The following is a 56,964-nucleotide window of genomic DNA, read 5'->3' as shown; positions in this document are numbered from 1 at the left end:
CCGCTTCCACCGTTCTCAGTCCTGCTGCAGCCAGCCGCTCGATCAGCTCGATTTTTGTCGCGGTCGGAACCTCGGTGGTCTCGTTCTGCAAGCCGTCACGTGCGCCAACCTCAACGATCCTGACGGTTCGGGGCAAGCTCATCTCATGCTCCTTCCGGCTCGAAATTCACCAGCACCGCGCCGGCAGCGACCATATCGCCTTCATTGCAATTGATGGCCTTGACGATGCCCTTCGCCGGCGCACGGATCGTATGCTCCATCTTCATCGCTTCCATCACCACAAGCGCGTCGCCGGCCTCCGCGACAGCACCGTTTCGGCTGAGCACCGCGCGGATCACGCCCGGCATGGGAGCTTCCAGGCCAGCGGCGTGAACGGAAGAATCCGCGATTTCGATGGGATCTGGCTGGCTGATGCGGTAAGGCTCGCCATGCAGGAAAAGCGCATAGGTGCCGGTCTCTGCGAAGAAATAGCCCTGACTTTTCCGGCCGTCCAAGGTTGCAAGGAGCTGGCCGTCATCGGAAAGGCTGCCGTAGGCCCGGATCGTCCGCCCCTCGATTGCGAGCGTGAATTCATCACCCTCATGCGTGACGCCGACGCTTAACGGCTGGTTATCAAACATGAAATTCAGCGTTTCCCGCGCCGGTGCGTTGAGGCGGAATGCGACCTTCGTGTTCCACGGGCTATGGGGATCCGCCTCTGATTGCGACATTCCGCTTGTGCGGCGGGAGAGCAGCAGGCCAAGCGCGGCGAGGGCGATGACACTTCCATCACTCGCGGCTGGAGCAAAGAGCGAAGCCTCGTTGCGGGTGATGAAACCCGTATCGAGGTCGGCTGAGGCGAAAGCTTCCAATCGGGCAAGCCGTGTCAGAAAGGCGGCGTTGCTGGTAACGCCGCAGATCGCCAGATTTTCCAGCGCCAGCGTCAGACGCCGCACGGCTGAGGCTCGGTCCCGATCCCAGACGATAAGCTTGGCGATCATCGGATCGTAATGCACGGTGATGGCGTCGCCGGAGCGGATGCCGCTGTCGATCCTGACGTGAGGGCCCTGATCGGGGAAAACGAGATGGCTGATGGTGCCAACCGAGGGCAGGAAATCATGCGCCGGGTCTTCGGCATAGATACGGGCCTCGATGGCATGACCATGTATGCTGAGATCGGCCCAGTCCTGCGGTAACGTTTCACCATCCGCAACACGGATCTGCCATTCGACCAGATCGAGACCGGTAATATACTCGGTCACGGGATGTTCGACCTGAAGCCTCGTATTCATTTCCATGAAATAGAATGCGCCGGAAGGATCGAGCAGGAATTCCACGGTTCCCGCACCGCGATAGTCGATCGCGCGGGCGGCGGCGGTTGCCGCTTCATACATACGTTGCCTGAGCGCATCCGGCAGGCCGGGGGCAGGGGCTTCTTCCAAAACCTTCTGATGCCTGCGCTGGATGGAGCAGTCACGTTCGAAAAGGGAAAAACAATTGCCGTGGCTATCGGCAAAGATCTGCACCTCCACATGGCGCGGCCGTTCGAGATATTTTTCGATCAGCATGCGGTCATCACCGAAGGCGGCCGACGCCTCGCGTTTTGCCCCGGCAAGTTCCGCTGCAAATTCACGTTTTTGCCTGACGATGCGCATGCCCTTGCCGCCGCCGCCGGCCGAAGCCTTTAGCAGGACAGGATAGCCTATGGCTTCCGCCTCATTCCCCAGCCGTTCCTCCGCCTGGTCCTTACCGTGATAACCGGGAACCACGGGCACGCCAGCCTTGGCCATCAGTGCCTTTGCTTCGCTTTTGCCGCCCATGGCGCGGATCGCCGCGGCCGGTGGGCCGATGAACACCAGCCCGGCGGCGGCACAGGCTTCGGCGAAACCGGCATTTTCCGAAAGGAAACCGTAACCCGGATGAATGGCTTCTGCGCCGCTTGTCTTCGCTGCGGCGATGATCTTTTCGCCATCGAGATAGGAGGCACGCGCGGGTGCAGCGCCGATTGCAATCGCTTCGTCGGCAAGCGCCACATGCATGGCGTCACGATCGGCATCGGAATAAACGGCGACGGTACGAATGCCCATTTTGCGGGCGGTATGGATGATGCGGCAGGCGATCTCGCCCCTGTTGGCGATGAGTATTTTCGAAAACATCGTCGCCTCACATCCTGAATATGCCGAAACGGGTGGGTTCAATGGGTGCGTTGAGCGCGGCGGACAGACCGAGGCCGAGGACGAGGCGGGTATCCTTTGGGTCGATGATACCGTCGTCCCAAAGCCGCGCGCTGGCATAATAGGGATGGCCTTCCCGTTCGTATTTTTCCTGGATCGGCTGCTTGAACGCCTCTTCGCCTTCCTTCGACCAGTGCCGGCCATCAGCTTCAATACCGTCGCGGCGAATCTGTGCCAGAACGGAGGCCGCCTGCTCGCCGCCCATCACGGAAATGCGGGCATTCGGCCACATCCAGAGGAAGCGGGGCGAATATGCCCGGCCGCACATGCCGTAATTACCGGCCCCGAAGGAGCCGCCGATGATGACGGTGAATTTCGGCACTTTCGCCGACGCAACAGCAGTGACCAGCTTGGCGCCGTCCTTGGCGATGCCGCCTGCCTCATAGGCCTTGCCGACCATGAAGCCGGTGATGTTCTGCAGGAAAACCAGGGGAATACCGCGCTGGCAGCAGAGCTCGATGAAATGCGCGCCTTTGAGCGCCGATTCCGAAAACAGGATGCCGTTATTGGCGATGATGCCAACGGGATAGCCATGGATATGGGCGAAACCACAGACCAGCGTCGTGCCATAAAGCGCCTTGAACTCATCAAATTCAGAACCATCCACCAGACGGGCGATGATCTCACGTACCTCGAAGGGTTTGCGCGTATCGGCGGGAACGATGCCGTAAAGCTCTTCGGGCGGGTGAAGCGGTTCTGCCGGTTCACGGATATCCAGCTCCACCTGCTTGCGGCGGTTGAGGGTTGAGACAATCCGCCGGGTCAGCGCCAGCGCGTGGCGGTCGTCATGGGCAAAATGATCGGTGACGCCGGATTGCCGGGAGTGCACATCCGCACCGCCCAGCTCTTCCGCACTCACCACCTCACCTGTTGCCGCCTTCACCAGCGGCGGGCCGCCAAGGAAGATCGTGCCCTGGTTTTTGACGATCACGGATTGGTCGCTCATCGCAGGCACATAGGCCCCGCCCGCCGTGCAGCTGCCCATCACCACGGCGATCTGGGCGATGCCTTTCGCCGACATATTGGCCTGATTGTAGAAGATGCGGCCGAAATGATCGCGGTCGGGAAACACTTCGTCCTGATTGGGCAGGTTCGCGCCGCCGGAATCCACGAGGTAAATACAGGGCAGGCGGTTCTCGGCGGCAATCTCCTGCGCGCGCAGATGTTTCTTCACCGTCAGCGGATAATAGGTGCCGCCCTTCACGGTCGCATCATTGGCGACGATTACACATTCTCGGCCCGAGACCCTGCCGATGCCGGTGACAATGCCGGCGGCCGGAACGGGTTCGTCATAAACCTCGTAAGCTGCAAATTGCGAGAATTCGAGGAATGGACTGCCGGGATCGAGAAGTGTCTCGATGCGGTCACGTACCAGCAATTTGCCACGGGAAAGATGCCGTTCACGGGCCTTGTCGCCGCCGCCTCTGGAGATTTTTTCGACGTGTCGGCGCAGGTCATCCACCAGACCCGACATGAACTCGACATTGGCAGCGAAGGCGGGGTCGCGGTTCAGGCTGGATGTTAGCTTCATCGCGTGTCCTCACCCGTTGCCCTTGACCAGTTCGCGGCCGATCAGCATCCGGCGAATTTCGCTGGTGCCTGCGCCGATTTCGTAAAGCTTGGCATCGCGTAGCAGCCGCCCGGCCGGACTTTCATTCACGTAACCGGAGCCGCCGAGAAGCTGGATTGCATCCAGCGCCACCTGCGTCGCCCGCTCGGCGGCGAAGAGGATAGCCCCCCCCGCATCCTGCCTCGTGATGCGGCCATTGTCGCAGGCCCGGGCCACGGAATAGACATAAGCGCGCGATGCGTTCATCGCCGAATATATATCCGCGAGCTTACCCTGCACGAGCTGGAATTCACCGATCGGTTTGCCGAATTGCTTGCGCTCGCGGGCATAAGGCAGCACCAGATCGATGGCCGCCTGCATGATACCAACAGGGCCGGCGGCCAGCACGGCGCGCTCGTAATCCAGCCCGCTCATCAGCACCGCCACGCCGTCATTCAACCGCCCGAGGATGTTTTCCTCCGGCACCTCGCAATCCTCGAACACGAGTTCCGAGGTGGGGGAACCGCGCATGCCGAGCTTGTCGAGTTTCTGGGCCGGACGAAACCCTTTGAAGCCTTTTTCAATGAGGAAGGCGGTGATGCCGCGAGGGCCGGCGGACATGTCGGTCTTGGCGTAAACGACCAGCGTATCGGCCTCGTGGCCGTTGGTGATCCACATTTTCGCACCGTTCAGCACATAGCGGTCGCCCCTGCGTTCCGCCTTCAGCCGCATCGAGACGACATCCGAACCGGCCTCCGTCTCGCTCATGGCGAGCGAACCGACATGTTCGCCGGAGACGAGTTTCGGCAGATATCTCTGCTTCTGCTCTTGCGTGCCCCAGCGATGGATCTGGTTGATACAGAGGTTGGAATGGGCGCCGTAGGAAAGGCCAATGGAGGCGGAAGCCCGGCTTATTTCCTCCATCGCCACGCAATGGGCGAGATAGCCCATGTCGGCGCCGCCGAATTCTTCCGAAACGGTGATGCCGTGCAGGCCAAGCTCGCCCATTTCAGGCCAGAGCTGACGCGGGAAGCGGTCGTCCCTGTCGATCTCGGCCGCCAGCGGGGCGATTTTATCATCGGCAAATGCACTTGCGCTGTCGCGTAATGCTGCGATTTCCGGGCCGAGATCGGCATCGAAAATGGCGGCGAGGTTCAAACTCATCGCGTCTCCTCCTCCGGACGGCGGGCCGTCCCTTTTGTCAGCAGCCGGCACCTCCTCCGCGCCGGCAGCCCTTATTTACGGCGTGTCACCCCCGGTGAAGGCGGCGGAACGGCGCACGAATGTCTTGATGGCAAAGTTGGACTGGATGCGCGACACGCCGGGAACGGTGGTCAGGAAATCCAGCAGCTGCTGGTAATGCGGCAGATCCCGCACCATGGCGTGGATCAGATAATCGGAACTGCCGCTCGTCTGGTAACCACCCACCACCTCGGGAATGGAGGCCACATGATGTTCGAATGTCGTCAGCGCTTCCTTAATCTGCCGCTCCAGCGTGACGGAGATGAAGACACCCATATTGCCGAGCAGCCGGTTCTCGTCAAACACGGCGGTATAGCCGCGAATGATCCCTTCCTCTTCGAGCTTGCGCACGCGGCGCAACGTTGGCGTGAAGGAAAGGCCTATCCGAGCCGCAAGATCCCGCCAGCTGACCCGCCCGTCATCGCCGAGAACATGCAGAATCTTCTGGTCGAAACTGTCGAGCTCAATCATGGATCATTTGCTCTATGATATGACTATTTGTTGGATCAAAGATATCGCCAATCAAAAAACTGTCAATCAAAATAGCTTTGAAATGAATTCGAGATAGTGATAGCGTTCACGTCAGTCGCGGTCTGGAGGAGATTTGCGGCGGGCCGGTTCCTCACGTCAGGGCTGGCCAAGGGAGGTGAATTTGGCTGTGCATGACCCTGTCGTGATCGATGGGGCCGCCCGTGCTTTCAAGGGCAGCCCTCGCGACCAATTCCAGCTGGCGACGCGCCTGATACGCTTCTGCTTTTTGGCGGGAGGCGGCGATGATGCTCACTGAATCCCAGCAGCAGATCAGAGATATGGCCCGCGACTTTGCGCGGGAAAGGCTTGCCCCTGGCGCCGCTTCGCGTGACCGGGAAAGCCGTTTCCCGGAGGAAGAATTGAAAGCGATGGGCGAGCTCGGCTTCCTCGGCATGCTGGTGTCCGAAGAGTATGGCGGGGCGGAAACCGGTGCTGTCGCTTATGCGCTGGCGCTGGAGGAAATCGCTGCAGGGGACGGTGCCTGTTCCACCATCATGAGCGTCCATAATTCGGTCGGCTGCGTGCCGATCCTAAAATTCGGGACCGAGGACCAGAAGCAGCGTTTTCTGCCGAAGCTTGCCTCCGGCGAATGGATCGGTGGCTTTGCGCTGACCGAACCACAGGCTGGCTCCGATGCCTCAAATCTCAAGACCAGGGCGCGTCGCGATGGCGATCACTATATTCTTGATGGCGCGAAGCAGTTCATCACCTCGGGTAAGAATGGCGATGTCGTCATTGTTTTTGCCGTTACGGATGCAGCGGCAGGCAAGAAGGGTATCAGCGCCTTCATCGTGCCCACCGACACGCCGGGCTATGAGGTTATCCGGGTCGAAGAAAAGCTCGGCCTTCACTCGTCCGATACCTGCCAGATCGCTTTCAAAGGCATGGCCATTCCTGCCGATTTACGGCTCGGTGAGGAAGGTCAGGGTTACCGCATTGCGCTCGCCAATCTGGAAGGCGGCCGCATCGGCATCGCGGCGCAGGCGGTGGGCATGGCTCAGGCGGCATTTGAGGCGGCGCGGGATTATGCCCGCGAGCGCAAGGCCTTCGGGCAGGCGATCATCGAACATCAGGCGGTAGCGTTTCGTCTCGCGGATATGGCGACGCGTATTCAGGCGGCGCGGCAGCTGGTGCTGCATGCGGCGGCGCTGAAGGAGGCGGGCGAGCCCTGCCTTTCCGAGGCTTCGATGGCCAAGCTCTACGCGTCGGAAATGGCCGAACGCGTTTGTTCGGACGCCATCCAGATCCACGGCGGGTACGGCTACATGGCGGATTATCCGGTGGAGCGGATCTATCGCGATGTGCGCATCTGCCAGATTTACGAGGGGACAAGCGATGTCCAGCGGATGGTGATCGCGAGGAACCTTTGAGGATTGTTTCGCGGTCTGGAGGAGACCGCGACGGGAGGAGTAGAATGGATATATCAGAAACGCCACGTCTCAGCCTGCATGTTCCCGAACCTGCGGTGCGGCCCGGCGGGGAGCCGGATTTCTCCAATGTAAAAATACCCAAGGCCGGCTCCGTGCCGCGCCCGGAAGTGGATGCCGCGCCGGAAAGCATGCGTGATCTCGCCTATTCGATCATTCGCGTCCTTAATCATCAGGGTGAGGCCGTCGGACCTTGGGCCGGGCTGCTTTCGGATGACGACCTGCTGACGGGTCTGAAGAACATGATGAGGCTTCGGGCTTTCGATGCGCGCATGCTGATGGCGCAGCGGCAGGGCAAGACCTCTTTTTATATGCAGCATCTTGGGGAGGAGGCAGTGAGTTGCGCCTTCCGCAAGGCGCTTTCCAAGGGCGACATGAACTTCCCGACCTATCGGCAGGCAGGTCTGCTGATCGCCGACGACTATCCGCTCGTCACCATGATGAACCAGATCTATTCCAACGAACTCGATCCGCTGCACGGGCGGCAACTGCCGGTCCTCTACTCTTCCAAAGAACACGGTTTCTTCACCGTATCCGGCAATCTCGCCACGCAATATGTCCAGGCGGTGGGCTGGGCGATGGCATCGGCCATCAAGGGTGATACAAAGATTGCGGCCGCCTGGATTGGCGATGGCTCGACGGCGGAGTCGGACTTTCATTCGGCGATGGTTTTTGCATCGACCTACAAGGCGCCGGTCGTTCTCAACATCGTCAACAACCAATGGGCCATTTCCACCTTTCAGGGCATTGCACGCGGGGGCTCCGGGACCTTCGCGGCACGCGGGCTGGGTTTCGGTATTCCCGCACTGCGGGTCGACGGTAATGATTATCTGGCCGTTTATGCCGTGGCCCGTTGGGCCGTGGAGCGGGCGCGCCGCAATCTCGGCCCGACGCTCATCGAATACGTCACCTATCGCGTCGGCGCGCATTCCACCTCTGACGATCCGAGCGCCTACCGCCCGAAGACCGAGTCCGAAGCATGGCCTCTGGGCGACCCTGTCCTGAGGTTGAAGAAACACCTCATCCTGCGTGGCGTCTGGTCGGAAGAGCGGCACCGGCAGGCGGAAGCGGAGATCGCCGATGAGGTGCTGGAAGCCCAGCGCGAGGCGGAAAGCCACGGCACGCTGCACGAGGGCAAAAAACCGCCGAAGAAGGATATTTTCGAAGGTGTTTACGCCGAGATGCCGGCGCATCTCGTCCGCCAGCGCCAGAAGGCAGGATGGTAAGACATGGCAAGAATGACGATGATTGAAGCCGTCCGCAGCGCCATGGATGTATCCATGGAACGCAGCGACGATGTCGTGGTTTTTGGTGAGGATGTGGGTTATTTCGGCGGCGTTTTCCGCGCCACACAGGGGCTGCAGCAGAAATACGGTAAAACCCGCTGTTTCGATGCGCCTATCAGCGAATCCGGCATTGTCGGCACCGCCATCGGCATGGCCGCTTATGGATTGCGGCCCTGTGTCGAAATCCAGTTCGCCGATTACATGTATCCCGCCTATGACCAGATCACCCAGGAGGCAGCGCGTATCCGTTATCGCTCAAACGGGGATTTTACCTGCCCGATCGTTCTTCGCATGCCGACCGGCGGCGGCATTTTCGGAGGCCAGACGCATAGCCAGAGCCCGGAGGCGCTTTTCACCCATGTTTGCGGGCTGAAAGTGGTGGTTCCTTCCAATCCTTACGACGCCAAGGGGCTACTGATAGCGTCCATCGAAGACCCCGACCCCGTAATGTTTCTGGAGCCGAAGCGGCTTTATAACGGCCCGTTTGACGGTCATCATGACCGGCCCGTAACGCCATGGTCCAAACACGAGAAGGGGGAGGTGCCGGAAGGGCACTACACCATTCCCATCGGCAAGGCCGAAATCCGCCGCCCCGGAAACGATGTCACGGTCATCGCTTATGGCACCATGGTGCATGTGGCGCTGGCAGCGGCGGAAGAGACGGGGGTGGACGCCGAGATCATCGATCTGCGCAGCCTGCTGCCGCTCGACCTCGATACCGTCGTGAAGTCGGTTTCCAAGACCGGCCGCTGCGTCATGGTGCATGAGGCGACGTTGACCTCCGGCTTCGGGGCAGAAGTCGTGTCGCTGGTGCAGGAACATTGTTTTTATCACCTTGAGGCTCCCGTCGTGCGCGTTGCAGGTTGGGATACGCCTTATCCCCATGCGCAGGAGTGGGACTATTTTCCGGGGCCAGCCCGCGTCGGGCGCGCCCTTGTCGAAGTCATGGAGGCCTGATCATGGCAGAATTTATTCTAACCATGCCCGATGTCGGTGAAGGTGTGGCGGAAGCCGAACTCGTGGAATGGAACGTCAAACCGGGCGATCTTGTGCACGAGGACATGGTGCTGGCCGCGGTGATGACCGACAAGGCGACGGTGGAAATCCCTTCGCCGGTGGCGGGCGTCGTCACCTGGCTCGCGGTAACGGTGGGAAATACGGTGCCGGTGAAAGCACCGCTCCTGCGCATCGAAACCGATGTCGCTGCCGTCGCTGCCAATGGTAGCGCGCCGGAAGGGGAGGCGCCGACCCGCATGACGGAAGAGGAAGCGCCCGCCGACATGACGGACACGCCGCCACCCGTTGAAACCCACCCGGTGCTGCGCGAAGCCGGGGAGGCCAACACGGCGCCTGCGGTCGAACTGCACCATAAGCCGCTGGCATCTCCGGCCGTTCGCCAGCGTGCTGACGATCTCGATATCGATCTTGCACAGGTCAAGGGAACGGGTCCCGACGGGCATATTACCCATGCGGATCTCGACGCGTTCTTAACCGTGCGGGGGCGGCCGGAACGCACTGAACCGATGGCACCCCACGATAGCGCTGTCGAAGAGGTTAAGGTGACGGGGCTCAGGCGCAAGATTGCCGAGAAGATGGTCCTTTCCGCCTCCCGCATTCCCCACATCACCTATGTCGAAGAAGTCGACGTGACCGATCTGGAAGATCTGCGCGCTACGATGAACGGCAACCGCCGTTCCGGGCAGCCGAAACTGACGGTCCTGCCATTTTTGATGCGCGCGCTTGTCAAAGCCGTTGCCGATCATCCTGGTATGAATGCGCTTTTCGACGATGAAAAAAGTGTCGTCAGCCACTACGAGGCGGTTCATATCGGCATTGCCACGCAGACACCGTCAGGCCTCACCGTTCCGGTTGTGCGCCACGCGGAAGCGCTCGGCCTTTGGGAGTGCGCAGACGAGGTCGCACGCGTTGCCGAAGCCGCTCGCACCGGGACGGCGCATCGGGAAGAACTGATGGGCTCCACCATCACCATCAGCTCGCTTGGGGCGTTGGGTGGTGTCGTTTCGACGCCCATCATCAATTACCCCGAAGTGGCGATCATCGGCGTCAACAAGATCGTGACGCGGCCGGTCTGGGACGGAATTCGCTTTGTGCCGCGCAGGATGATGAACCTGTCTTCGAGCTTCGATCATCGTGTCGTGGACGGCTGGGATGCGGCAGTCTTCATACAGGCCGTCAAGGCGCTTCTGGAAAAGCCGGCGCTTATTTTCATCGATTGAAGGCGATCCGTGCTCCCTCCTCCCTGTGCTCGTCACAGGGACCCAGCCAGCCCAAGTCTTTGGGCTGAAAGGAACTCGTCCCGTCGCGCAGACGCGCCTCGGCTGGATTCCTGTGACGAGCACAGGGATGAGGGCGTATGCGTGTCATGACCGCATTTCTTAGCCCGCGTTTTCAGCCTTCACGGAACTCTTTCGCTATCGGTATAGGCTTGCGTTCGTCATCTTCGGGTATAGAAGAGAAGAACGAGAAGCATGTTTTCTCATCACGATCACAGTCGCGGACGAGGGCGCTCCGGTGCCCGGCGGTCCGCTCTCCGCCGGCAACAGAACGAAAAAGGTCCTCCCATGCAAACTCCCAAGCCCGTTGTCCTGACTATTCTCGATGGCTGGGGGCTGAGTGAGGATACATCCAGCAACGCGCCTGTTCTGGCGAACACGCCCACCATGGACCGGCTTTTCGCCACCTGCCCGAATGCGAGGCTCACCACGTTTGGTCCTAAGGTGGGGCTGCCTACCGGACAAATGGGCAATTCCGAAGTCGGTCATACCAATATCGGTGCGGGCCGCATCGTCGCCATGGATCTCGGCCAGATCGATCTTGCAATCGAGGATGGCAGCTTTTTCCGCAATGCGGCGATGCTTGATTTCGCCGCCAAGGTGAAGGCCGCAGGCGGTGTGGCGCATCTGATGTGCGTCGTTTCCGATGGCGGCGTTCACGGCCATATCCTCCACGGCCAGGCGGCGGTGAAGCTGATGGTCAGCCACGGCCTGAAGGTCGTGGTGCATGCCATCACCGATGGTCGTGACGTCGCGCCGCAATCCGCTGAAGATTTTGTGGCTGCGCTTGTGGCAAGCCTGCCGGAAGGCGCCAGCATCGGCACCGTGATCGGCCGTTATTATGCGATGGATCGCGACAACCGCTGGGAGCGTGTCGAAAAGGCCTATGACGCGATGGTCCTGGCCAAAGGCGAGCACGCCCGGGATGCGGTGAGCGCCGTTGCACAGAGCTACGCGAATAAAGTCACGGACGAGTTCATCCTGCCGACCGTGATCGACGGTTACGAAGGCTTCAAGGCCGGCGATGGCCTGTTCTGCCTGAACTTCCGTGCTGACCGCGCGCGTGAAATCCTGCTTGCCATCGGTGCCGATGATTTCGACGGTTTTGCGCGCGAAAAGCCAGTGCTCTCGGCGCTGCTTGGCATGGTGGAATATTCTACCCGGCACAATGATTTCATGGCCACGGCTTACCCGAAGCGCGATATCGTCAACACGCTTGGCGCCTGGGTGGCGAAGCAGGGACTTACGCAGTTCCGCCTCGCCGAAACGGAAAAATATCCGCATGTGACGTTCTTCCTGAACGGCGGCAAGGAAGAGCCGGAAGTCGGTGAAGATCGCTTCATGCCGAAATCCCCGAAGGTCGCGACCTACGACCTGCAGCCGGAAATGAGCGCGCCCGAGGTAACGGAAAAATTTGTCGAGGCGATCGGCAAGGGTTACGATCTCATCGTCACCAATTACGCCAACCCTGATATGGTCGGCCATACCGGTGATCTGCAGGCCGCAATCAAGGCCTGTGAAGCCGTGGATCGTGGCCTCGGTGCGGTGGTTGCCGCACTCGAAAAAGTGGGAGGCGCAATGCTTGTGATTGCCGACCACGGCAATTGCGAAACCATGGTCGACCCGGTGACCGGCGGCCCGCATACGGCGCACACCACAAATCCGGTTCCGGTGATCCTTTTCGGTGGCCCTGAAGGTGCGAAGCTGCATGACGGTATTCTCGCCGATGTCGCGCCTACCCTGCTGCAGCTGATGAATGTGCCCTTGCCGCCGGAAATGACGGGCAAGAGCCTGATCGACCTTTAATCATACGTCGTCGCGCGGCAGCATTTAACCCCCGCGCGACCGTCTGTTTCAGGTTCCGAACGAGCGTTTTAAGCTATGACTGCTTCGCGTAGAGGCGGTCGTGCGCCAGCATGCCGGCAATCATGGCGCAGACGAAAAGAACGACTGGCATCAGCCCAAGGCCGACAGCGGAGAGTGCCGGGCCGGGGCAGAAGCCGGCAAGCCCCCAACCGATGCCGAAAATTGCCGAGCCGGTTATCAGCGGCCCGTCGATGCGGGGCTTTGCTGGAAGGCGGAAATCGTCGGCGAGAACGGGCTTGGCGAGACGTCTGCTGAGCAGCACGCCCGGCGCCGCGACCATAACGGCACCGCCAAGAACGAACATCAGGCTCGGGTCCCAATGGCCGCTTGTGATGTCGAGAAAGCCGGAAACACGCGCCGGATCGACCATGCCCGACAGCGAAAGGCCAAATCCGAACAACGCTCCTGCAAGCAATGCAAGTGCAATACGCGCTACGGCCGGATTTTTCATGACAGGGCTCCCGCTATCGTCGCAGTAAAGATGCCGGTGATCAGGAAGGTGGCGGTTGCGGCGATCGAGCGCCGGGAAAACCGCGCCAGCCCCATGATGCCATGGCCGGAGGTGCAGCCGGAGCCCATGCATGTGCCAAAACCTACCAGCAGACCGGCAATCAGGATGAGGGGCCAAGGGGCAGCGACGGTGATTGCGGGCAGCCGGCCGAATGCTGCGGCATGGATATAAGGTCCCGCCAGCAGGCCGGTGATGAAGGCGAGATCGGCAAGACGCCGCTGCCTGCCAAGAGTTCTGCCGATGATCCCGCTGATGCCGGCAATGCGGCCGTTAAAGACAAACAGGAGAACGCAGGCGAGGCCGAGCAACATGCCGCCGAAAAGAGAAGACCAGTAGGGGCTCACGCGGTCTCCTCCTCCGGCGCGCAGAATATGGTGTAAAGCGCCTCGATCAGCTGCGCCGCTTTCGCTTCGCTAAGCTGGTAGAAAATTTGCTTGGCGTCACGCCGGGTTTCAACCACACCGGCTTCCCGCAGGACGCCCAGCTGCTGGGAGAGTGTAGGCTGGCGAATATCCAGCCTGGCTTCCAGCTCTCCCACGGAGAATTCTCCCTGCGCCAGCGTGCAGGCCAGCATCAGCCGCGCAGGGTGGGCAAGGGTCTTCAAAAGCAGCGCGACTTCCACGGCCCGTTCCTCCATGGCGGGAAGGGGAATGTCAGGAGTATGAAGGGGCTTTCCGGGCGTCTTTCCCTTTACCACGTGCTTCCCTCCAGCACATCAAGAGGGAATTTCAGGTAACGCCTGCCATTTGCCTCCGGCTCCGGCAGGCGTCCGCCGCGAATATTGACCTGCAGGGCATGGAGGATGAGCTTTGGCATCGGCAAGGTCCGATCCCGCGTTTCCCTGAGGTGGATGAAGCTTTCCTCCGTCATGCCGACCAGATGTGGATTGCTGCGTTTCTGTTCGCCCACCGTACTTTCCCATTTCGGCGCGCGGCCGCCGGGCTGATAATCATGGCCGGTGAACAGCCGTGTTTCGTCCGGAAGGGCGAGAATGTCCTGAATGGACGCCCAGAGTTCTCTGGCGCTGCCACCGGGAAAATCAGCCCGCGCTGTGCCTGAATCCGGCATGAAAAGCGTATCGTGCACGAAGGCGGCATCTCCCACCACATAGGTTACGGAGGCGAGCGTATGGCCGGGCGAAAACAGCACGCGCGCTTCAAGCGAACCGATATTGAACCTGTCGCCCGCCTCGAACAGCCTGTCCCACTGCGAACCATCGGTTTCAAGGTCTGGCCAATTGTATTTTTCCTGCCAGAGCCGCTGTACGCCGGTGATCTTCGCGCCGATCGCTGTCTGCGCACCGGTCTTCTGCTTCAGGTAATGGGCGGCGGAGAAATGGTCGGCATGCGGATGGGTATCGAGAATCCATTCCACCGACAGGCCTTCGCTTTCCACATGATTCAGAATGGCGTCGGCATTCATCGTTCCGGTTGCGCCGGATTTCTCATCGAAATCATAGACCGGATCGATAATGGCGCAGCGTTTGGTCACTGGATCGGAAACGACATATTGCACGCTCCAGGTGCGCGGATCAAAGAATGCCTTGACTGGAACCGCTGCCGCGCGTCGCTCCAGCCAGCGGGTGGCGCCGGAAAGATCAAAGCCATGCGCCTTGCCAAACGCCTCGATGTCGCCGCGTTCCATGCGTCCGTCGAGCGCTTCCCCGAGCACATGAAGCGTGAGCGCACGGGTGCCACCCTTGCAATGGGCAAAAACGGGGCCTGCCGCTTCCGCCATTTTCTGTTGAAAGGCGCGGATATCGGCCTCAGTGATAGCAGGGCCGGTGACCGGGATGAAGCCATAGTCCATGCCTGCCGCCCCGGCGGCGCTTCTTTCCTGCTCACTGCCCGGTTGGCTCGGCTCTTCGCCATCCGGCCGGGCATTGATGACGCATTTATAACCCTGCGCGGAGAGCGATTGGAAATCGGCGGTCATCGGCTGCCCCGCAACGGTCAAGCGCTCGTTGATCTTAACGACTTTCATCGACATCTCCTGTGGCAACAAATCAATATATATTATTGTATAATGTATATTGATCGCTGGCAAGAGTGCGAGGTACCTTCGCAGCTCTCTGCGGCTTGTGGCGTGTTAGCGGAACATCCCCTGCGCCCGGGTGGCAGGGCGCAAGGCATGTTTGCGGCATCGATTAGAATTCACACTGGCCTCAGACGGCAAGCCTGCGGCGCGTCGCCTTCCAGCCGAGACAGATGGCTCCTACAAGCAGGACCGTCTGGGCGATCAGGAACGGTGGTTCATTGCCGTTCGGCGCCAGCTTGTTGAGCGTTTCGACCTTGAGAAAGGCCTGCACGATCAGGACGAACATGTTGAGATAGAGGCTCATCGTGGCGGTGATCGTATAAATGATGCGCGCCCTGCCATTCAGACCGTATCCGTAAAGCGCGACAAGTGCGATTGCCAGAACGAGGGTCGATATGACGCCGACACCGAGTGCCGGCGTGAAATTTCCGATTGGGAACAGGAAGCCGGTGAGCGTGGTGGCAAGCGTGGTGACGAGGAATAGCGCCATCATGCGGGGCATCCATCGCCCTGCCGCATAAGCGGGCAGGGCGATCAGTCCGGTAGCAATGCCGATGAAGCTCAAGCCCACATGCAGTGCAGTGAATTGGGGAATGGTCAGTCCGAGGATCATGATACGTATCCCTCTATTCGGGCTTGGCTGCACGATACCGGCTGGCGGCAAGTGCATGGGAGAGATTGGGCCGCAGGGCTGCACGCGCGGCAAGGAAATTTTCAAGATCGGCAGTGTCCGGCAGGGAGGGAATGGTCAGCGCTTCGCCAAGGTCGAGACCGGCAAGGGCAGCATCCACCATGTCATGCACATCCATGACCATCGCGGCCGGAATGGTATCGAGCCGTTCTTCCTCCCAGATGGCCGTGCGGGTTATATCGGGAAGAACGGCCTGAACCCGCACGCCGGAGGGTGAAAGCTGTGCCTGCAGCGCCTCGGTAAAAGCGAGCACGAAAGCCTTGGTGGCCGGGTAGACGGCGGTGAATGCTGCCGGCATCAGTGCTGTAACTGATGTAATGTTGATGATCGTGCCCTTTCCGTCGGCGGCAAGGCGCGGCGCGATGGCCGCCGCAAGCCGCGTGACGGCGAGAATGTTGAGGCTGATCATCGTCGTCACATAGGCTGGGTCCAGCGCCGTGATCGCGCCTTCGCCAGCGATACCGGCATTGTTGACGAGGCCGGTAATCCGCCGGTCCTCACGCAGCCGCGCCTCGACCTTTTCGAGATCTTCCGCCCTGGAAAGATCGGCGGAGAGAACCTCGACGGCGATGTGATGATCCTTTTCCAGCTGCGCGGCCAATGCCTTCAGCTTCTCGGCGCGTCGCGCCACCAGAATGAGATCGTGGCCGCGTTTTGCCAGACGTTCGGCATAAACCGCGCCGATGCCGTCGGATGCGCCGGTGATGAGAAATGTATTCTGTGTCATGTCCGTGTCTCCTGTATCCGGTGGTTTCAGCCGTTGATGAAGGCGAGCAGGTCGGCGTTGAACCGGTCCTGATGGGTCTGTGTCAGGCCATGATCGGCTCCCTGATAGATTTTGAGCACCGCATGTTTGACGATCTTGACCGTGGAAAGCGCGGAAGCGCCGACCGGCACGATCTGGTCGTCATCGCCGTGCAGAACCAGCGTCGGCTTGTCGAAAGCTTTCAGGTCCTGATGGAAATCGCTTTCCGAAAAGGCGCGGATACTGTCGAGCTGACCTTTCAGGCCGCCCATCATGCCCTGCCGCCAGAACTCATCACGGATACCTTCGGATATGACGGCGCCTTCGCGGTTGTAGCCGTAGAAGGGAATGGTCAGATCCTTGAAGAACTGGCTGCGATTGTCATAGGTGCCCTTACGGATGCCGTCGAAAACGTCGATTGGCAGACCGATGGCGTTGCTTTCCGTCTTCAGCATCAGCGGCGGCACCGCGCCGATGGGAGCGATCTTGGCAACGCGGGCGGTGCCGTGGCGGCCGATATAACGTGTCACCTCTCCGCCACCGGTGGAATGGCCAACCAGAATGATGTCGTGAAGATCGAGTTGTTCGATTAACTCGGCCAGATCGTCGGCATATTGATCCATGGTGTTGTCATGCTAGACCTGATCGGAGCGGCCGTGGCTACGGCGGTCATGGGCGATGGTGCGGAAACCGTTATTGGCGAAGAACACCATCTGCGCGTCCCAGGCGTCGGCGCTGAGCGGCCAGCCGTGGGAGAAGATGATGGGCTGGCCGTCTTTCGGGCCCCAGTCCTTGTAGAAGATGTGCGTTCCGTCTCTGGTGGTGATCGTTGTCATGGCTCTCTCTCCTGTTGCAGGGAGCTTGCTTGCGTCCCGTGGGAATAGAGATACTCTTGACGCAGCCGGGGATGGATTGGCGCTTCTGACAGAAAGCGAGCCGAAACTGACAAAACGGGGTTGGGCATGGCGGGTGTAACGGGAAGCGCGCTGGAAGTGGGGCTGGTCCTCTATCGGGACTGCCAGATCGCCATGGTGCATGGCATCACCGATCTTTTCGCCATCGCGTCGGTATTTTCACAGGATCGCGGCGGGCCTAAATTGCGGGTCAGCCATTGGAGCATGGGCGAAGGCGGTGAATTTTCCCGCTCCTATGACACGGAACCCGGCGGGCCGGGGCATCCCGATATCTTCGTTGTGCCCGGCCGGTTGACCGGGCCGGCTGAAATCGAGGAAGCCGAGCCTTACGCCCGCTGGCTGCTGAACCGGCACGCCCAGGGCGCGACGCTGGCTGCCAGTTGCGGCGGGTCGTTCATGCTCGCGGCCACCGGGCTTCTGGCTGGCCGCCCGGCGACGACCCACTGGTTGTTTGCGGAGCGTTTTCGGGACCGATTTCCCGATGTCCGGCTGGAGATAGACAAGATCGTCATCGAGGACGGCGATATCATCACGGCCGGCGGGTTGATGGCGTGGACCGATCTTGGCCTGCGCATCGTCGACCGGCTGCTCGGCCCTTCCGTGATGATCGAGACCGGCAAGTTTCTGCTGATCGACCCGTCAGGACGGGAACAGCGTCATTATAGTAGTTTCGCCCCAAGGCTGACGCATGGCGATGAGCCGATCCTGAAGGTGCAGCACTGGTTGCAGGCCCGTGCCGGGCGGGCGACAAGCGTTACCGACATGGCCGGCCATGCCGGGCTGGAGGAGCGAACCTTTCTGCGCCGCTTCAAGGTGGCGACCGGCATGAAGCCCATCGAATATGTCCAGCACCTGCGGGTCGGCAAGGCGCGTGAATTGCTGGAATTCACCCGCCGTTCGGTCGATCAGATCGCTTGGTCGGTGGGTTATGAGGACGCTGCCGCCTTTCGCCGGGTGTTTCACCGCATTCTCGGCCTCTCACCGGGAGAGTATAGAAGCCGCTTTTCCAGCGGTTCGGCCATGGTTGCTGCCTGAGGTTGATCCGATGGGGGTGGTGGTACCCGGCACTTGCAATGTGGCCGGTGTTTGCTAACATGCCAGACAAGTTTAAAACAGGTGGGCCGGAATGGACGTCGAGAGCAGCACCAAGCAAGTATCGCTTGCGGCGAAAATCAGTTCGGCCTTGCGACGGGACCTGGCGGAGGGGGTGTTCCGCCCGGGTGACCGGCTTCCGAGCGAAAGCGAATTGACGCGGGAATATTCCGTCAGCCGGACGGTTGTGCGCGAGGCCATCGCCATTCTTCGTGCCGATGGCCTCGTTGAAGCACGCAAGGGCGCAGGGGTCTTTGCTGTCGAAGCCAAGCCGGCAAAGGAACTGCCTTTTAACGATCTCGCCGTGGGTCGCATTTCCTCGGTCATCGAACTCCTGGAACTGCGGACCGTGTTCGAAGTGGAATCCGCCGGGCTGGCGGCCTCGCGCCGTTCCGCCGTGCAGGTGGAATCGATCGTGGATGCGCATCGGCGTGTCGGTGACTGTCTCGCCGCCGGGCTACCAACGCGGGACGCCGATTTCGAATTCCATCTCGCCATCGCGCAGGCCACGCAGAACAGGCGGTTTCCGGAGTTTCTTCAACTCATTCGGTCCGGTATCATTCCCCGCGGCGAATTGCAGGGTGCTGCGCCGGGGTCGCGCCCCAAGGATTACAACCTCCACCTGCAAGAGGAGCACGGCAAGATCGTCGATGCCATTATCGAGGGAGACGCCGATGCCGCGCGCCAATATATGGCCTCGCATCTGCGCGGCAGTCTCGAGCGTTACAAGGTGCTCCTGCGGTCCCGCACCGTGGCTGAGTAAGGCGGAAATAGCTGATATGGCAATGAATTATGCGTTGGCCCGTCGGTAAAAGGCCAGGGAAGCAGCAAGCGTCAACAGCGCGCCGCCGCAGATGCGGTCGAGCCATAATGCTCCGGACTTGCGCAATATCCTGACCGCCTGCGCGCCGAACAGGGCGTATGCGAACATCACGATGAAGTCGATGCCGGCGAAGATCAGCGCAAGTACGGTATATTGCTGAATCTGCGGCGCGGCGACATCGATGAATTGCGGCAGGAAGGCCGAAAAAAACAGGTATCCCTTGGGATTGGTCACGGCGACGAGAAAGCTCTTCAGGAAGATCGAACGCGCCGATGCGGCCATGTTTGCCTCTGCAGAGCCGAGAGCGCCGTCAAGCGTCCCTCTTGAACGCAGAAGCATGATGCCAAGGTAAACAAGGTAGCAGACCCCCGCCCATTTGACGACACCGAACCAGAACTCCGAGGTGGCCATAAGAGCCCCCAGTCCCAGTGCAACCGCGCCGATCAGGACGAAATCCGAAAGGACGGCACCAGCCATGCCGATCATCGCGCGACGCACGCCGAATTTCGAACCATTGGCAAGCGCCAGCAAGACGGTGGGGCCGGGTGTTGCAATGCCGATAAAGGCGACGATGGCAAAGGCCAGAAGCGTCACGTCGATCATATTTTCCTCCCCCGAGGCGGCAGACACGAGCGGTCAAATCGCCACAATTTTCCATGTCAGCCTTCTGTGGGCAGGGAGAATACAGCGTTTTGCGGTTGTGGCAATGTGGGCTTCTTTAGGGAAAGAAGAACGCCGCAACCGCCGCCTGGGCAACGCTGTCCCTGTATACCCCCGCGCCTGCCGATATCGATTTTGGCGTCGGATGCTTGACAGCCCGCAACACCTGTGACAACTTTACCGTAGTTGTCAGACAGGATATGCTTCTTGCACGTTCGGTGACTGGCAAGGGAGGAATCATGTCAAAAAGACGCCTTTCGCTTTATGGCCTGTCCGGCCAGATCGGAAGTATTGCGGTCACGCTGCTTGGATTGCTGCTGCTGACCTTTTTCATTGGCCGCCTGATGCCCGCCGACCCAGTGCGGGCCATTGTCGGTGAGGATGCGACCCGTGAAACCTATGAACAGGTCTATCACGCGCTCGGCTTTGACCGCCCGCTGTGGCAGCAGTTCGTCTATTATCTCGGAGATGTCTTCACCGGCAATTTCGGAACGTCGATCCGCACGGGCCGCCCCGTCATCGAGGACATCATAAGCGTGATGCCGGCGACGATCGAGCTTGCGACCTTCGCCATCCTGATCGGTGCCGGCCTCGGCATACCCATGGGCGTTTACGCCGCCGTGAAGAAAGACCGCTGGCAGGATCATCTTGTGCGCGTTCTCAGCCTGTTCGGCCATTCCATGCCGATCTTCTGGACCGGCATGATCGCGCTGATCGTTTTTTACGCCCATCTCGGCCTCGTTGGCGGCGGTGGCCGCATGGACCAGTTCTATATCGGTCTGGTGGAGGAGCGGACTGGCTTTCTGCTGATCGACAGCCTGCTTGCGGGTGACATGGAGGTCTTCCGGTCGGCCATCAACCACCTCATCCTGCCAGCTGCCCTGCTGGGCTATTCCTCCTCTGCCTATATCACCCGCATGACGCGCAGCTTCATGCTGGATCAGCTGGGGCAGGAATATGTGACGACCGCGCGTGTCAAAGGCCTGTCGCAGCGGCAGACGGTGTGGCTGCATGCTTTTGGCAATATTCGCGTGCAGCTGGTCACCATCATCGCGCTGGCTTACGGTTCGCTGCTGGAAGGAGCGGTCCTCATTGAGACCGTCTTCGCCTGGCCGGGTTTCGGGCAATATCTCACCAGCAATCTTATCATCGGCGACATGAATGCCGTGATGACCTGTGTACTGATCGTCGGCGTCATCTTTATCGGGCTCAATCTCCTGTCCGACATTCTCTACCGCTTTTTCGATCCGAGGACCCGCTGATGACGGCCCGTGCTGAAACTTCCTTCCGTCTTCCGGTGCCGCTGAACGCGCTGAAGAACATTATCGTCTTCCTCCTCAAAAGCCCGACATCGGCTTTCGGCCTGCTGATCTTGCTGCTGCTCGTCATCTCGGCGATTTTTGCGCCCTGGCTCGCGACGCATGATCCTTACGCACAGAATCTCGCCAACACGCTGCAGCCCCCGGGCAACGGCCATGTCTTCGGGACGGATGAGCTGGGGCGCGATATCTATAGCCGTCTTCTCTGGGGCGCTCGCATCACGCTCACCATCATCACGCTGGTATCGATCATCGTCGGTCCCGTCGGCCTTCTGGTCGGTACGGCATCCGGTTATCTCGGCGGCAAGTTCGATACGGTGATGATGCGCATCACGGATATTTTCCTGTCTTTCCCTAGCCTCATCCTGTCGCTCGCCTTCGTCGCAGCGCTGGGTCCGAGCCTTAATAATGCGATCATTGCAATTGCGCTCACCTCATGGCCGCCGATTGCGCGTCTTGCCCGCGCTGAAGCCATGACCTTTCGCAAGGCGGATTACATTGCCGCTGCAAGGCTTCAGGGCGCGTCGCCGCTGCGCATCATCGTCAAGTCGATCATGCCCATGTGTCTCCCCTCGGTTCTCATCAGACTGACGCTGAACATGGCGACCGTCATTCTGACCGCCGCAGGTCTGGGCTTTCTTGGCCTCGGCGCGCAGCCGCCGCTGCCGGAATGGGGAGCGATGATCGCCACCGGCCGACGTTACATGCTGGATAGCTGGTGGCTGGTGACCTTTCCCGGCATTGCGATCCTGTCTGTCAGTCTCGCTTTCAACCTCCTCGGTGACGGGCTGCGGGATGCGCTCGATCCGAAGCAGATGAACCGGAGATAGGGACATGGAAAAACCAATCCTTGATGTTGAAAATCTCCGTATCCGTTATGGTGGCTCACCCACCGAGGCGGTGCGCGGCATCTCCTTCACGCTCGGTCGGGAGCGGCTCGGCATTGTCGGTGAAAGCGGTTCGGGAAAATCCACAGTCGGACGCGCTCTGTTGCGCCTCCTGCCTTCGGCAACGATCACAGCTGACAGGCTGGCTTTCGACGGGCTCGATCTTCTCTCCCTCGATGAGAAGGAGATGCTGAAGGTTCGTGGCCGGCGCATGTCGATGATCCTTCAGGATCCGAAATTCTCCCTCAACCCCATCCGTCGGGTCGGCGATCAGGTGACGGAGACCTATCTGCGCCACTTCAGGGCATCAAAAGCCGAGGCACGGGAAAAGGCGCTGGCGATGCTGGATGCGGTGAAGATCCGCGATGCCTCACGTGTCTACGAGCAATACCCGCACGAAATCTCCGGTGGCATGGGTCAGCGCGTGATGATCGCCATGATGCTGCTTGCCGATCCCGATCTCGTTATCGCTGACGAACCAACTTCGGCACTTGATGTGACGGTGCGGTTGCAGGTGCTGAACATTCTCGACGGTCTGGTGCGCGATCGCGGCATCGGCCTCATCATGATCAGCCACGATCTCAACCTTGTGCGCAATTTCTGCGACCGGGTGCTGATCATGTATTCAGGCCGCGTGGTGGAAACGCTGGCCGCCCGCGATCTCGATCAGGCGCAGCATCCCTATACGCGCGGCCTTCTGGCGGCACAGCCGCGTATCGGCGGTGCGCGCGCACCGCTTGCGGTGCTAGACCGCCGCCCTGAATGGGTGGAGGAGAATGCATAATGGCCGTTTCTGTCGAAACCCGCGATCTTTCCATCACTTTCGGCAGCGGCAATACTGCACTGAAAGTGCTGCCTTCGGTGTCGTTCCGTGTCGAGCCCGGCGAATGTTTCGGGCTGGTCGGTGAAAGCGGTTCGGGCAAGTCCACCGTGTTGCGCTGCGTCTCAATGCTCAACGATTTCTGGACTGGCGATATCCTCATCGACGGCAGATCGGTGCGAGACGTGCCGCTGATCGAGCGCTGCCGTATGTTGCAGATGGTGTTTCAGGACCCCTATGGCTCTCTGCATCCCCGCCAGTCGGTGCGCACCGTGCTTGGTGAATCGCTTGCGATCCACAAGCTCGGCGACCGCGAGGAGCGCATGCGCAAGGTCATCACTGATGTCGGCCTGCCGGTGTCTTTCCTCGACCGTTTCCCGCACCAACTCTCCGGCGGCCAACGGCAGCGCGTCGCGATTGCGAGGGCGCTGATCCTGGAACCGTCGCTGCTGCTGCTCGATGAGCCGACCTCGGCGCTCGATGTCTCGGTCCAGGCGGAAATCCTCAACCTCTTGCAGCGGCTGCGGGAAGAGCGCGGTTTCACCTATATCATGGTGACCCATGATCTCGCCGTGGTCGATCACATGTGCGATCGCTTCGCCGTGATGCTGCGTGGCGAAATAACCGAAATCCTGCCGCGCGAGGCCATTGCTGGCAACGATGCAACGCATCCTTATGCGCGCGAACTGATCGGCGCCTCACTGGAATATGAAGGCGCGTGACGGCTCCAAGAACGTGACCGTCCTCCTCCGGGGCGCCACGGATAATAACAGCCTCCTTCCTTGCCCGGCCTCCCCGCCGGGCATTTTTTTTTGGGAAGGCAGGCCGAAGATAGAAAAGACCGGTGGTAATCGGGCCTCGGGCTGCTGACAAACGGAGCCTCTCCGCCGTCATGCCGGACTAGATCCGGCATCCAGCTACGGGGTGTCTGCGCCATAAGAGGAGTCTTACGCGATCAAGGACTTGATCGGGCTGGACCCCGGATCTAGTCCGGGGTGACGGAGTGCGGATGCCTCACTCTTGGGGAATATTTCGGCTTTGTAAGGCCTCGTCGGCAGCAAAAAAGCGCGGGGTTAGCCGCGCCTTTTCTTACTCGCAGATATGGCGCCGATTATCGCTCCTTGCTCACCACTTCAAACCTAGAGAGCCAGGGACTGACGATCATGCCCTTGACGTCGCTGCGGAAGGCTGCGGTGTCGACCACTTCGGAGAAGGGCTGAATGGACATGACGATTTCATCCATATAACCCTGCAGGTCTTCATAAAGCTTTGTCTGTTTTGCCGCATCGCGCTCGACAAGAGCTTCCTCGATCATCTTGTTCAGCTTTTCGTCGAAGAAGCTGGTGCGCCAGCTCTGGTAATTGGTGAGCTTGGCGTCATCGGCATTATTGGGGTTGTAGGCAATCGAGCGCAGGTTGTTGTCCGGGTGCGGCTGCTGGCCGCCGCCACCGCGGCCGAGCAGCAATTCGAAGTTGCGCTCGCGCATCGCACCATAGATCTGGTCGCCGGAGCCGCTGATCAGCTCGGCCTGAATGCCTGCCTGGGCGAGCGTGTTCTGGATCGCCGTTGCGGCTTTCATGAACGGGTCTTCCGAAAGCACGCGCAGCGTTGTCTTGAACCCATCAGGATAACCGGCCTCGGCCAGAAGCGCCTTGGCTTTTTCAATATCGAGCTTGTAGCCCTGATCCGGCAGCGCACCCATGACGCCGGTGCTGAGGGAGCGCTGATGCAGCTTGCCGTAATAGGGCATGACCGCCTTGTCGAGACCATCGTAATCAATCAGGTAACGCAAGGCCTCGCGCACCTTCTTGTTCGCGAATTTCTCGTCCTTCATCGAAACGCTGAGGTAATAGAAACCGGAGCCCGGTGTGGATTCGATGGTGACGGTCTTGTCGGCCTCAAGTGATTTCAGATCCGGAGCCTGCAGGGAATAGGCAACGTCGATATCGCCCCTTTCCAGCATGAGCCGCTGCGACTGCGATTCCGGCAGATGGCGCATCAGGATACGCTTCATCTTGGCCTTTTCACCCCAATAATCGTCGTTGCGGGTGAGGATGATGTATTCGTTGGATTTCCACTGGGTCAGCTTGAAGGGGCCGGAGCCGGCGGAATTCAGCGTCAGCCATGCGCCGCCGAGATCGCCATCCTTCTCATTCTCAAGCGCGGTCTGGCTGTCGATGATCGAGCCGGGACCGTTCTGGGCAAGGATCATCAGGAGAAGGTTGGGATCGTCGGGCTTGGGGATATTCAGCACGAAGATCTGATCGCTTTCGGCAACGAAAAGCTTGTCGGCCTCTTCGAGCTTGAAACCGCGGGTTTTCAGAAAGGATGATTGCGCCAGATTGCGGGCGAGAAGCCGTTTGAGGCTCCATGCCACATCCTTTGCCGTCACGGCATTGCCGGAAGCGAACTTGGCATCCGCACGTAGATGGAAACGGATCGACTTCCGGTCTTCGGCTATTTCCCAGCGTTCGGCAAGGCGCGGCTGGACGCTGCGGTCCTCAGGCGAAAGCACGATCAGGGTGTCATAGATATTGTTCAGAACCTGCACGGTCTCGCGGCCGGTGATGGCGGCGGGGTCGAGTGTTAGGATATTGCTCATGGTCGTGGCGACAATGAGCTGGTCCTTTGGCGTCTCGGCAAAAGTGCTGAGCGGCATGGCGCCGATCAGCAGGGCGCCAAGTGCTGCTGTTGCAAGAAAATGTTTCATCTTTCCTCCCAATACGGCCGCTTCATACGGCCTTCCACGTTTCGATCCACGTGCCCGGTTCCTCCTCGGGCGGCGTGTGATCAACCAAGAATATCTTTGACTGGCGTGGCCAGGGCCCGGCCGATCGCCGCTGTCGCCGGCGCGTCCAGATGCACGCCGTCCACCGGCGAAGCACTGGCGACCGAACCGGCGTCGAAGAAGTGATGTCCGAGTTCGGTAGCGAGTTTTTGGTAAAGCGGTGCAAGCCTGAGCGATTGCCCGACATCCCGCCCTCCCGCCGGTTCTCCACCGGGGCCTGCAACGCAGGGCGGTGGGGCAACGATCAGCAGTTTCGGTACCGCTTCTCGCGGCTTGTAGATGAAGGTCTCGACGATCTGCGCTAACCGGCGCATGCCGGAAACGGCGGCTTCCGCGCGTCCGCCATGCACCGGTTTGATGTCATTGGTGCCGAGCATGATTATGACGAGGTCAAGCGGCATATGGCACGAGAGCGCTATTTCCAGCGCCCGCGCGCCGTTGCGGCAGGCCGGACCGGCGTGGTCGTCGTAGCAGGTGGTTCGCCCGCCAAGACCTTCGGGGTAAACTTTCGCCATGCCGGCAAGCTCGGTTTCCAGAACCTCCGGCCAGCGATATGCGGCGGGGTGCCTGAGGCCCGTTGCCGGGTCCGCGCCCCAGGTGAGGCTGTCTCCAAAGGCGAGCACCGTTTTCATCGCCCGTTACCTCACCCGGTTGTTGTCGATGAAGGTAAAATCGATGTCCTCGCCAAGGCCCGGCCGGTCGGGAACGTGGACAAAGCCATCCCGGTCCATCGGATCGGACAGAGACTTCAGATAGTCGTGGCCGTCATCATATTCGAGGAAGGGATGTAGCAGGCCACGCTCATACCAGCGGCAATTCTTGGTGGCGGCAACCACATGCAGGTTCATGGCGGTATTTCCATGCACTTCGCACTCCATACCGAAGGCTTCGGCCAGATGCATCGTCTTCAGCGCCGGTGTGATGCCCCCGACATCGTTGACGCCGGTGCGCAGAATGTCGCAGGCGCCGGCCTTGATCCATTCGGCACGGTGCCAGTGTTTGCCGGCCGCACTTTCCGGGCCGACGACCGGAATATCGAGATTGTCGGAAAGCCACTTGTAGGAGGACAGCGACTGCTCATCCATCGGCTCCTCGATCCAGTCGAAACCGAGTTTTTCGAGGCCACGGCCCAGCGCCAGCGCATCGGTGCGGGAGTACCAGTGGAAGGCGTCAATCATCAGGCGGATATCGGGGCCGACCGCCTCGCGCACGGCCGCGCATGCCTTGAGGTCCATCTTCACATCCGGCGCCCAGCTGACGGGCGGCATCCACGTGTGCAGCTTGATGCCCTTGTAGCCGCGCTTCACCAGTGTCTCGGCAAAGCGGCCGTAGTCGTCCGGTGTCGCCAGCCCGCCTTCCAGTTCGTCACCGCACATGATGGAGCCATAGGCGAGCACCTTGTCGCGATAACCGCCGATCAACTTGTATACAGGTTGATTGAGGGAGCGGCCGGCAAGGTCCCATAGCGCGCAGTCAACCACCGCCAGCGTGCGGTCAGTCAGTTGGGCGGCTGAACCGCGCTGCCAGTGGGCAAGGTCCTGCCACAGCCGTTCGCGGTCTCGATGGTCCTCACCGATCAGGACTTTCTTGACGAATTTTTCTATGACATGCGGGCGAACTATCTCTGGCGCGGTGAAAGAATGGCCCTCGTGGCCGTCCTCTGTCCGGATCGTCAGCATGGCCTGTTCCACCTGATGCGCCGGACCCGGATGCGCGTGGCCGGCACTGTCCGAGTGCCGACGGGTCGTCGTGCGGAAAACACGGACCTCGACGTCGGTAATGATCATAATTCCTCCCTCATGCAGGTGTCTCGGCGTTGTTGGTCGCCGCAATGTCATACATGTATGCAATATTTGTCAACATGTATGATAATCTGTATTACATGTTGGATGGGGAAATCAAGGTCATTTGTGCTCAACGCTGCACAGGTCGGCGGTGAGGAACAGCCTCTGGCGAATTTGCCTCATTCCAAAAAAGACCCGAGGAAGCGTGAGGGCGGCCTGTGTGGAGGGATAGTCCACAATTTTAGTGTATTATTGAATCGCGCAATGATCTTTCAACAATGGCCGGGACTATAAACGAACATGCCGCGCCAGTTGCCGCCGTCATCATGCATGCTGTGTGAGCATGCGTCGCATCGGGCGGTCGTTCCAAACCAGGATGGCTGCATTTGCGTCGCTGAGTTTCAACTCGTTTCCGGATGCGCGCCCATGCCCCTTTCCCATATCTCCCATTTCGCCTTTCTTGTCCCGGGCAACTATCATGACGATGATCCGGGACAGGGGCTGGAAGAAACCCTGCAGCTTTTCGAAGCAGGAGAGGCGCTGGGTTATCATAGCGCCTGGGTCCGCCAGCGCCATCTGGAGCGGGGTGTCTCCTCTGCGGCGACTTTCCTCGCTGCGGCTTCGCAACGAACCAGACGGATCGGGTTAGGCACCGCCGTTATTCAACTCGGTTACGAGAACCCATTCAGGCTGGCGGAGGATCTGGCCACCGTGGATGTCCTGTCGCGCGGACGGCTGAATGTGGGGGTTTCGGTGGGCGCACCGCCCTTCGCCCATCTTATTTCCGACTATGTCGATACGGTTGTCGACGCGGACTACAGCCACGCGCGCGCTGAGAAGCTGGCGAGGGCGCTGCGATCGGAGCCGCTGTCGAACGAGACGGAGGCGGGCAATGCGGCCGGTGCGCAGGTGCCGCGGCTTCGGCCAGTCGCTAAGGGGCTGACGGACCGGTTATGGTATGGCGGTGGATCGCAGAACTCTGCGCGCTGGGCTGGCAGGGCAGGGTTCAATCTTCTGACGGGCAATATTGTCAGCGGCGAGAATACCGATGATTTTCTGACCGCTCAGGCGGCTCTCGTTGCTCGCTTCCGGCAGGAATGGGCGCATGAGCGCGAACCGCGTGTCGCTCTTGGCCGCGTCATCCTGCCAACCGATAGCGCAAGCCCCGCCACGCGCCGCCGTTACCAGGAATTCGTTGCCGAGCGGGACAAGCGCACGACCTCGCCGCATGGGGCGCGCCGCACGCTTTTCCTGCCGGATATCGTCGGGACGACGCATGAGATTCTGGAAAGATTGTCGAGCGACCCCGTTCTGCCGTTTGTCTCGGAATTCCGCCTCGAACTTCCCTATGAATTCCAGCCGGACGATTATCGCCAGATCGTGACGGATTTCGCCTCTGTCCTGCCGCAGCTTTCCGGCGAAAGGCCGGTTTTGAAAGTGGCGACGGGGCAATAATATCGCCACCTCCCGCCATTCGACTTTCAATGGAAGCCGGCGGGAGGTCGACTGAGCGACATTGCCGCATCCGTCCTTCAATCGGGGTATGGCAGGCCATAGCGGTCGCGGATCGTCGCGGCTTCATATTCGCGCGGGTAAACCCCACGATCCTGCAGTACCGGAACAACTTGTTCGACGAATTCAGCGATATCATCGGGCGCCCGTGGCGGCTGTAATGTGTAGCCGTCCACTGTGCCATCCTGCCAGAGCTCGATAATGCCGTCCGCTACCTCTTCCGCCGTGCCGAGCAGCAGCCGGTGATGTCCTTCCGAGCGGCGTACGGCCTCGCGGGCAGTCAGTTTTTCATGGGTCAGAAGATCGGAAAGGCCAAGGCCCATGCCTACCGCCCATTGCCGGTTCTGGTCGGGGATGAAACGCTCGGCATCGAGTTTTGCGTCGGGGTCGAAATCGCGAGGCTCTATGCCGTTTTCTCTGGCGAAACGTGCCAGGAGACCGTCTTCCGAACCGGCGCCGCTGTAGAGTTCATGTTTACGCAGGGCTTCCTGCCGGGTTTCGCCGAGAATGACGACGAGGCCGGGAACGATGCGGATGCCAGAGGGATCGCGCCCGAGGGAGACAGCGCGGTCGCGGACCTTCTTGCCAAAGGCCTGCCCTGCGGGACGTGACAGAATATTGCAATAGATGATCTCGCCATGGCGTGCCGCGAGATCAATGCCGCCTTCGGAGGCGCCGGCCTGCGCGATAACGGGATGCCCCTGCGGCCCGCGCGGAACGTTGAGGGGGCCTTTGACATGGAAATATTGCCCCTCATGATCGATGGTTTCGGCTGTCGCCGCATCCCAGAAGCGGTTCTCCGGCACGTCGCTCTCGCGGCGGGGGTCCCAGCTAGACCAGAGCTTTTTTGCGACATCCAGGAATTCGGTAGCCTTGGCATAACGTTCGCTGCGCGGCGGCAGCGGGTCGTTGCCAAAATTGGCGGCAACATTGGGATTAAAGGAAGAAACGATATTGACGATCAGCCGGCCGCCGGTGACGAGATCGATGGATTGAGTTCGTCTGGCGAAATTATAGGGCGAATTGTAGGTGGAGGACACGGTTGCCACGAAGCCGATATCCGGCACCTGTGCGGCAAGCGATGTCGAGAGGATGAGCGGATCAATGGTGTGGAACGGCCGGCTTGCCGGGTCGGTCAGCAGTGCCGGGTGGTCGGAAAGGAAAACGGCGTCGAACCGGCCCTTATGCGCCAGTTCCGTCAGTCGTCGGTAATATTCGATATCGTTTATATCGTGCCGGTCTCCGCTCCGATATTTCCAGGCATTGGCGAGATATCCTGTCGTGTTGATGCCGACGTTGAGATTGAGCCGGCGTTTGGTCTTGCTCATGCTGCCACTTTTTCTTTCGGGTCTGTTGGATTATCGGCCTGTATGGCCGCGCAATTGCGGGAAGCGTAACAGCCGGGGGGCCGGTCGCGAGTTAAAAATCCTTGCTGTGTGGAGAAGAAAAACTTTCGTCTCCAGTTTCACCCGCGCGTGGTCGATCTGATCGATGCCCGACAAAAATCCCAGCGAAATCCTGCTTTTATCGAAAGGATATTCCGCCATGCGGCGCATGAGCTGGTAAGATGGAAACGAATTTCCTCAATCGCGTTTGAAATAGTACACTTTATCTATAGAAAATGTTTTATGGCGTGTAGCGTGCCGTCCAGATCGCAATTTCGAGGACGAACGCCATGGCCAACGCCGCTCTTCGCCAGGGAACCCAACCCGTAACGGTGTGGTATACACGCTGCCCGGCGCCCACGCCGCTTTCCATCGCAACGCAACTGGGCTGGATTGAGCAGAGTTTTGCCAACCACGGCATCTCCGTTTCGTCCATTCGCGATGCGGCCGATCCAGCCATTCGCCAGAGTCATTTTGATCATCGGCTGGACTGGTCGTTCCGTCAGGGCGGCAACATCCCACCGATCTGGGCGAAATCCGGTGGCCGGAAAACACGGCTGGTGGGGCTGACAAGGACCGACGAGTTCCAGGCCGTCATTGCCTTGCCCGCAAGTGGGATAAGCAAGGGAAGCGACCTGAAGGGGCGGCGCATCGGTCTGCCGAAGCGCCCGGATGAGATCATCGATTTCCAGCGCGCCACCTCGCTCAAGGGCATCGTGTCGGCATTGACGGTCTCGGGGCTTTCCATCGCAGATGTCGAGCTTGTCGAGCTTGCCGCCAAAGAACCCGTGCTGCTCGGCCCGACGGAGGAACGGTTCCACGGTCTGCGCCGGCGGCTTCCCTATGGCGAGGAAATCGCAGCATTACACCGGGGCCAAATCGATGCATTTTTCGTCAAGGGCGCGGAAGGCGTCACTGTCGCCAATCTCATCGCCGCGCAGGTCGTGGTATCGACGGGTTTTCACCCTGATCCGAAGATCCGCATCAATAACGGTACGCCGCGTCCCCTGACCGTGGACGCCACTTTTGCCGATGAGCGTCCGGATCTGGTAGCGGAACTGGTGGCCACGGTTCAGCGCGTTGCGGATTGGGCAAATGACAATCCGGGGGAGGCCGTGCGTTTCATCGCTCGCGAGATCGGCGTCAGCGAGGAGGCGGTTCTCGCTGCGAATGGCCCGGACGTATATCGCAATCTGAGACTCGATCTCGATCCGGCTGAGCTGGATGCGCTCAGTCACTTCAAGGATTTCCTGCTGCAATGGAAATTCATTCCCGAAGATTTCGATGTCCAGGACTGGGCCGATCCACGCGCCCTTTCTGCACCGCAGGATACCGCGCACCATATTGTTGGGAGATGATAACGTCATGGCAGCCATCATTCTTGTAACGGGTGCAACGGGCAAGCTCGGGCAAAGGGTCGTCAGCCGTCTTTTGCAACGTCAGGCGGAGGTTCGGGTATTGACCCGCCGGCGCGAAGACGCGCTGAAGCTGTGGGGCGACAGGGTCGAGATTGCGGAGGGTAATTTTTCCGATCGGGCCAGCCTGAAGGCGGCAGCGCAGGGGACCGACAGGGTGTTTCTGCTTTCGCCCATCGGGGAGACGCTGGCGGCAGACCAGAAGACGGTCATCGATGCCGCTCTCTCCGCCGGTATATCGCGGATCGTGAAAATATCCGGTTCCGACTGGACTATTGGAAATGCTGCACGCTCGATTTCGGGAGCGGCGCATGGCGAGGTGGAACAATATCTGGCGGCAAGCGGCATCGCGCATACGGTGTTGCGGCCGAACGCCTGGATGCAGGTTGCGCTGGAGCCTGCTGTCGCCGCGCTTCGCAAAGGCGAGGACGTGCCCGCCCGTTTCGGCGATGCGGCGGTCTCCTTCATCGATGCCGACGATATTGCCGATGTCGCTGTACAGGCTCTGGCTTCAAGCGCACCGCTCGTCGGCCCATTGGTGCTGACCGGACGCGAAGCGCTGACGGCGCTGGAAATCGCCCGCATTGCGGCCCGTATCCTGCATCGGCCCGTTGGCGTTTCGCACCATGCTGCCCCCGTCTTTCCGCCGCATATCGGCGCTTTCGAACAGACGGCGATCGGTGAATTCGGAGAACTCATCCGCGAAGGTTTCGCCGCATCCATCACCGACGCCATCTACCATATCACTGGCCGCCAGCCCCGCAGTGTCGAAGATTATCTGCGCGCGCGGCTGGCGACTGCCCCACAGGGTGATCATTCCGAGGGAGAAAAGACATGGCGCTGACTGTTCCATTACCCGAAGATTCTGAGCTCAAAGGTCTTGAGCTGAAAGGCCCGGCTGATTTCGACGACAGCCCGCTCAGTCGTGCCATAAAGCAGCCCCTGATGCTCGGTCTGTTCCTCAATCTGCAGGATATCAATTTCTCCAGCTTGCCGACCAGCAACAGCTGGACCTTCGATTACAATGTCGAACTGGTGAAGCGTGCCGAAGAGCTCGGTTTCGAAATCGCCTTCAGTCGCACGCAATGGCTGCCGAAGGGTGGTTATGACGGTGACTCCTCGCTTGACAGTTTCATTGCGCTTGGCGCGATGGCGGCGGTGACGAAGAGCATTTTGCTGATCTCCACCATCCACGTTCTTTACGGGCCCCTGCATCCGCTGCATCTCGCCAAATATGGCGCGACGCTGGATCACATTGCCAAAGGGCGCTGGGGCATCAACATCGTCACCGGCCACCGTGCCATCGAACATGAAATGTTCGGCTGGCAGCGGATCGATCATGACAAGCGTTATGACATGGCGGGGGAATTGTTCGATGTGCTCCACCGCCTTTGGGGAGAAACCGAAAACTTCACTTATGAAGGCAAGCTCAACCCGTGGGCGATCAACAATGGCTGGATCACGCCGAAGCCTGCCTTCGGCCGCCCGCCGCTGGTGACAGCGACCGGTTCTCCCGCCGGTATCGATTTCGCCGCCCGTCATTCCGATCTGGTTTTCGTCACTTCGCCGGGCGGTGCGCATATAGACAGTGCGCTCGAAACGCTTCCCGATCATGTCGCCACCATCAAGAACCGCGCCAAAGCCTATGGCCGGCAGGTGAAGACGATCATCAATCCGATCATTGTCAGTCGCGATACGGAGAAGGAGGCGATCGCCTATGCCGATGCCATCGAGGCCGGAAAGCCGCAGCCCGGCACGCGTGCTTTCGCCACCAACAATTACGACAGCGACGCCCATGCCTGGCGCGGACGCGGTGATGCACGCCACAAGCAGGGCCGCAATCTAGGTGGCAATATCGAAATCATCGGCTCGCCGGAACAGGTGGTCGAGCAGCTTGTCGGCCTGAAGAAGGCGGGGATCGATGGCGTTCAGCTGAATTTCTACGATTTCCGCGAAGACCTCGATTATTTCGCCGAGCGTATTCTGCCCTTGATGAAGGAGGCGGGCCTGAGGCTCTGACGCCTTTCCAGCCCTGATTTTCCTATCCGAAGCCAATCCTTCGCAATCGTCCGATTGCGAAAACGATATTTTTTGTCCTGAGGAGATACCGTGAATATCGCCGTCGATCCCGTTAAAACACCCGCCCCTAAAATCATCGACCGGATCGGGACGTTTGTTCCCGAGCTCGTCTCCATCCGCCACGACCTGCACCAGCATCCCGAAATCGGCTTCGAGGAGGTGCGCACGTCAGGCATCGTCGCTGAAAAGCTTGCTTCCTGGGGCATCGAGGTTCATCGCGGTTATGGCAAGACCGGCGTGGTTGGCGTGCTGCGCGGCCGTCATGCGGGCAATCGCTCCATCGGGCTCCGGGCCGATATGGATGCCCTGCCGATGCCCGAGGAAACCGGTCTGCCCTATGCGTCCGTCTACCCCGGAAAGTTCCATGGCTGCGGGCATGATGTGCACACCACCATCCTGCTCGGCACCGCCCGTTATCTGGCGGAAACCCGCGATTTCGCCGGCACGGTGGTGTTCATTTTCCAGCCTGCCGAAGAGGGGCTGGGCGGCGCGCGCGCCATGATTGCCGATGGGCTGTTCAAGGATTTTCCGGTCGACGAGATTTACGGGCTCCACAATTCCACCCATGCCGCGCCCAATCACCTCAAGGTTTCGCCGGGCACCATTCTGGCTGGTGCGGATTTCTTTGACATCCGGCTCAAGGGCCGGGGTGCTCACGCCGCGCATCCCGATGTCTCCCGCGACCCGGTGCCGGCAACGGGCGAGCTGATCCAGGCTCTGCAGACCATCGTCAGCCGCAACGTATCGCCCACCGAACCCGCCGTGCTGTCGATCACGCGCATCGAAGCTGGATCAGCCTATAACGTCATTCCCGAAACGGCCGCGATTGCCGGAACAGTGCGAGCCTTCTCCGACAGCGTGCGCGAAACCATAAGGGGCCGCATCCGCACCATCTCGGATCACATCGCTGCTGCCTATGGCCTGACTGCTGAGGTGGATATTCGCGACATATTCTCGGTCCTCACCAATGATGACGTGTCAGTGGGAATCGTTGCCGGCGTGGCGCGCGAGGTTCTGGGAGACGAGCGCGTTTCCACCGCGCCCGGCCGCTTCATGGGCAGCGAGGATTTCGCCGATCTTTTGAAACACGCACCGGGTGCGTTTTTCACCCTTGGCCATTCCGGCACGGTGCCTGCCCACAATCCCGGTTTCATCGTTGACGACGACATCCTGCCCGTCGGGGCGACCCTGTTCGCGCGGCTGGTGGAAACCCGGCTGAAACCTGCCTGAAGTTTAAAAAACAAGTCTGTAAGAGGAAACATCCATGGATATTACAAGACGTAAGACATTGCTTCTGAGTGCCGCCCTGGCCGGAGCCACATTGCTGCCATCCCTGCCGACGCTGGCGGCGGAAACGCCGAAAAAGGGCGGGATCGTCACTTTTGCAGGTCTCGGCGAGCCAACGACGCTAGTGCCGCTTTCCGATTCCAATACGCGCACCCGCGCCATTTCCACGAAAATCCTCGAGGGTCTGGTGCGGTTCGACAGCGAGTTCAAACCGCATCCGGTTCTGGCCGAAAGCTGGGAAACATCGGCCGACGGGCTGCGCTATACTTTCAAGCTGCGCAAGGGTGTCAAATGGCATGATGGCAAGGATTTCACGTCGCAGGACGTCAAATTTTCGTTGCTTGCCTTCAAGAAGGTCGGGCCACGGGGGCGCATCACCTTCGCCAATGTTGCCGATATCGAAACGCCTGATCCGCTGACGGCCGTGGTGGTGCTTTCCAAACCCGCGCCTTATCTTCTGCGCGCGCTGACGGGCGGCGAGACGCCCATATTGCCGGCCCATGCCTATGCTTCGGAAAACTACAATGAAAGCCCGAACGGCAATGCGCCAATTGGCACAGGCCCCTTCGTGTTCGAGGAATGGAAACGCGGCAGCTATGTGAAGCTGAAGAAGAACCCGGATTACTGGCAGGCCGATCTGCCCTACCTTGATGGTTTCGTGGCACGGTTCGTCGCCGATGCGGCTTCCACCACCATTTCCGTGGAGACGGGTGAGGCGGATTACACCGCCGATGTCTCCTACAGCGATCTTGAGCGCCTGCGGCAAAATCCGAAACTGGCTGTGGAGGTCTATACCGACGCTTATCTCAACAATGCGGCCGTGTTCGAGTTCAATCTGGAGAACCCAATTCTGGCGAAGAAGGAGGTGCGTCACGCGCTGGCCCACGCCATCGACCGCGATTTCATCAATGACGCCATCTTCTTCGGGACGGCGAAACCTGCCGGTTCCAACATCCCGGCAGTCTTCACCGCCTATAACGACGAAAAGCCTTTCACTTATCCCTTCGATCTCGCCAAGGCTAACGAGTTGCTGGACAAGGCCGGTTACCCGAAGGGCGCGGATGGCACCCGCTTTTCGCTGCGGCTCGCTTTTCTGCCGTCCGACGTCTTCCGTAAAACGTCCGAATATCTCCGCTCATCCTTCGGCAAACTCGGCGTGAAGGTGGATATCGTCGAAGGCGATCTCGCCACCTTCATCAAGCGCGTTTATACCGAGCGCGGTTTCGACCTGACGGTGAACGGCATCAGCCGGTTGTTCGATCCGACGGCGGGCGTGCAGCGTCTTTACTGGTCCGATGGCATCAAGAACCCCGCGCCTTATGTCAACGCCGCCCACTATAACAATCCCACGGTGGACAATCTTTTCCGGGCGGCCGCCATCGAGGTTGATGAAACGAAGCGGGCCGGGCAGTTCCATGAGATCCAGAAAGTCGTCGGCGATGACCTGCCGAATTTCTCGATCGTTGCTTTGCCGACCGTCATTCTACGCAACACCAGCCTGAAATCGCTCGTGACGACCATCGACATTGCCTATGGCGATCTGGCGACAGCCTGGAAAAGCGAGTGAGGACAGAAATCCAATAACCCTGCGCGTGAGAGTTATGACGAACTTTTCTCCGCATTCAACGTCATCCTCGGTCTTGTACCGAGCATCTGCCAAGGCATCCTACGCCTTGTAGATCGCAAATGCTTGGGAAAGGCCCGAGCATGACGAAGGAGAGGTTTTACGCCAACAGCATCTCACCAGAACCCGGCAATTCTGCCGGGTTTTTTATTGCCGAAACCCACCTTCCATCCTGTTTGCACCTTCGCGCGGCAAGCCTGTTTCAGGGAAAAACTTTGCGCATGAGACAGATCGGGTGAAACAGCGATGCCATCCACGAAAATTTCGAAAAAATCAATTTCATCAATAGTTTAGCGCAAAGCTTTTCTTCGTTTCCAAGCAAGAATTGCTTTCTGGACCCGCGCTATGGCCGCCTGCACTGTGAGCTGGAAACCTCACCCTCACATGATGGATGCCATGGCCAAGGATACGCTTTTTTTGATCGCTCCCGGTTTCGAGGACCCCAAGCACCCCGGTGTCCGGTTCGTCTGCCCGCATTGTAACCAGATCGAGGGTCTGCTTGCCGCGTTTCCTGACCTTGCCGCCGGGATCGATATCCACCGCGTCGGGTTCCAGCGCCCGCGTGAGGCGGTTATCGCCGCGGTGGGGGAGGAAAATCAGTCGCTGCCGCTGTTCATCTTCGCCGGCGACGCGCCTGCCGACGTCACGGTCAAGGGCGAGACGCATTTCATTCAGGACACCAAACGCATTTTGCAAATCCTCGCCGAGCGCCACGGGTTCCCGCAGCTGCACTGAGTTGCCGCACCCCGCATATCGGATTTTTCGGAGATAGATATGACCATTTCCAGACGCCAGTTTCATAAGATCGCACTTGCTGCCGGCGCATTCGTGGCGCTCCCGGGCGGTTCTTTCGCCGCGGCCGAAGAGCCGGTTTCGGGCGGCACGCTCAAGATCGTTTATTTTCCTGAGCCGACCCAGCTCGTGGCCATCAATACCAGTGCGGGCGGACCGCAGTTCATCGGCTCGAAGATTTATGATGGGCTTCTGACCTATGACTATGAGCTGTCGCCGAAGCCGAGCCTCGCCAGGGAATGGAACGTATCGGCGGACGGACTGGAATATGTTTTCCACCTCCAGCCGAAGGCCAAATTCCATGATGGCAAACCGGTTACATCGGCGGATGTGGAATTTTCCATCCTGCGGCTGAAAGAGGCCCATCCGCGCGGTCGGGCGACGTTCGCGAATGTCGAAAGCGTCGATACTTCCGATCCGCTGGTCGCGAAGGTGAAGCTCTCCAAGCCGGCACCGGGCCTGATTACCGCGCTCGCGTCTTCGGAATCGCCCATCGTGCCGAAGCACATCTTCGAAACCTTCAAACCGACCGACAATCCCAAGCCTGCCCAGATCATCGGCAGCGGCCCCTTCGTGCTGAGGGAATGGGTGCCAGGCAGCCATATCCTGCTGGAGAAAAATGCCGACTACTGGGATGCGCCGCGCCCCTATCTGGAGCGCGTCATCATTCGCCTCATCAACGATGCGGGCGCCCGCGCGGCGGCGCTGGAAACCGGGGAAGGGGATATTGGCCCCAACCCTGTGGCGCTCGCCGATCTGGAGCGGCTGAAAGCAATCCCGACACTGAAGGTGGATGACCGCATCTATGCCTATGCCGGCCAGCAGAACCAGCTGGTCATCAATCTTGAGAACGAATATCTGAAGGAACTGAAGGTCAGGCAGGCCATTGCCCACGCCATCGATGTTCCGGCGCTCATCGATACCGTGCTTTACGGTTACGCTGTGCCATCGCCGACGCCGATCAGCCCCGGCCTTGCAAAGTTCCACAATCCCGATATCGGGTTTGCCAAGTTCGACGTCGCGCAGGCGGAAAAATTGCTGGATGAGGCGGGTTTCCCGCGCAAGGAGGGCGGCAAGCGCTTCAAGCTCCGCGTCACCACCAACCCGTTCAATCCGCAGACCTATTCGGATTTCATCGCGCAGGCGCTGTCGAAGATCGGGATTGAGGCCGATATCCAGAAATTCGATTTCGGCACCTATGTGAAGGTGGTCTACACTGACCGCGCCTGGGACCTTTCGGTGGAATCCCTGTCCAACACTTTCGATCCGACGGCCGGCGTCCAGCGCGTCTACTGGAGCAAGAACTTCAAGATCGGCCTGCCATTCTCAAATGCCAGCCACTACGCCAATCCGGAGGTGGATCGGCTGCTGGAAGCGGCGGCCGTGGAGCCTGACATCGAGAAACGCGCTGCCTTCTTCAAGGAATTTCAGGCCGTTGTCGCGAAAGATCTTCCCGTCATCAATCTCGTCGCACCCATCCAGCCGGTCGTCGGCAGCGTGCGCATCAAGGATTATGCGACGGGGGCCGAAGGTCTCGGCGGCAATCTGGCCAGGGCATGGCTGACGAAGGAGGCGTGAGCCGCCGCAGTTGGTTCTTAGAGCAGTGAGGTCATTTCCATGAGCAGAAAATCCGAAAAGCTTGTTCTCAACGCCTTCATCTATCCGGGCGGACATCACGAAGCGGCCTGGCGGCATCCGGATTCGGAGCCGCACCGCGTCACCGATATCAGGCTTTATCAGGATATCGCCCGCAAGGCCGAGGCGGCGAAGCTGGATGCTATCTTCTTTGCGGATGCGCCGGTACTGGATGCCAATATCCGCTATGCCGCCCGCCACCGGCTGGAGCCGATCACCATGCTGGCGGCGCTCGCCGCCGTCACCGAAAAAATCGGCTTCATCGCCACGGCGTCGACCACCTATTATGAGCCTTATAATCTCGCCCGGCTGTTTGCCTCTGTTGATCATATCAGCGGCGGCCGCGTAGGCTGGAACATCGTCACGACCTCGGCGGATGCAGCGGCCGGCAACTTCAACCTCCAGAAGCATCCGCCGCATGCCGATCGTTACCGTCAGGCCATCGAGTTCGTCGATGTGGTGACGAAGCTCTGGGACAGCTGGGAGGATGATGCCATCGTCGCTGACAAGGAAAGCGGACTGTTTGCCGAAACAGATCGCATCCATCCCGCCAATCACGATGGCGAATTTTATCGGGTGCGGGGCGCACTGAATGTGCCGCGCTCACCGCAGGGTCGGCCAGTCTATGTTCAGGCAGGCTCCTCGGAAGAAGGGCGCGGCTTCGCGGCTCATTATGCTGAGGCAATCTTTACCGCGCATCAGACTCTGGAGAGTGCGCGGTCTTTTTATTCCGACATCAAGCGGCGTGTGGCAGCCACGGGGCGCAATCCCGCCCATGTGAAAATCTTACCCGGCATCAGCCCCTTCATCGCATCAACCGAAGAGGAGGCACGAAACCTTGAGGCCTCCTTCAACGATCTCATCCAGCCAGCATTTTCGCTTGGGCAATTGCAGCGCATCACGGGCATAGACCTGTCATCGGCCGATCTCGACCGGCCGCTGCCGCAGGAAGCCGTGGAAGCGACACGCGCGCAGGCGAACAGCAGCCGCCATCAGCTGGTTCTCGACGTCATCGACCGGGAAAACCCGACGATCCGGCAATTGCTTCACCGGCTTGCCGGCGGGCGAGGTCACAAGGTCATATCAGGCACACCGGAACAGGTAGCGGACTGGATAGAGACCTGGTTTCGCGAGGGTGCTGCCGACGGATTCAATATCATGCCGCCATGGCTGAATGGCGGGTTTGATCTCTTCGTGGACGAGGTGGTGCCGATCCTCAAACAACGAGGCCTCTTCCGTGAGGATTATGAGGGCGACACGTTGCGTGATCACTACGGCCTGCCACGACCTGACAATATTTACGTGGCGAGAGAGCCGCAAAAGGAACGCGCCTGAGGTGGGACGGGCGTGTTCAGGCGGCGGCCTCAAGAGCGCGCATATCCTCGCGCAACAGAGCGAGTAGAGATGCGACCTCTGGTAGCCGCCGCCTGTCAGGACTGGTCAGGAGGTGATAGCGGCTGGCGGTCGGCTGCGGCGAACCAAAAGGAGCGATCAGGCGGCCGCTTTTCAGTTCTTCCGAAATCAGCGAATGACGCACCAGGCCTATGCCGTGCCCGGATGAGATCGCTTCTATCAGCGCGGTCTGGCGTGAAAAACGCGGACCCGTTGCGGAAAGCCTGAGCGGAATGCGGCAGGCGCGAAGCCAGTTCGCCCACTCAAATGCCGGGTCAAGGCCATTACCACGCAGCAGCGCAAAGCCGATATCACGCAACCGCTCCGGTTCGCCTGCAAGGCCATGGCGGGCTGCAAATTCCGCGGTGCAGACGGCGCTGACGGTGTCGGGAAATAGCGGTTCATGAATGAAGCCGGGAATTTGGGCGGCGGTGGCGACGATGGCGCAATCGGCATCAAAATGGGTGAGATCGACGGTATCGCCCTCGATGGATTCGATCGAAAGCTCGACGTCTCCGAGTGCCGGAACGATGCTGCCCAGCCGCGGCGCAAGCCAGCGCGCGGCAAAGCAACCTTCCGCCAGAACTTTCAACTGCGGCCGTGCATTCGAAACCATCAGGTCGGAAAGACTGCCGATCATGGTCTCGAAAGCGTCCGCCAGACCGGGATAAAGTGCGCTGCCGGCATCGGTCAGCACCAATTCACCGCGCTGGCGGCTGAAAAGCGGCTGGCCGAGGTGGGTTTCGAGAATCCGGACCTGCTGGCCGATGGCAGCGGTCGAAACATGCAGCTCCTCCGCGGCGCGTGAGAAGCTGGCGTGGCGCGCAGCCACGACAAAGGCGCGCAGGGCCGTCAACGGCGGCAGCCGGGAAAGCGTGGGCAGGCGAAAAGCTGTCCGGCCCCCGGCGGGAGCGACAAACTCCGTTCTCATTGCTGCTTCTCCTTTGTCGGCTGCATCTTCCGCACAGTCAGAACACCCGGCCTTCCCTGAGATGTGTCGTCGTGCCGTTGAGATAATAATCACCGATCACCCGCGCTTTGTGGGCAAGCGGATTGTGATTGTAGACGGTGCGGATATTGCGCCAGTGACGGTCGAAATTCCGGTCGCTGGATGTCGCCGAACCGCCCCCCAGTTCATAAAGGTTGGTGGCAACGGTCAGCGACAGCTGCGAGGCAATGATCTGGGTGCGGGCAGTGGCGAGCGAGCCTTCCAGCAAGGCCGCCTCGATCGCCTCTTCATCGCCGGTGGCGAAGGCGGCCGCGGTGCGGTCGAGCGTTCGGGCTGCTTCGCGGATAAGGGTTTTCACCGCGAAGGCGCCGGCGCTGATTTCGCCGAGCATCTTCTGCACGAAGGGGTCCTGATTGGCGGTTTCGGCACTGCTGTGAAGCGTGGTGCGCGCCTGGCGCAAAACATACTCGACACCGTCATTCAGCGCGCCCTGAACGGCGCCGGCGGCCGAGGCGGCAAGGTGCAGCTGCCGCATGGCCGAACTGTGCCGGCCAATCTGGCTGCCGAGCTTACGGGTCGTCAATTCATGCGGCAGAACCTCGACATTATCCAGTAGCACGCCGCCGCTCGCTGTCATGCGCTGGCCCATGCTGTCCCAGTCATCGAGGATGGTGATACCCTGGCGATCAAGCGGAATGAGCACGCCGATTGGTTGCTCGTCATCGCCGATAGCGCTGAAAGTGCCAAAATCGGCAAAGGCGGTGCCGGTTGCATACCATTTGCGACCGTTCAGCCGGTAACGGTCGCCCTCGGCGCTGAGCCGTGTGGTGATTTCGCCGGGGCGCTTGGTGCCCTGTTCGGTGCTGGCACCGGCGAAAAGCTTGCCGGCGAGCACATGTTCGAGATGGCGCCGGTCTTCCAGCTCGATGGGTGCGAGAGCGAGGTTTTCGGTAAAATTGAAATGGCTGCGAAGCGCGTGGGGAATATTACTGTCGGCTTCGCCGAGGATCATCAGCACATCGATATAGTCCGCAATCGAGCCGCCCGGTCCGCCCTTGGCTTCGGGAATACGCAATGTACCGATCTTCGCCTCCTTGATGAGGGCGAAGATATCGTAAGGAAGTTCCCGTTGGCGTTCGCGGCGGGCGGCATCCTTTGCTGCGATAGCCGCAATGTCCTTTGCCCGGGCCAGAATCTCGTCACGGCTCGGTACGCCGGAATTGTCGGTGGTGGTTGTCTGCAGTTTCGGATTGGACATTGCGGTTTTCCCTGAGCGGATGTGAGGGCCTGCGGCACAGCGCGCCGCAGGCATGGTCTTCTGGACGATCAGGCGACCGCGCGCGGCTTGAGCGCCGGGCGGTGTGCGGGCTCAAGATTGCGCGGCACACGGCCTTCAACGGGGTGGCTCGGATCGTTGAAACCGGGTGTGGAGGGATGGCCTGTCGTGACGAGGCTGTCGACCAGCGCTTCATCTTCCGCATCGATCTTCACATCGAGTGCGCGAATATATCCGTCCCAATGCTCTTCGGTGCGCGGGCCAGTGATGGCGGCGGTGACGAACTTGTTGTTCAGCACCCAGGCGAGCGCAAAATCCGCCGCTGAAACACCTTTCGAAGCGGCATGGGCCGCGACCTTTTGGGCGATCTCGACCGATTCCGGACGCCATTCGGTTTCCAAAACGCGCTTGTCGCCACGGCCAACGCGGGTATCGGCGCCGGGCTGTTCGCCAGGCTGGTATTTGCCGGTCAGCACGCCGCGGGCGAGCGGAGAATAGGAGACTACGCCAAGGCCGTAATGATTGGCCGCCGGCAACTGCTCGGCTTCGGCCGTACGGTTGACGATGTTGTAGAGCGGCTGGCTGGCAACCGGCCGGTCGATGCCGAGCTGGTCGGCCAGATGCGAAATTTCGGCGATGCGCCAGCCGCGGAAATTCGACACGCCGAAATAGCGCAGCTTGCCGGCGCGGATGAGATCGGCGATGGCGCGAACCGGCTCTTCCAGCGGCGCATCGAACACGGCGCGGTGGAAATAGAGGATGTCAATGTAATCGGTGTTGAGGCGGCGCAGCGAATTTTCGACCGTTTCGATCACCCATTTGCGCGAATGGCCGCCAAGGTTCGGGCCCTTGGTATGGGAGTTGACGAATTTCGTGGCCAGAACCCAGTGATCGCGCGTGGCCTTGATGCCGCGCCCCACGACCTCTTCCGACTTTCCATCATGATAGACATCGGCCGTGTCGATGAAATTGATGCCCTGTTCGCGAGCCTTGTCGATGATGCGGAAGGCCACGTCATCCGGCGTCGGGCCTCCGAACATCATCGTGCCGAGGCTCAGCGGTGAAACTTTCAGCGCGCTGCGTCCGAGATAGCGATAGTCGACCATTATGGTTGCTCCTTCAGTTTATTGGGCATGGTGGCAGGCCACGGCGTGGTTCTTGCCGAAAAGGGTATAGTCAGGTGCTTTTTCGCGACAGAGATCTGTGGCGAGCGGGCAGCGTGTATGGAACCGGCAGCCGGATGGCGGATTGTGCGGGCTTGGCAGATCGCCCGAAATGGGGGCCGCCTGCTTGCGGCGGGCGGGATCCGGAACGGCGGCGAGAAGCGCGCGGGTATAGGGGTGTTTCGGGGATGCCCAGAGTTCCGATGTGGGCGCGCTTTCGACGATCTTGCCAAGATACATGACCAGCACGCGATCGGAAAAATAACGCACCACGGAAAGGTCGTGCGAGACGAAGAGATAGGACAGCGAAAGCCGCTTCTTCATCTCCACCAGAAGATTGAGAATCTGCGCCTGTATCGAAAGATCGAGCGCCGAGACCGGCTCGTCACAGACGACCAGTTCCGGTTCCAGAACAAGTGCGCGGGCAATGCCGATACGCTGGCGCTGGCCGCCCGAGAATTCATGCGGATAACGGTCGAGTGAATCCGCCGGCAGGCCCACCTGCGCGACGATGGCTTCAACGATCTCCCGCTGGCGCGCCCGGTCTCCTATGCCGTGGACCTTCAACGGCCCGGTAAGGATGGTGCGCACCGTCTGGCGGGGATTGAGCGAGGCAAAAGGATCCTGAAAGATCATCTGGATGCGGCGGCGAATGCCGCGCAGTTCGGACGACGTCATTGCGGTCACATCCGCACCCTTGAAGGTGATCCTGCCGGAAGACGGTTCGACCAGTCGCATCAGGGACTTGCCGAGCGAAGACTTGCCGCAACCGGATTCGCCCACCAGGGCAACGGTTTCACCCGCCTCGATATCGAGCGACACGTCATCGACGGCGCGCACCGTGCCGCGTCCGCCCGTATAATGGGTGGAAAGACTATGCACCGACAAGAGCGCCATTGGGTATCTCCTGAGATGTTGGAGCAACGAAGGGGCAGGCGGCGTAACGGCCGTCTGAAATCTGCCTCAGCGGTGGTACATACTGCCCGCAGAAGCCGCGGGCGCTCGGACAGCGCGGCCGGAAGGCGCAACCGCGTTCCCCCGTGGCGGAAACGATGGAGCCGGGAATCTCGATGAGCGGCCCGTCGCGATAGTGCTGGCCGTCTTCGGCGCGCGGCGAGGCGGCAAGCAGGCCGCGCGTATAGGGGTGGTAGGGAGTGGAGAAAACCGGTTCCGGCAAGCCTTCCTCCACCTTGCGTCCGGCATACATGACCATCACCCGGTCCGCCCATTGCGCCACGATGCCGAGATCGTGGGTGATGAGGATGACGGCCATGTTGAGATCACGGCGCAGATTGTCGAGCAGCTGGAGTATCTGCGCCTGTATCGTCACGTCGAGCGCCGTCGTTGCTTCGTCGGCGATCAGCAGTTTCGGATTGCAGGCAACGCCGATGGCGATCATCACGCGCTGACGCATACCGCCGGACAGCTGGTGCGGATAATCATCCACTCTACGGCTGGCATCGGGAATATTGACGAGGTCTAGGAGCTCAATGGCCCGTTTGCGGGCCTGATGTCGATCGATCTTCTCATGGATGCGCAGCACCTCGATGATCTGTTCGCCAACGGTCAGAACCGGGTTCAGCGAGGTCATAGGCTCCTGAAAGATCATGCCGATATCGCGACCGCGAATGCCGCGCCATTGTTTTTCCGAAAGCGGCAGCAGATCGCGCCCTTCGAGCAGAACCCGCCCGCCCGTCTTGGCGTGGGAGGGCAGGAGGCCGATCAGGCCGAGCGCCGTCAGGGATTTGCCCGAGCCGCTCTCTCCGACGATCGCCAGCATTTCACCGGGGCTGACATCGAAACTGACGCCTTTGACGGGCTGGGCAGAGCCGAAGCTGACGGAGAGATCATGGACTTCAATCAGTTTGCTCATCGGCGTTCTTCCGAAAAACGGGGGTTGAGCGCATCGTTGAGGCCATCGCTGATGAGGTTCAGCGAAATGACGGTGAAGACGATGGCGAGGCCGGGAAGGGCGGTCAGATACCAGGCGGTGCGGATGACATCGCGGCCGGACCCGATCATCGAACCCCAGGAAACGCGGTTGGGGTCACCAAGGCCCATGAAGGAAAGTGCTGCTTCCATGAGGATTGCGCCCGCTACCATGACCGAGGAGGTGACGATGATCGGCGGCAGCGCGTTGGGCAGGATTTCCTGAAACACGATGCGCGCATGGCTGTAACCGAGGCTGCGCGCGGCAAGCACGTAGTCCTTCTCGCGGATGGCGCGGAATTCGGCGCGGGTGAGGCGTGCCACCAGTGGCCAGGTGATGATGCCGATCGCCGAGGTGACCGTGGTGACTGAAGGCTGGGCGATGGCGACGAGCACGACCAGCAGGACGAAATTCGGCAGGGTCTGGAAGATTTCGATCAGCTTGACGAGGATATCGTCAATGATGCCGCCGAAATAACCGGCGAAAGCGCCAACGGCGATGCCGATGGTGAGCCCGATCAGTGTCGCCACGACACCGACGGTGAGCGAGATGCGCGCACCATGCACGATGCCCGCCAGAACATCCCGGCCCATGGAATCTGTGCCAAGCGGATAGGCCGCGTTCTGGCCGGGCCACAGGAACGGGCGGGCCACCATTTCCAGGGGATCGCCGGGATAGATCAAGGGGGCGATCAGCGCGGTAACGATGACGGTCGCGAGAAACAGCAGGCCAACGATGGCGTTGGGATTGGTGAGGAAGATTTTCAGTTCCCGCCGCAGGCCGCGGCGGGGCACGGAAACGGAGCGGGCCGAGAGCGCATCCGGCGCATGGATATAGGGCCAGGTCTTTTCTTCGGGCTTCTTCGGTTTGGGGCTGGTTTCTTCAGCGCCGAGTTCGGCCGTGTCGAGAACCGCTGATGTATGGGAGGAATTCATCGGCTTTCTCCAATGCGGGGGTCAAGCCATGCCTGCAACAGGTCCACGGCTGCATTGACGATGATAACGACGAGGGAGGAGAGAAGCAGAATGCCGAGCAGAACGCTGAAATCCCGCGCCATGACGGCTTCGAAAGCAAGGCGGCCAAGGCCGGGCCAGCTGAATACGGTTTCGACCACGACAGCACCACCAAGCAGGCCGCCAATATGCATGCCGGCCATGGTTGTGATGGGGATCAGCGCATTGCGCAGAATGTGGCGTGTGGTCAGCCTGATCGGTGAAACGCCCTTGGCACGAGCGGTGCGCACATAGTCCTGCGACTTCACCTCGAGCATCGCCGCGCGGGTGAGGCGGGCATAGATCGCCAGAAAATAAAGTGCCAGCGACAGGGCGGGGAGGACAATATAGCGGAGCCGGTCCAGCAGGGCGGAAAACCCGGTGAGGCTGCTGCCAATGGTGCTGTCGCCGCCCGAGGGAAGCCAGCCGAGCTTCACCGAAAAGGTAAGGATCAGCATCAACCCGATCCAGAAACCGGGTACGGAATAAAAGATCAGCGAGCCGATGGAAATGATCCGATCCGGCAGCTTGCCGGAAAAAAGGGCCATGATCGAGCCGAGAAACACGCCGACGAAAATCGCAATGCCGAGCGCCGCGCCCATCAAGGCAAGCGTGCCCGGCAGGCGCTGGCCGATGAGATCAGCCACCGGCATGCCGTAGCGCGGCGAAAATCCGAGGCTGAACTGGGCGAGATTGCCGAGATAATTCATCAGCTGGTGCAGGACCGGCAGGTCCAGCCCGAAACGATTGCGGATTTCCGCCATGGTTTCGACCGTTGCCGAACCCGCTTCCGCCGCCAGTACATCGGCGGCATCGCCCGGCGCCAGCTGCAGCAGGAAGAAGTTCAGAATGACAATACCGAGAACCGTCGGGACGGCCTGAATGGCCACCCGTTTCGCCTGCGATAAAATCCTTTTCGAATTTGACATCGGCTCCAGTCCGCAATCGTTAAAACACAAATCCGCCGGTCAAGGCACGGACATTAGTTGACTAATTTTATGGAATTTGTCAAAGAGTAATAGAATTATTTTCTGAAATTTACGGAAAATCGCGCCTTAAAGAAAAGATAATTCCTATTTGTGAGAATGGTTGGTTCACTATCCCAATCTCGTTCTCGTCCGAGGAACAAACTTCTTCCCAAGCGCAAGAGTCCAGTTTCGCCGGTTTTTTGCCGGTTCAATCAAGGAGAGGGTATCGCATGACTGTTTTCAACCAGACGACGCGGCGGGGATTTCTGCTGGCGTCGGTCGCCCTTGGCGTGGTGTCTTTGCCTAGGCTGAAGCTTCGCGCGGCAGAGCCTGCCAGTGGCGGAACAGCCACGTTGCTTATCTCGTCGGAACCGCCGGTGCTGACGACGATTGCGCACACGGCCTATAATTCCGTCTATATATCACCGAAGGTCACCGAGGGTCTGCTGACCTATGATTTCGATCTCAATCCCAAGCCGCTGCTGGCAAAATCATGGGATGTGAGCGCGGATGGCCTGCGTTACACCTTCAAGCTGAGACCCGGCGTTAAATGGCATGACGGCAAGCCCTTCACATCCGCCGATGTGGCGTTCTCCATCAACGCCATCAAGGAAGTGCATCCGCGCGGCCGCAACACATTCCTCAATCTGACTGCCGTCGAGACGCCGGACGAGCTGACGGCGGTGCTGGTGCTTTCCAAGCCCGCGCCCTACCTCATTACGGCGCTCGCCGCCGCTGAAACGCCGATCGTGCCGAAACACCTCTATGAAGGGACGAAAGTGACCGAAAACCCGGTCAATCTCGCACCCGTTGGCACCGGCCCGTTCAAGTTCAAGGAATGGGTACGCGGCAGCCATATCGTTTTCGAGCGCAATGCCGATTATTGGGATGCGCCGCGCCCTTATCTCGACAAGCTCATCGTACGCTTCATTCCTGATGCTTCCGCCCGCGCGATTGCCATTGAAACAGGCGAAATCGATCTCGCGCCCAGCACCCCGGTTGCCTATAGCGATCTCGACCGTTTGAAGGAGCTTCCGAGCCTCGGCTTCGAGACCAATGGCTATCAATATACCAACTCGATCAGCCGCGTGGAGTTCAACCTTGAAAAGGATGTCTTCAAGGACGTTCGCGTGCGCCGCGCTTTCGCGCATGTCATCGACCGCAACGTCATCTTCAACACCGTCAACTATGGTTACGGCGCGACGATCACCGGGCCGATCAATCCGAAGCTCACGAAATGGTTCGTGGATGATCTGAAAACCTATCCGATCGATCTGAAGGCCGCCGAAGCGCTGCTCGATGAGGCCGGATACAAGCGTGGTGCCGATGGCATCCGTTTCAAGCTCAATCTGGATTACGTGCCGAGCACCGAGGCCTATCCGCGCGGCGCAGATTATATTCGCCAGGCGCTGGCGAAAGTCGGCGTTGATGTGACAGTGCGCACGCAGGACTTCGCCACCTACACCAAGCGTATCTACACGGATCGCGACTTCGATTTTGCCTATGAGGGCATGAGCAATCTCTTCGATCCGACCGTGGGTGTGCAGCGGCTTTATTGGTCGAAGAACTTCAAGAAGGGCGTGCCTTTCTCCAATGGCGCAGCTTACAGCAATCCCAAGGTGGATGCACTTCTTGAAGCGGCCGCCATCGAGATCGATCCCGACAAGCGCGTCGCGCAATGGAAGGAGATTCAGCAGATCCTCGTTGAGGACGTACCGGCCATCGACATCGTCGCAGCACCTGAAATCACCATCTTCAACAAACGTATCGCCGATCACACCATCGGTGCTGAAGGTGTGGCGGGAAGCCTCGCCTTCGCGCATATCGCCGCATCCTGATCGTCTCACCAGACCCGGCTCGCCCTTGCGGCGGGCCGGGATGTCTCCCTTCAGCCGACGGGCGCCGCAGCTTCGCTTTCCGGTGCCATCGTTTCATTGAGGCCATTCCATGAGCACGACACTTTCTGAAATCTGGTACACACGCTGCCCGGTGCCCACGCCAGTGGGGCTCGCGGCGCAGCTGGGTTATCTCGAGCAGACCTTCAAAGAGGCCGGCATAGCGCTGAAATCCATCATCGACTCACCTGACCGCTCCGTTCGCCAGAGCCATTTCAACCACACGCTGGAATGGTCGTTCCGCCATGGCGGCAATGTGCCGCCCATCCGTGCCCGCTCGGAAGGGCGCAATACGCGTCTCATCGGGGTGACGTGGACGGATGAGTTTCAGGCGATCATTACCCTGCCGGAAACCGGTATTCGTTCGCTTGCCGATCTCGTCGGTCGCCGTTTCGGCGTGCCGCGCCGGCCGGAGGGCATCGTCGATTTCATGCGGGCGACGGCGCTGAAGGGCATCGTTTCGGCGCTCTCGCTGGAAGGGCTGAAGGTCGGGGATATCGAACTCACAGATATTGTCATCAAGGATTCGGTGCTCGCCTCGCAGGAGGGGCCGTCGCTGTTCGGCCTGAAGCGCCGGCAATCCTTCGGCGAGGAGATCATCGCGCTCCTGCGCGGCGAGGTCGATGCGATTTTTGTCAAGGGAACGGCTGGCATTGCCGCCGCCAATCTGATCGGCGCCGTGCAGGTGGCGGAGTTCGGCTTTCACCCCGATCCGAAGATACGCATCAATTCCGGTTCGCCCCGGGTGTTGACGGTGGATGGGCGGCTTGCCGATGAGCGTCCCGATCTGGTCGAGCGGCTGGTTGCCGCCATCGGCAAAGCCTCGCTCTGGGCGGAGCAGCACCCAGAGGAGACGCGCCGTTTCATCGCGCGTGAGGCTGGCGCGACGGAAGAACAGGTTCTGGCCGCCAACGGCGCGGAGGTTCACCGCCATCTCGGCCTTGGCCTCGATGCCGACCTTGTCGGTGCCGTCGGCCATTACAAGGACTTCCTGCACCAGTGGGGCTTCCTTGAAAACGACTTCAATCTTGGCGCCTGGATCGATGATCGTTTCGTTACGGCGAATGAAAGAGCGGTGGCATGAGCGTCGCACTTTCCGCCGTTCCGAACGCGCCGGCGCAGCGAGCCGATCCGGTCGCCGTGGCAACCGCGCTGGCCGAAGATTTCAGCCTGACGGCTGCGGACCATGACAAAAGCGGTGAATTCGCTGCGGGTAATTTCGAGGCGCTTTTCAAATCAGGCCTGCTCGGTCTTGTCACGGCCGAGAAGGATGGCGGCTGGGGCGAGGGCATGGAAACGACCCATGCCGTCATCACAACCATCGCCAAGGGCGATCCATCGACCGCTCTCATCCTCGCCATGCATTATAGCGTCCATGCCGCGATCCGGCGCGGCAAGTGGCCGGCGGCACTGGCCGCAAGGGTGCTGGCCGCCAATGGCCGGGAATTGGCACTCCTCAACAACGCGCAGGCAGAGCCGGGTGTCGGTTCGCCGGCCCATGGCGGCCTGCCGGAAACAACGGCGCGAATTGAGGGCGACGTCTGGGTCGTCAACGGCCGCAAGAGCTTCGTGACTGGCCTGCCGGGCCTGAAATGGGCGATCGTGCTTGCCGTGACGACGGAAGAGACGCCGCGCCTCATCCAGCTTCTGGTTCCTCTCGACGCGACTGGAATCACCCAGGAAAAGGCATGGGAAGCGACCGGCATGTACGCCACCGCCAGTCATGATCTGGTGTTGAAGGACGTCAGGGTGCCACTTGCCGATATCGTGGCCGAGCAACCGGCGGATGAGCCGCTGCGGCGCGATGAAGTGGACGGTTACAATTTCTTCGTGCTGCTGGCTTCCGTCTATCACGGCGTCGCGCTCTCTGCGCGGGACGATCTGCTGCGCCATCTTAATGGCCATGTTCCGGCGAGTCTCGGGGCACCGCTGTCCTCCATCCCCCGCATTCAGGAAGGTCTCGGTCAGATCGAAGTATTGCTGGCGGCGAACAGACGCCTGCTTGCGTCCGTCGCCCGGGATATCGATGCGGGGGAGAGAGTGGGAACCGATGCACTGGCCGTTCGCCATGTCGTGATTGACAATGCGGTGGCGGTGACGGATCTGGCTTTGGAACTGGGCGGCAATCGCGGCCTGCGCCGGGACTACCATCTTGAGCGCCATCACCGCGATGCCATCACGGCACGGGCGCACGCGCCGCAGAGCCATATGATCCGCACGATCCTTGGCCGCCAGAGCATCAAGGCAGCCGGTGGCTGACCGGAGAAGGCATTGGGCGGCCCTGTTTCAGCAGGGTCGCCCGGCAGCGTCACCGCATCAATCCCGCAGCAGCGGCAGCAGCCTGTCGCCCTGTCGCTCAATTTCTTTCAGATAGGGCGTATCGGACAGCACGAAATGGGTGATTCCCAACTCACGATACTTCTTGAGCGACGTTGCGACATCTTCCGCTGATCCTACAAGCCAGGTCGTCCCGGCGCCGCCGCCACCAAATTTGCCCGGCGCGGTGTAAAGATTGTCGTCCAGCACGTCGCTCTGCCGGTGCAAGTCCAGAAGGCGGCGCTGGCCGACTGCGACTGCCTGAAGATGGTCGTTCCAGCGCACGCCATTGTTTGCGGCCATCTCGGCAACCTTTGCTTCCGCATCGCGCCACGCTTCGGCGGTCGTTTCGCGCACCAGCGTGGTGATCCGCAGGCCGAATTGCAGCGGCGGCAGATCGCGGCCGAGCGTTTCACTGAGGTACCTGAGCCGTTCTATCCGCTCACGCACACCGGCGAGCGGCTCTCCCCAGAAAAGCTGCACGTCGGCCTCGGTTGCGGCAACCTGCTCGGCTGCTTCGGAAGCGCCGCCGAAATAGAGTTTGGGATGCGGCCTGCCTTCGCGCGGCGCGATGCGCGGCAGGACAGTGGAGTTCTTCACCCGGAAATGCTCACCTTCGAACGAGACGTTTTCCTCCGTCCAGAGCCGCCGCACCAGCCGCATGAATTCTTTCGTGCGGGCATAACGCTGCGCCTGATCGCCTTCTTCGTCGCCATAGGCCGCAAGCTCATCCCTGCCGGAGACGATGTTGATCCTGACCCTGCCACCCGAAAGCTGGTCGAGGGTGGCGGCTGCCGATGCGAGGTTGGCCGGTTTCCAGTAGCCGGGGCGGATGGCGATCAGCGGTTCGAATGTGGTGGTGCGCGCAGTAAGCGCCGCCGCCACCGTGAACGTGTCGGGTCTTCCCCAACCCGTGCCGACCAGCGCGCCTTTCCAGCCATGGGTTTCAAGCGCCCTGGCATGGCCCGTCAACGTGTCGAGACTGTTGTGATTATCGCTGACGGCATCGCCACGGTGACCGGGTTTGACGTCATTGGGGATGTACCAGAGAAATTCGCTCGTGCTGCTCACATTATCCGCCTGAATTTTCGTTTGTGGTGCGACGGAGCGGCTCTGCCAAAGCCCGGCCTCTGCCACTTGGGCTACGGGAAGCGCAAGCCTACCCACGTGCGAGAATGGCAAAGCGGCGACGGCCCGGCGAAGCAGCGACGTTTCTTTTGTTGTCGGGCAGAGGAAAAGCTTTCCGTCTGGGAAGCCTAAATTGCACATATTTTCTATATAAAAAATTTGAGGAAATGATTTCCTCTGACGGACATTATCTTGGGGACCGAGAACGTATTTTCTGAACTATCGGATTTGTCTGGATCGTTTTTCCTCGTGTATCCAAAAGGTGAGCAAGGCCATAGTCGACTGGAATCATAAAATTCACCATGCTTGGTGCACTCGCACACAACCTACGGAGCAGGCATGTGTACCACCTTGATTGTTCCTGGCCTGAATGGTTCGGATGAAGGGCACTGGCAGCGACATTGGTTGCTGGATGATCCCGATGCCCAACTGGTTGATCAGGACAATTGGCAATGCCCGGTTCTCGACGACTGGCTTGACCGTCTGGAGGCAGCGCTGGCGACCGTCGAAAGTGCTTATATCGTCGCCCACAGCCTCGGTTGCCTGTTGGTGGCGAATATGGCGTCTCGACCCTCCGCCGCAAAGATCAGGGGCGCGCTTCTGGTTGCACCCGCTCATCTCGACCGCGTGGAGGCGATGCATCCCTGTATTGTGCGGTTCGGCGCATTTCCGCAGCAGCCGCTTGCTTTTCCGAGCCTCGTCGTGGGCAGTATGAACGATCCCTACATGGATGCCGAAGAGCTCTCGCGCAGTGCCAGCCTGTGGGGGAGCGATCTCATCAATCTCGGCGCCGTCGGGCATATCAATATTGCCAGCGGCTACGGACGATGGCCCGAGGGTTATGCTCTGCTCGAACGGCTGAAGATGGGTAACGCACCCGCAAAGGCGGGGACCCGATCGAGGTCCAACACACTGAGTGCGCTCAGTGATGCGTATTTTTGAAGAGAAGAGTGGCCGTTTGCGGTCCATGTACTGCCATTGGCCGTCGGAAACGGATTTTTTCCCTCACGCCGCAAGCTTGGTCCACATTTGCCGATGATCCTCTAATTATAGAATAGTAATTTTATCGAAAATATTGACGATTTTGGATGATCGCCTGAGGATGGAGTGAGTAGAGCAAAGGAGGCGCACATGCCACAGGGACTTCATGCGTTTACTTTCGATCTGTTCGGTTTGACCCGGCGTCAGCCGCGTGACGAGGAACAGGTCAGCCTTCATCCCTTGGACCATTCCGGACGTATCAGGCGAGAAAAAAGCGATCTCGAACTCGAGCGGGAAGAGATCTGCGAAATGAATTTTGCAATGCTCGGCCTTTACCCGGTCTTCTGACGGCTATTGGCGGAGGCTTCGTTTCGCTTCGCAGGGCGGGTTATCCGGGAGAGAAACTCTCCATGCCGAATGGAAATTGGAACAAAATTTCTTAAACGCGCCGGGGAATTGGCTACCCTTTATCATCAGAACGCATTGCCCGAAGGGCGGATTGCAAAGGACCAGCCGATGAGCACAGCCGACAAACCCCTCGATTTTCTTTGGTTCATTCCCTCGTCGGGCGACGGTAGTTATCTGGGCTCCGACGATCTCGCGCGTCCTGCCGATCCCAGGTATTTTCGCGAAATCGCGCAGGCTGCCGATCGGCTGGGTTATTCCGGCGTGCTCATTCCAACCGGCGTCGCCTGCGAGGAATCCTTTATTCTCGCGGCCAATCTTGCGGCTTATACAGAGAAGCTGAAATTCCTCGTTGCCATCCGTCCGGGCGTTGCGTCACCCGCCTATTATGCCCGGCTGGCCTCCACGCTTGATCGTGTTTCCCATGGACGGCTGCTTCTCAACATCGTGGTTGGCGGCAGCGCGCAGGAACTGGGCGGCGACGGCATTTTCCTGCCGCATGACGAACGTTACGACCATGCCGACGAGTTCTTCCAGGTTTTCAATTCACTGATCGAAACCGGCAAGGGGAGCCTGGACGGCAAATATATCAAGGCGGTGGACGCAAGGCTCGGCCTGCCGCCGGTTCAGGAGCCGCGCCCGCCGCTTTATTTCGGCGGCTCTTCCGATGCCGGCATCGAGTTTTCGGCTGGTATCACCGACAAATATCTCACCTGGGGCGAGCCGCCGGCACAGGTCGCTGAAAAAATCGCCAAGGTACGTGCGGCCGCCGCCAAAAAGGGCCGCGAGGTAACCTTCGGCATTCGCCTGCATTTCATCGTGCGTGAAACCGACGAGGAGGCCTGGGCCGATGCCGACAGGCTGATTTCGAAGCTCTCCGACGAGACCATTGCGTCTGCTCAGGAAGTATTCTCCAAAGCGTCGGATTCCGTCGGGCAAGCGCGAATGCAGGCGTTGCACAACGGCCGACGCGACCGGCTCGAGGTTTCCCCGAACCTGTGGGCGGGCATCGGGCTCGTCCGTTCGGGCGCCGGCACGGCGCTGGTCGGTTCGCCTAAGACGGTTGCGGCGAGACTGCGGGAATATCAGGCGCTCGGCATCGATACCGTCATTGCGTCCGGCTATCCTCATCTCGAGGAAGCCTATCGCGTTTCCGAACTGTTGTTCCCGGAAATCGGGCTCGGCGGACCGCGCGATCAGATCCGCTCGTCATTCGGAACGAAGCAGGTCTTTGGCGGCGGTGGCCATGGCGGCAACGTCAAGCTTGTATCCGGGTCCTGAATGGCCTGCGAAAGGCAGGCCATCCTCCCTCCGCCTCGTATCCTGCGGCAGGCTGCAACGGTGCAGAAGCATATAAAACATTATTTCTATAGAATTTTGTCATTATGGAAAAAGGTGCCTGTTTCCCACCCCATCGCCGCTGTTAGCTATTGAACAAATCAGCTTTTTCAGGAGCCACCGATGACATTGCAATATGCGGCCAAGGATCAACAATTCATCAATCTCCGTGACCCCGTTGCCGGCAAGGCTCCGGATGCCGACAGCCTCAAGGCGGCGCTGAGAACACTGGGCGGCGGCGTCAGCGTGATCACGGCGGGGGAAGGGGAGGCCCGAACGGGTGCGACCGTAACCTCGGCCACGGCGCTGTCGGTCGATCCCCCCAGAATTCTTGTCGCGCTCAATCGCTCCTCGTCCACATGGCCGGTCGTGCAGCGTTTCGGCCATCTCGCCGTGAACATTATCGGCCCCAACCATCAGTTCATCGCCAACCAGTTCGCCGGCATCGGCGGCCTGAAGGGTGCGGATCGTTATCGCGGTGCTGAATGGACCCGGCTGGCGAGCGGCGCGCCCATTCTCGAGGATGCTGTCGCGGCGATCGACTGCACCATTGAGGAAGCGATCGAACGGCATAGCCATGTCATCGTGATCGGCAAGGTGGAGGCGATCCGCGTCGGCTCCGGCTACTCGCTGGTCTATCAGAACGGGCGTTATCATTCGCTGGGTTAAGCGTCGGCCGCCGGCGCGTTACTTTGTCATTGTTTGAGGGAGTTGAGCATGGGATCCGTCACGCCTCTCGGCGAAAGACTTCGTTTCGTTCCTCCACGCCTTGGCGCGGATATCGATGTTCTGACCGTCGCACGGGCAATCGCCGCGAACTGCGGGGTTGAAAGTCCAGGACACATCCACGCTCGGATTGCCCGTTCCGGCCTTCTCGCTCTTTCCGTTCCAACGGAGCTCGGTGGAGCGGATATCACCAATGACATTCTGTCACAGGCGCTTGCCATTATTTCAGCAGCCGATGCCGAGGCGGCGCAGGGCCTCGTTGAACATTTCACTGCCCTTGAGTTCATCAGGAATGCG

Annotated in this window: 52 protein-coding genes and 1 pseudogene (2 of these 53 running past the window's edge); 28 read left to right on the top strand and 25 right to left on the bottom strand. The window is 60.1% G+C overall.

Annotated elements, in window-relative coordinates; translation table 11 throughout:
* The 5 genes from K7A42_RS15165 to K7A42_RS15145 all read right to left on the bottom strand — a co-directional run.
* Window positions 1-142, bottom strand: partial view of a hydroxymethylglutaryl-CoA lyase gene (locus K7A42_RS15165; RefSeq protein WP_282455491.1) — the 5' portion only. 785 nt of this gene lie to the left of the window's left edge; the window shows 142 of its 927 coding nt (coding positions 1-142); its start codon is at window positions 140-142; the stop codon falls past the left edge of the window.
* Between the two features lies 1 nt (window position 143).
* Window positions 144-2,135, bottom strand: a complete 1,992-nt coding sequence (locus K7A42_RS15160; protein ID WP_282455490.1) for an acetyl/propionyl/methylcrotonyl-CoA carboxylase subunit alpha — start codon at window positions 2,133-2,135, stop codon at window positions 144-146.
* A gap of 7 nt (window positions 2,136-2,142) precedes the next feature.
* Window positions 2,143-3,744 (bottom strand): carboxyl transferase domain-containing protein, encoded by a 1,602-nt coding sequence (locus K7A42_RS15155; protein WP_322784275.1) that lies wholly within the window; start codon window positions 3,742-3,744, stop codon window positions 2,143-2,145.
* 9 nt (window positions 3,745-3,753) lie between these two features.
* Window positions 3,754-4,926 carry an isovaleryl-CoA dehydrogenase gene (locus K7A42_RS15150; protein WP_282455489.1) on the bottom strand — a complete coding sequence of 391 codons (1,173 nt, stop codon included), beginning with the start codon at window positions 4,924-4,926 and terminating at the stop codon, window positions 3,754-3,756.
* Window positions 4,927-5,001: 75 nt separating this feature from the next.
* Window positions 5,002-5,475, bottom strand: coding sequence for an Lrp/AsnC family transcriptional regulator (locus K7A42_RS15145; protein ID WP_004445535.1), 474 nt, complete (start codon window positions 5,473-5,475; stop codon window positions 5,002-5,004).
* Window positions 5,476-5,777: 302 nt separating this feature from the next.
* On the opposite strand from K7A42_RS15145, the gene K7A42_RS15140 reads away from it, so the two are divergent.
* From K7A42_RS15140 to gpmI, 5 genes are all read left to right on the top strand, one after another.
* Window positions 5,778-6,905, top strand: coding sequence for an acyl-CoA dehydrogenase family protein (locus K7A42_RS15140; protein ID WP_282455488.1), 1,128 nt, complete (start codon window positions 5,778-5,780; stop codon window positions 6,903-6,905).
* 44 nt (window positions 6,906-6,949) lie between these two features.
* Window positions 6,950-8,188, top strand: coding sequence for a 3-methyl-2-oxobutanoate dehydrogenase (2-methylpropanoyl-transferring) subunit alpha (locus tag K7A42_RS15135; RefSeq protein WP_282455487.1), 1,239 nt, complete (start codon window positions 6,950-6,952; stop codon window positions 8,186-8,188).
* Between the two features lie 3 nt (window positions 8,189-8,191).
* Window positions 8,192-9,205, top strand: a complete 1,014-nt coding sequence (locus K7A42_RS15130; protein ID WP_077985702.1) for an alpha-ketoacid dehydrogenase subunit beta — start codon at window positions 8,192-8,194, stop codon at window positions 9,203-9,205.
* A gap of 2 nt (window positions 9,206-9,207) precedes the next feature.
* Window positions 9,208-10,485 (top strand): dihydrolipoamide acetyltransferase family protein, encoded by a 1,278-nt coding sequence (locus K7A42_RS15125; protein WP_282455486.1) that lies wholly within the window; start codon window positions 9,208-9,210, stop codon window positions 10,483-10,485.
* 345 nt (window positions 10,486-10,830) lie between these two features.
* Entirely contained in the window at window positions 10,831-12,348 is a 1,518-nt protein-coding gene (gpmI, locus tag K7A42_RS15120) for a 2,3-bisphosphoglycerate-independent phosphoglycerate mutase (RefSeq protein WP_006698461.1), read from the top strand.
* Window positions 12,349-12,421: 73 nt separating this feature from the next.
* Here the strand turns inward: gpmI and K7A42_RS15115 are convergent, their stop codons facing one another.
* The 7 genes and pseudogenes from K7A42_RS15115 to K7A42_RS15085 form a co-directional block, all read right to left on the bottom strand.
* Window positions 12,422-12,859 (bottom strand): YeeE/YedE family protein, encoded by a 438-nt coding sequence (locus K7A42_RS15115; RefSeq protein ID WP_282455485.1) that lies wholly within the window; start codon window positions 12,857-12,859, stop codon window positions 12,422-12,424.
* On the bottom strand, window positions 12,856-13,230 hold the full coding sequence (locus K7A42_RS15110) for a YeeE/YedE family protein (protein WP_282455504.1): 375 nt from the start codon (window positions 13,228-13,230) through the stop codon (window positions 12,856-12,858). The genes K7A42_RS15115 and K7A42_RS15110 overlap by 4 nt, the downstream gene beginning before the upstream one ends.
* A 29-nt stretch (window positions 13,231-13,259) precedes the next feature.
* Complete coding sequence (gene bigR / locus K7A42_RS15105) at window positions 13,260-13,556, bottom strand: sulfite-sensing transcriptional repressor BigR (protein WP_045531466.1); 297 nt, start codon at window positions 13,554-13,556, stop codon at window positions 13,260-13,262.
* 53 nt (window positions 13,557-13,609) lie between these two features.
* A complete protein-coding gene (blh, locus tag K7A42_RS15100) occupies window positions 13,610-14,902 on the bottom strand; it encodes a bifunctional sulfur transferase/dioxygenase Blh (protein WP_282455484.1) in 1,293 nt (430 codons plus the stop codon).
* Between the two features lie 181 nt (window positions 14,903-15,083).
* The gene (locus K7A42_RS15095) at window positions 15,084-15,569 is read right to left on the bottom strand and encodes a hypothetical protein (RefSeq protein WP_004445520.1); all 486 of its coding nucleotides are present in this window, start codon (window positions 15,567-15,569) and stop codon (window positions 15,084-15,086) included.
* 13 nt (window positions 15,570-15,582) lie between these two features.
* Window positions 15,583-16,374 (bottom strand): SDR family NAD(P)-dependent oxidoreductase, encoded by a 792-nt coding sequence (locus K7A42_RS15090; RefSeq protein ID WP_282455483.1) that lies wholly within the window; start codon window positions 16,372-16,374, stop codon window positions 15,583-15,585.
* A gap of 26 nt (window positions 16,375-16,400) precedes the next feature.
* Window positions 16,401-17,228 (bottom strand): annotated as a pseudogene (locus K7A42_RS15085) (alpha/beta fold hydrolase).
* Window positions 17,229-17,354: 126 nt separating this feature from the next.
* Between K7A42_RS15085 and K7A42_RS15080 the strand changes: the two are divergent.
* Entirely contained in the window at window positions 17,355-18,341 is a 987-nt protein-coding gene (locus K7A42_RS15080) for a GlxA family transcriptional regulator (protein WP_004445517.1), read from the top strand.
* 91 nt (window positions 18,342-18,432) lie between these two features.
* Complete coding sequence (locus K7A42_RS15075) at window positions 18,433-19,161, top strand: FadR/GntR family transcriptional regulator (RefSeq protein ID WP_004445516.1); 729 nt, start codon at window positions 18,433-18,435, stop codon at window positions 19,159-19,161.
* Between the two features lie 27 nt (window positions 19,162-19,188).
* On the opposite strand, the gene K7A42_RS15070 is transcribed toward K7A42_RS15075, so the two are convergent.
* Entirely contained in the window at window positions 19,189-19,824 is a 636-nt protein-coding gene (locus tag K7A42_RS15070) for a LysE family translocator (RefSeq protein WP_282455482.1), read from the bottom strand.
* Between the two features lie 296 nt (window positions 19,825-20,120).
* Between K7A42_RS15070 and K7A42_RS15065 the strand changes: the two genes are divergently transcribed.
* From K7A42_RS15065 to K7A42_RS15050, 4 genes are read left to right on the top strand one after another with little or no spacing between them, the layout of a single operon-like run.
* A complete protein-coding gene (locus K7A42_RS15065) occupies window positions 20,121-21,143 on the top strand; it encodes an ABC transporter permease (RefSeq protein ID WP_004445514.1) in 1,023 nt (340 codons plus the stop codon).
* Complete coding sequence (locus K7A42_RS15060; protein ID WP_004445513.1) at window positions 21,143-22,030, top strand: ABC transporter permease; 888 nt, start codon at window positions 21,143-21,145, stop codon at window positions 22,028-22,030. Before K7A42_RS15065 ends, K7A42_RS15060 begins: the two co-directional genes overlap by 1 nt.
* Window positions 22,031-22,034: 4 nt before the next feature.
* On the top strand, window positions 22,035-22,871 hold the full coding sequence (locus K7A42_RS15055; protein ID WP_282455481.1) for an ABC transporter ATP-binding protein: 837 nt from the start codon (window positions 22,035-22,037) through the stop codon (window positions 22,869-22,871).
* Complete coding sequence (locus tag K7A42_RS15050) at window positions 22,871-23,629, top strand: ABC transporter ATP-binding protein (RefSeq protein ID WP_006698450.1); 759 nt, start codon at window positions 22,871-22,873, stop codon at window positions 23,627-23,629. Before K7A42_RS15055 ends, K7A42_RS15050 begins: the two co-directional genes overlap by 1 nt.
* A 389-nt stretch (window positions 23,630-24,018) precedes the next feature.
* Here the strand turns inward: K7A42_RS15050 and K7A42_RS15045 are convergent, their stop codons facing one another.
* The 3 genes from K7A42_RS15045 to K7A42_RS15035 all read right to left on the bottom strand — a co-directional run bounded on the left by K7A42_RS15045 (window position 24,019) and on the right by K7A42_RS15035 (window position 27,482).
* On the bottom strand, window positions 24,019-25,617 hold the full coding sequence (locus K7A42_RS15045; protein WP_137069464.1) for an ABC transporter substrate-binding protein: 1,599 nt from the start codon (window positions 25,615-25,617) through the stop codon (window positions 24,019-24,021).
* Between the two features lie 80 nt (window positions 25,618-25,697).
* On the bottom strand, window positions 25,698-26,327 hold the full coding sequence (locus K7A42_RS15040) for an SGNH/GDSL hydrolase family protein (protein ID WP_004445505.1): 630 nt from the start codon (window positions 26,325-26,327) through the stop codon (window positions 25,698-25,700).
* Between the two features lie 6 nt (window positions 26,328-26,333).
* The gene (locus tag K7A42_RS15035; RefSeq protein WP_006698448.1) at window positions 26,334-27,482 is read right to left on the bottom strand and encodes a mandelate racemase family protein; all 1,149 of its coding nucleotides are present in this window, start codon (window positions 27,480-27,482) and stop codon (window positions 26,334-26,336) included.
* Window positions 27,483-27,905: 423 nt separating this feature from the next.
* On the opposite strand from K7A42_RS15035, the gene K7A42_RS15030 reads away from it, so the two are divergent.
* Window positions 27,906-28,934 carry an LLM class flavin-dependent oxidoreductase gene (locus K7A42_RS15030; protein ID WP_112766185.1) on the top strand — a complete coding sequence of 343 codons (1,029 nt, stop codon included), beginning with the start codon at window positions 27,906-27,908 and terminating at the stop codon, window positions 28,932-28,934.
* Window positions 28,935-29,011: 77 nt separating this feature from the next.
* Here the strand turns inward: K7A42_RS15030 and K7A42_RS15025 are convergent, their stop codons facing one another.
* A complete protein-coding gene (locus tag K7A42_RS15025) occupies window positions 29,012-30,319 on the bottom strand; it encodes an NtaA/DmoA family FMN-dependent monooxygenase (protein WP_112766186.1) in 1,308 nt (435 codons plus the stop codon).
* A 347-nt stretch (window positions 30,320-30,666) separates the two neighbouring features.
* On the opposite strand from K7A42_RS15025, the gene K7A42_RS15020 reads away from it, so the two are divergent.
* From K7A42_RS15020 to K7A42_RS14985, 8 genes are all read left to right on the top strand, one after another.
* Window positions 30,667-31,734: an ABC transporter substrate-binding protein gene (locus K7A42_RS15020; RefSeq protein ID WP_006698445.1), complete on the top strand. Its 1,068-nt coding sequence runs from the start codon at window positions 30,667-30,669 to the stop codon at window positions 31,732-31,734.
* A gap of 7 nt (window positions 31,735-31,741) precedes the next feature.
* Window positions 31,742-32,635 carry an NmrA family NAD(P)-binding protein gene (locus K7A42_RS15015; protein ID WP_153775838.1) on the top strand — a complete coding sequence of 298 codons (894 nt, stop codon included), beginning with the start codon at window positions 31,742-31,744 and terminating at the stop codon, window positions 32,633-32,635.
* Complete coding sequence (locus K7A42_RS15010) at window positions 32,626-33,810, top strand: LLM class flavin-dependent oxidoreductase (RefSeq protein WP_282455480.1); 1,185 nt, start codon at window positions 32,626-32,628, stop codon at window positions 33,808-33,810. The genes K7A42_RS15015 and K7A42_RS15010 overlap by 10 nt, the downstream gene beginning before the upstream one ends.
* A 90-nt stretch (window positions 33,811-33,900) precedes the next feature.
* Window positions 33,901-35,100 carry a M20 aminoacylase family protein gene (locus tag K7A42_RS15005; RefSeq protein WP_137069461.1) on the top strand — a complete coding sequence of 400 codons (1,200 nt, stop codon included), beginning with the start codon at window positions 33,901-33,903 and terminating at the stop codon, window positions 35,098-35,100.
* A 34-nt stretch (window positions 35,101-35,134) separates the two neighbouring features.
* Window positions 35,135-36,724, top strand: coding sequence for an ABC transporter substrate-binding protein (locus tag K7A42_RS15000; protein WP_035206882.1), 1,590 nt, complete (start codon window positions 35,135-35,137; stop codon window positions 36,722-36,724).
* Window positions 36,725-37,165: 441 nt separating this feature from the next.
* Window positions 37,166-37,516: a DUF3088 domain-containing protein gene (locus tag K7A42_RS14995; protein WP_282455479.1), complete on the top strand. Its 351-nt coding sequence runs from the start codon at window positions 37,166-37,168 to the stop codon at window positions 37,514-37,516.
* 39 nt (window positions 37,517-37,555) lie between these two features.
* A complete protein-coding gene (locus K7A42_RS14990) occupies window positions 37,556-39,151 on the top strand; it encodes an ABC transporter substrate-binding protein (RefSeq protein WP_282455478.1) in 1,596 nt (531 codons plus the stop codon).
* A gap of 39 nt (window positions 39,152-39,190) precedes the next feature.
* Window positions 39,191-40,543 carry an LLM class flavin-dependent oxidoreductase gene (locus K7A42_RS14985; RefSeq protein WP_037091311.1) on the top strand — a complete coding sequence of 451 codons (1,353 nt, stop codon included), beginning with the start codon at window positions 39,191-39,193 and terminating at the stop codon, window positions 40,541-40,543.
* A 16-nt stretch (window positions 40,544-40,559) separates the two neighbouring features.
* On the opposite strand, the gene K7A42_RS14980 is transcribed toward K7A42_RS14985, so the two are convergent.
* The 7 genes from K7A42_RS14980 to K7A42_RS14950 all read right to left on the bottom strand — a co-directional run bounded on the left by K7A42_RS14980 (window position 40,560) and on the right by K7A42_RS14950 (window position 47,839).
* Window positions 40,560-41,531, bottom strand: coding sequence for a LysR substrate-binding domain-containing protein (locus K7A42_RS14980; RefSeq protein ID WP_282455477.1), 972 nt, complete (start codon window positions 41,529-41,531; stop codon window positions 40,560-40,562).
* Window positions 41,532-41,568: 37 nt separating this feature from the next.
* Window positions 41,569-42,807, bottom strand: coding sequence for an acyl-CoA dehydrogenase family protein (locus K7A42_RS14975; RefSeq protein WP_125271253.1), 1,239 nt, complete (start codon window positions 42,805-42,807; stop codon window positions 41,569-41,571).
* 68 nt (window positions 42,808-42,875) lie between these two features.
* Entirely contained in the window at window positions 42,876-43,931 is a 1,056-nt protein-coding gene (locus tag K7A42_RS14970; RefSeq protein WP_072493140.1) for an aldo/keto reductase, read from the bottom strand.
* Window positions 43,932-43,949: 18 nt separating this feature from the next.
* Window positions 43,950-44,885 (bottom strand): ABC transporter ATP-binding protein, encoded by a 936-nt coding sequence (locus K7A42_RS14965; protein ID WP_006698435.1) that lies wholly within the window; start codon window positions 44,883-44,885, stop codon window positions 43,950-43,952.
* Window positions 44,863-45,861 (bottom strand): ABC transporter ATP-binding protein, encoded by a 999-nt coding sequence (locus K7A42_RS14960; RefSeq protein WP_004445479.1) that lies wholly within the window; start codon window positions 45,859-45,861, stop codon window positions 44,863-44,865. Before K7A42_RS14960 ends, K7A42_RS14965 begins: the two co-directional genes overlap by 23 nt.
* Window positions 45,858-46,853, bottom strand: a complete 996-nt coding sequence (locus tag K7A42_RS14955) for an ABC transporter permease (RefSeq protein ID WP_035206895.1) — start codon at window positions 46,851-46,853, stop codon at window positions 45,858-45,860. The genes K7A42_RS14960 and K7A42_RS14955 overlap by 4 nt, the downstream gene beginning before the upstream one ends.
* Window positions 46,850-47,839 carry an ABC transporter permease gene (locus K7A42_RS14950; protein ID WP_004445474.1) on the bottom strand — a complete coding sequence of 330 codons (990 nt, stop codon included), beginning with the start codon at window positions 47,837-47,839 and terminating at the stop codon, window positions 46,850-46,852. Before K7A42_RS14950 ends, K7A42_RS14955 begins: the two co-directional genes overlap by 4 nt.
* A 269-nt stretch (window positions 47,840-48,108) precedes the next feature.
* On the opposite strand from K7A42_RS14950, the gene K7A42_RS14945 reads away from it, so the two are divergent.
* The 3 genes from K7A42_RS14945 to K7A42_RS14935 all read left to right on the top strand — a co-directional run bounded on the left by K7A42_RS14945 (window position 48,109) and on the right by K7A42_RS14935 (window position 52,032).
* The gene (locus tag K7A42_RS14945) at window positions 48,109-49,716 is read left to right on the top strand and encodes an ABC transporter substrate-binding protein (RefSeq protein ID WP_282455476.1); all 1,608 of its coding nucleotides are present in this window, start codon (window positions 48,109-48,111) and stop codon (window positions 49,714-49,716) included.
* 109 nt (window positions 49,717-49,825) lie between these two features.
* The gene (locus tag K7A42_RS14940; RefSeq protein ID WP_137069455.1) at window positions 49,826-50,857 is read left to right on the top strand and encodes an ABC transporter substrate-binding protein; all 1,032 of its coding nucleotides are present in this window, start codon (window positions 49,826-49,828) and stop codon (window positions 50,855-50,857) included.
* On the top strand, window positions 50,854-52,032 hold the full coding sequence (locus tag K7A42_RS14935; protein ID WP_282455475.1) for an acyl-CoA dehydrogenase family protein: 1,179 nt from the start codon (window positions 50,854-50,856) through the stop codon (window positions 52,030-52,032). The genes K7A42_RS14940 and K7A42_RS14935 overlap by 4 nt, the downstream gene beginning before the upstream one ends.
* A 57-nt stretch (window positions 52,033-52,089) precedes the next feature.
* Here K7A42_RS14935 and K7A42_RS14930 read toward each other — a convergent pair whose 3' ends face one another.
* Window positions 52,090-53,160, bottom strand: a complete 1,071-nt coding sequence (locus K7A42_RS14930) for an LLM class flavin-dependent oxidoreductase (protein WP_060942336.1) — start codon at window positions 53,158-53,160, stop codon at window positions 52,090-52,092.
* Window positions 53,161-53,556: 396 nt separating this feature from the next.
* Here K7A42_RS14930 and K7A42_RS14925 point away from each other — a divergent pair, with 396 nt between their 5' ends.
* From K7A42_RS14925 to K7A42_RS14905, 5 genes are all read left to right on the top strand, one after another.
* The gene (locus K7A42_RS14925; protein WP_064263464.1) at window positions 53,557-54,159 is read left to right on the top strand and encodes an alpha/beta hydrolase; all 603 of its coding nucleotides are present in this window, start codon (window positions 53,557-53,559) and stop codon (window positions 54,157-54,159) included.
* Window positions 54,160-54,348: 189 nt separating this feature from the next.
* Window positions 54,349-54,546, top strand: a complete 198-nt coding sequence (locus K7A42_RS14920; protein WP_004445462.1) for a hypothetical protein — start codon at window positions 54,349-54,351, stop codon at window positions 54,544-54,546.
* A 168-nt stretch (window positions 54,547-54,714) separates the two neighbouring features.
* Window positions 54,715-55,884 (top strand): FMNH2-dependent alkanesulfonate monooxygenase, encoded by a 1,170-nt coding sequence (ssuD, locus tag K7A42_RS14915; RefSeq protein WP_282455474.1) that lies wholly within the window; start codon window positions 54,715-54,717, stop codon window positions 55,882-55,884.
* Window positions 55,885-56,064: 180 nt separating this feature from the next.
* Window positions 56,065-56,610, top strand: a complete 546-nt coding sequence (locus tag K7A42_RS14910) for a flavin reductase family protein (protein WP_004445459.1) — start codon at window positions 56,065-56,067, stop codon at window positions 56,608-56,610.
* A 48-nt stretch (window positions 56,611-56,658) separates the two neighbouring features.
* Window positions 56,659-56,964 carry the beginning of an acyl-CoA dehydrogenase family protein gene (locus K7A42_RS14905; RefSeq protein WP_004445457.1) on the top strand. The gene runs 639 nt beyond the window's last position, so 306 of the gene's 945 nt are visible here — the first part of the coding sequence; its start codon is at window positions 56,659-56,661; its stop codon lies off the right edge, out of view.

Source organism: Agrobacterium sp. InxBP2 (genome assembly GCF_026191755.1).
Taxonomy (GTDB): domain Bacteria; phylum Pseudomonadota; class Alphaproteobacteria; order Rhizobiales; family Rhizobiaceae; genus Agrobacterium; species Agrobacterium pusense.
This window is presented reverse-complemented; position numbering and strand designations above follow the sequence as displayed.

Bases quoted from the DNA above. Each gene is read 5' to 3' on its own strand.
- K7A42_RS15160 (WP_282455490.1), bottom strand. From the start codon at position 2,135: ATGTTTTCGAAAATACTCATCGCCAACAGGGGCGAGATCGCCTGCCGC.
- K7A42_RS15155 (WP_322784275.1), bottom strand. From the start codon at position 3,744: ATGAAGCTAACATCCAGCCTGAACCGCGACCCCGCCTTCGCTGCCAAT.
- K7A42_RS15150 (WP_282455489.1), bottom strand. From the start codon at position 4,926: ATGAGTTTGAACCTCGCCGCCATTTTCGATGCCGATCTCGGCCCGGAA.
- K7A42_RS15145 (WP_004445535.1), bottom strand. From the start codon at position 5,475: ATGATTGAGCTCGACAGTTTCGACCAGAAGATTCTGCATGTTCTCGGC.
- K7A42_RS15140 (WP_282455488.1), top strand. From the start codon at position 5,778: ATGATGCTCACTGAATCCCAGCAGCAGATCAGAGATATGGCCCGCGAC.
- K7A42_RS15135 (WP_282455487.1), top strand. From the start codon at position 6,950: ATGGATATATCAGAAACGCCACGTCTCAGCCTGCATGTTCCCGAACCT.
- K7A42_RS15130 (WP_077985702.1), top strand. From the start codon at position 8,192: ATGGCAAGAATGACGATGATTGAAGCCGTCCGCAGCGCCATGGATGTA.
- K7A42_RS15125 (WP_282455486.1), top strand. From the start codon at position 9,208: ATGGCAGAATTTATTCTAACCATGCCCGATGTCGGTGAAGGTGTGGCG.
- gpmI (WP_006698461.1), top strand. From the start codon at position 10,831: ATGCAAACTCCCAAGCCCGTTGTCCTGACTATTCTCGATGGCTGGGGG.
- K7A42_RS15115 (WP_282455485.1), bottom strand. From the start codon at position 12,859: ATGAAAAATCCGGCCGTAGCGCGTATTGCACTTGCATTGCTTGCAGGA.
- K7A42_RS15110 (WP_282455504.1), bottom strand. From the start codon at position 13,230: ATGTTGCTCGGCCTCGCCTGCGTTCTCCTGTTTGTCTTTAACGGCCGC.
- bigR (WP_045531466.1), bottom strand. From the start codon at position 13,556: ATGGAGGAACGGGCCGTGGAAGTCGCGCTGCTTTTGAAGACCCTTGCC.
- blh (WP_282455484.1), bottom strand. From the start codon at position 14,902: ATGAAAGTCGTTAAGATCAACGAGCGCTTGACCGTTGCGGGGCAGCCG.
- K7A42_RS15095 (WP_004445520.1), bottom strand. From the start codon at position 15,569: ATGATCCTCGGACTGACCATTCCCCAATTCACTGCACTGCATGTGGGC.
- K7A42_RS15090 (WP_282455483.1), bottom strand. From the start codon at position 16,374: ATGACACAGAATACATTTCTCATCACCGGCGCATCCGACGGCATCGGC.
- K7A42_RS15080 (WP_004445517.1), top strand. From the start codon at position 17,355: ATGGCGGGTGTAACGGGAAGCGCGCTGGAAGTGGGGCTGGTCCTCTAT.
- K7A42_RS15075 (WP_004445516.1), top strand. From the start codon at position 18,433: ATGGACGTCGAGAGCAGCACCAAGCAAGTATCGCTTGCGGCGAAAATC.
- K7A42_RS15070 (WP_282455482.1), bottom strand. From the start codon at position 19,824: ATGATCGACGTGACGCTTCTGGCCTTTGCCATCGTCGCCTTTATCGGC.
- K7A42_RS15065 (WP_004445514.1), top strand. From the start codon at position 20,121: ATGTCAAAAAGACGCCTTTCGCTTTATGGCCTGTCCGGCCAGATCGGA.
- K7A42_RS15060 (WP_004445513.1), top strand. From the start codon at position 21,143: ATGACGGCCCGTGCTGAAACTTCCTTCCGTCTTCCGGTGCCGCTGAAC.
- K7A42_RS15055 (WP_282455481.1), top strand. From the start codon at position 22,035: ATGGAAAAACCAATCCTTGATGTTGAAAATCTCCGTATCCGTTATGGT.
- K7A42_RS15050 (WP_006698450.1), top strand. From the start codon at position 22,871: ATGGCCGTTTCTGTCGAAACCCGCGATCTTTCCATCACTTTCGGCAGC.
- K7A42_RS15045 (WP_137069464.1), bottom strand. From the start codon at position 25,617: ATGAAACATTTTCTTGCAACAGCAGCACTTGGCGCCCTGCTGATCGGC.
- K7A42_RS15040 (WP_004445505.1), bottom strand. From the start codon at position 26,327: ATGAAAACGGTGCTCGCCTTTGGAGACAGCCTCACCTGGGGCGCGGAC.
- K7A42_RS15035 (WP_006698448.1), bottom strand. From the start codon at position 27,482: ATGATCATTACCGACGTCGAGGTCCGTGTTTTCCGCACGACGACCCGT.
- K7A42_RS15030 (WP_112766185.1), top strand. From the start codon at position 27,906: ATGCCCCTTTCCCATATCTCCCATTTCGCCTTTCTTGTCCCGGGCAAC.
- K7A42_RS15025 (WP_112766186.1), bottom strand. From the start codon at position 30,319: ATGAGCAAGACCAAACGCCGGCTCAATCTCAACGTCGGCATCAACACG.
- K7A42_RS15020 (WP_006698445.1), top strand. From the start codon at position 30,667: ATGGCCAACGCCGCTCTTCGCCAGGGAACCCAACCCGTAACGGTGTGG.
- K7A42_RS15015 (WP_153775838.1), top strand. From the start codon at position 31,742: ATGGCAGCCATCATTCTTGTAACGGGTGCAACGGGCAAGCTCGGGCAA.
- K7A42_RS15010 (WP_282455480.1), top strand. From the start codon at position 32,626: ATGGCGCTGACTGTTCCATTACCCGAAGATTCTGAGCTCAAAGGTCTT.
- K7A42_RS15000 (WP_035206882.1), top strand. From the start codon at position 35,135: ATGGATATTACAAGACGTAAGACATTGCTTCTGAGTGCCGCCCTGGCC.
- K7A42_RS14995 (WP_282455479.1), top strand. From the start codon at position 37,166: ATGATGGATGCCATGGCCAAGGATACGCTTTTTTTGATCGCTCCCGGT.
- K7A42_RS14990 (WP_282455478.1), top strand. From the start codon at position 37,556: ATGACCATTTCCAGACGCCAGTTTCATAAGATCGCACTTGCTGCCGGC.
- K7A42_RS14985 (WP_037091311.1), top strand. From the start codon at position 39,191: ATGAGCAGAAAATCCGAAAAGCTTGTTCTCAACGCCTTCATCTATCCG.
- K7A42_RS14980 (WP_282455477.1), bottom strand. From the start codon at position 41,531: ATGAGAACGGAGTTTGTCGCTCCCGCCGGGGGCCGGACAGCTTTTCGC.
- K7A42_RS14975 (WP_125271253.1), bottom strand. From the start codon at position 42,807: ATGTCCAATCCGAAACTGCAGACAACCACCACCGACAATTCCGGCGTA.
- K7A42_RS14970 (WP_072493140.1), bottom strand. From the start codon at position 43,931: ATGGTCGACTATCGCTATCTCGGACGCAGCGCGCTGAAAGTTTCACCG.
- K7A42_RS14965 (WP_006698435.1), bottom strand. From the start codon at position 44,885: ATGGCGCTCTTGTCGGTGCATAGTCTTTCCACCCATTATACGGGCGGA.
- K7A42_RS14960 (WP_004445479.1), bottom strand. From the start codon at position 45,861: ATGAGCAAACTGATTGAAGTCCATGATCTCTCCGTCAGCTTCGGCTCT.
- K7A42_RS14955 (WP_035206895.1), bottom strand. From the start codon at position 46,853: ATGAATTCCTCCCATACATCAGCGGTTCTCGACACGGCCGAACTCGGC.
- K7A42_RS14950 (WP_004445474.1), bottom strand. From the start codon at position 47,839: ATGTCAAATTCGAAAAGGATTTTATCGCAGGCGAAACGGGTGGCCATT.
- K7A42_RS14945 (WP_282455476.1), top strand. From the start codon at position 48,109: ATGACTGTTTTCAACCAGACGACGCGGCGGGGATTTCTGCTGGCGTCG.
- K7A42_RS14940 (WP_137069455.1), top strand. From the start codon at position 49,826: ATGAGCACGACACTTTCTGAAATCTGGTACACACGCTGCCCGGTGCCC.
- K7A42_RS14935 (WP_282455475.1), top strand. From the start codon at position 50,854: ATGAGCGTCGCACTTTCCGCCGTTCCGAACGCGCCGGCGCAGCGAGCC.
- K7A42_RS14925 (WP_064263464.1), top strand. From the start codon at position 53,557: ATGTGTACCACCTTGATTGTTCCTGGCCTGAATGGTTCGGATGAAGGG.
- K7A42_RS14920 (WP_004445462.1), top strand. From the start codon at position 54,349: ATGCCACAGGGACTTCATGCGTTTACTTTCGATCTGTTCGGTTTGACC.
- ssuD (WP_282455474.1), top strand. From the start codon at position 54,715: ATGAGCACAGCCGACAAACCCCTCGATTTTCTTTGGTTCATTCCCTCG.
- K7A42_RS14910 (WP_004445459.1), top strand. From the start codon at position 56,065: ATGACATTGCAATATGCGGCCAAGGATCAACAATTCATCAATCTCCGT.